The sequence below is a fragment of the Streptomyces sp. NPDC096176 genome, from assembly GCF_044763255.1.
GTDB lineage: Bacteria > Actinomycetota > Actinomycetes > Streptomycetales > Streptomycetaceae > Streptomyces.
This window is the reverse complement of the sequence record NZ_JBIWFV010000002.1, coordinates 3074-60185: the sequence shown is the minus strand read 5'-3', so window position 1 is coordinate 60185 and position 57112 is coordinate 3074. Positions and strand designations below refer to the sequence as shown.

The 57112-nt window shown below is 70.8% G+C and carries 48 protein-coding genes and 8 tRNA genes (1 of these 56 only partly in view); 21 read left to right on the top strand and 35 right to left on the bottom strand.

Annotation, left to right across the window (positions count from 1 at the left end):
• The 6 genes from ACIQ7Q_RS05420 to ACIQ7Q_RS05395 all read right to left on the bottom strand — a co-directional run.
• On the bottom strand, positions 1 to 1037 hold the 5' portion of the coding sequence (locus ACIQ7Q_RS05420) for a sensor histidine kinase (protein ID WP_403856547.1). It extends 181 nt beyond the left edge of the window; only the first 1037 of its 1218 coding nucleotides appear in the window; its start codon is at positions 1035 to 1037; its stop codon lies off the left edge, out of view.
• Positions 1038 to 1067: 30 nt separating this feature from the next.
• Complete coding sequence (locus tag ACIQ7Q_RS05415) at positions 1068 to 1889, bottom strand: ABC transporter permease (protein WP_403856545.1); 822 nt, start codon at positions 1887 to 1889, stop codon at positions 1068 to 1070.
• A complete protein-coding gene (locus ACIQ7Q_RS05410) occupies positions 1886 to 2872 on the bottom strand; it encodes an ABC transporter ATP-binding protein (protein ID WP_403856543.1) in 987 nt (328 codons plus the stop codon). Before ACIQ7Q_RS05410 ends, ACIQ7Q_RS05415 begins: the two co-directional genes overlap by 4 nt.
• A 160-nt stretch (positions 2873 to 3032) precedes the next feature.
• Positions 3033 to 3105, bottom strand: a tRNA-Gly gene (locus ACIQ7Q_RS05405).
• Between the two features lie 80 nt (positions 3106 to 3185).
• Positions 3186 to 3257, bottom strand: a tRNA-Gly gene (locus ACIQ7Q_RS05400).
• A gap of 109 nt (positions 3258 to 3366) precedes the next feature.
• On the bottom strand, positions 3367 to 3705 hold the full coding sequence (locus ACIQ7Q_RS05395) for an Lsr2 family protein (protein ID WP_403856541.1): 339 nt from the start codon (positions 3703 to 3705) through the stop codon (positions 3367 to 3369).
• A 291-nt stretch (positions 3706 to 3996) separates the two neighbouring features.
• On the opposite strand from ACIQ7Q_RS05395, the gene purS reads away from it, so the two are divergent.
• From purS to purM, 9 genes are all read left to right on the top strand, one after another.
• Positions 3997 to 4242 carry a phosphoribosylformylglycinamidine synthase subunit PurS gene (purS, locus tag ACIQ7Q_RS05390; RefSeq protein WP_403856539.1) on the top strand — a complete coding sequence of 82 codons (246 nt, stop codon included), beginning with the start codon at positions 3997 to 3999 and terminating at the stop codon, positions 4240 to 4242.
• Complete coding sequence (purQ, locus tag ACIQ7Q_RS05385; protein ID WP_403856537.1) at positions 4239 to 4943, top strand: phosphoribosylformylglycinamidine synthase subunit PurQ; 705 nt, start codon at positions 4239 to 4241, stop codon at positions 4941 to 4943. Before purS ends, purQ begins: the two co-directional genes overlap by 4 nt.
• Positions 4940 to 7189: a phosphoribosylformylglycinamidine synthase subunit PurL gene (gene purL / locus ACIQ7Q_RS05380; RefSeq protein WP_403856535.1), complete on the top strand. Its 2250-nt coding sequence runs from the start codon at positions 4940 to 4942 to the stop codon at positions 7187 to 7189. The genes purQ and purL overlap by 4 nt, the downstream gene beginning before the upstream one ends.
• 98 nt (positions 7190 to 7287) lie before the next feature.
• Positions 7288 to 7803 (top strand): ArsR/SmtB family transcription factor, encoded by a 516-nt coding sequence (locus ACIQ7Q_RS05375; protein WP_403856533.1) that lies wholly within the window; start codon positions 7288 to 7290, stop codon positions 7801 to 7803.
• Positions 7804 to 7843: 40 nt separating this feature from the next.
• Positions 7844 to 8746, top strand: coding sequence for a M23 family metallopeptidase (locus ACIQ7Q_RS05370; RefSeq protein WP_403856531.1), 903 nt, complete (start codon positions 7844 to 7846; stop codon positions 8744 to 8746).
• Between the two features lie 9 nt (positions 8747 to 8755).
• Positions 8756 to 9547: a sterol carrier family protein gene (locus ACIQ7Q_RS05365; RefSeq protein WP_403856529.1), complete on the top strand. Its 792-nt coding sequence runs from the start codon at positions 8756 to 8758 to the stop codon at positions 9545 to 9547.
• A gap of 88 nt (positions 9548 to 9635) precedes the next feature.
• The gene (locus ACIQ7Q_RS05360) at positions 9636 to 10466 is read left to right on the top strand and encodes an META domain-containing protein (protein ID WP_403856527.1); all 831 of its coding nucleotides are present in this window, start codon (positions 9636 to 9638) and stop codon (positions 10464 to 10466) included.
• A 308-nt stretch (positions 10467 to 10774) separates the two neighbouring features.
• Positions 10775 to 12292 (top strand): amidophosphoribosyltransferase, encoded by a 1518-nt coding sequence (gene purF, locus ACIQ7Q_RS05355; RefSeq protein WP_403856525.1) that lies wholly within the window; start codon positions 10775 to 10777, stop codon positions 12290 to 12292.
• Positions 12293 to 12325: 33 nt separating this feature from the next.
• Positions 12326 to 13423 (top strand): phosphoribosylformylglycinamidine cyclo-ligase, encoded by a 1098-nt coding sequence (gene purM, locus ACIQ7Q_RS05350; RefSeq protein ID WP_403856523.1) that lies wholly within the window; start codon positions 12326 to 12328, stop codon positions 13421 to 13423.
• Between the two features lie 84 nt (positions 13424 to 13507).
• Here purM and ACIQ7Q_RS05345 read toward each other — a convergent pair whose 3' ends face one another.
• On the bottom strand, positions 13508 to 13762 hold the full coding sequence (locus ACIQ7Q_RS05345) for a DUF3073 domain-containing protein (protein WP_159690167.1): 255 nt from the start codon (positions 13760 to 13762) through the stop codon (positions 13508 to 13510).
• Positions 13763 to 14034: 272 nt separating this feature from the next.
• The gene (locus ACIQ7Q_RS05340; RefSeq protein ID WP_403856521.1) at positions 14035 to 15138 is read right to left on the bottom strand and encodes a Leu/Phe/Val dehydrogenase; all 1104 of its coding nucleotides are present in this window, start codon (positions 15136 to 15138) and stop codon (positions 14035 to 14037) included.
• Positions 15139 to 15278: 140 nt separating this feature from the next.
• On the opposite strand from ACIQ7Q_RS05340, the gene ACIQ7Q_RS05335 reads away from it, so the two are divergent.
• Positions 15279 to 16118, top strand: coding sequence for a hypothetical protein (locus ACIQ7Q_RS05335; protein ID WP_403856519.1), 840 nt, complete (start codon positions 15279 to 15281; stop codon positions 16116 to 16118).
• Between the two features lie 479 nt (positions 16119 to 16597).
• A complete protein-coding gene (gene bldC / locus ACIQ7Q_RS05330) occupies positions 16598 to 16804 on the top strand; it encodes a developmental transcriptional regulator BldC (RefSeq protein ID WP_003949541.1) in 207 nt (68 codons plus the stop codon).
• 347 nt (positions 16805 to 17151) lie between these two features.
• On the opposite strand, the gene ACIQ7Q_RS05325 is transcribed toward bldC, so the two are convergent.
• The 3 genes from ACIQ7Q_RS05325 to hrpA all read right to left on the bottom strand — a co-directional run bounded on the left by ACIQ7Q_RS05325 (position 17152) and on the right by hrpA (position 21610).
• A complete protein-coding gene (locus tag ACIQ7Q_RS05325) occupies positions 17152 to 17337 on the bottom strand; it encodes a DUF6274 family protein (protein ID WP_403856517.1) in 186 nt (61 codons plus the stop codon).
• A gap of 166 nt (positions 17338 to 17503) precedes the next feature.
• Positions 17504 to 17578, bottom strand: a tRNA-Asp gene (locus ACIQ7Q_RS05320).
• A 93-nt stretch (positions 17579 to 17671) separates the two neighbouring features.
• Positions 17672 to 21610 carry an ATP-dependent RNA helicase HrpA gene (gene hrpA / locus ACIQ7Q_RS05315; RefSeq protein WP_403856515.1) on the bottom strand — a complete coding sequence of 1313 codons (3939 nt, stop codon included), beginning with the start codon at positions 21608 to 21610 and terminating at the stop codon, positions 17672 to 17674.
• A 160-nt stretch (positions 21611 to 21770) separates the two neighbouring features.
• Here hrpA and ACIQ7Q_RS05310 point away from each other — a divergent pair, with 160 nt between their 5' ends.
• Genes ACIQ7Q_RS05310 through ACIQ7Q_RS05300 form a run of 3 tightly spaced genes read left to right on the top strand, consistent with a single transcriptional unit; the run spans position 21771 to position 23770 of the window.
• A complete protein-coding gene (locus ACIQ7Q_RS05310) occupies positions 21771 to 22151 on the top strand; it encodes a hypothetical protein (RefSeq protein WP_403856513.1) in 381 nt (126 codons plus the stop codon).
• Positions 22152 to 22211: 60 nt separating this feature from the next.
• Positions 22212 to 22943: a DsbA family protein gene (locus ACIQ7Q_RS05305; RefSeq protein ID WP_403856511.1), complete on the top strand. Its 732-nt coding sequence runs from the start codon at positions 22212 to 22214 to the stop codon at positions 22941 to 22943.
• The gene (locus tag ACIQ7Q_RS05300) at positions 22940 to 23770 is read left to right on the top strand and encodes a cytochrome c biogenesis CcdA family protein (protein WP_403856509.1); all 831 of its coding nucleotides are present in this window, start codon (positions 22940 to 22942) and stop codon (positions 23768 to 23770) included. Before ACIQ7Q_RS05305 ends, ACIQ7Q_RS05300 begins: the two co-directional genes overlap by 4 nt.
• A 147-nt stretch (positions 23771 to 23917) precedes the next feature.
• Here ACIQ7Q_RS05300 and ACIQ7Q_RS05295 read toward each other — a convergent pair.
• From ACIQ7Q_RS05295 to ACIQ7Q_RS05225, 15 genes are all read right to left on the bottom strand, one after another.
• Positions 23918 to 23991: transfer RNA gene (locus ACIQ7Q_RS05295), tRNA-Phe, on the bottom strand.
• 22 nt (positions 23992 to 24013) lie between these two features.
• Positions 24014 to 24088 (bottom strand) — tRNA-Asp (locus ACIQ7Q_RS05290).
• 430 nt (positions 24089 to 24518) lie between these two features.
• Entirely contained in the window at positions 24519 to 26138 is a 1620-nt protein-coding gene (locus ACIQ7Q_RS05285) for an NADase-type glycan-binding domain-containing protein (protein ID WP_403856507.1), read from the bottom strand.
• 4 nt (positions 26139 to 26142) lie between these two features.
• Complete coding sequence (locus ACIQ7Q_RS05280) at positions 26143 to 26718, bottom strand: phage tail protein (RefSeq protein ID WP_403856505.1); 576 nt, start codon at positions 26716 to 26718, stop codon at positions 26143 to 26145.
• A gap of 37 nt (positions 26719 to 26755) precedes the next feature.
• Positions 26756 to 28717: a putative baseplate assembly protein gene (locus tag ACIQ7Q_RS05275; protein WP_403856503.1), complete on the bottom strand. Its 1962-nt coding sequence runs from the start codon at positions 28715 to 28717 to the stop codon at positions 26756 to 26758.
• Positions 28717 to 29139 (bottom strand): GPW/gp25 family protein, encoded by a 423-nt coding sequence (locus ACIQ7Q_RS05270; RefSeq protein ID WP_403856501.1) that lies wholly within the window; start codon positions 29137 to 29139, stop codon positions 28717 to 28719. The genes ACIQ7Q_RS05275 and ACIQ7Q_RS05270 overlap by 1 nt, the downstream gene beginning before the upstream one ends.
• Positions 29139 to 29456, bottom strand: a complete 318-nt coding sequence (locus ACIQ7Q_RS05265) for a PAAR domain-containing protein (protein ID WP_403856499.1) — start codon at positions 29454 to 29456, stop codon at positions 29139 to 29141. The genes ACIQ7Q_RS05270 and ACIQ7Q_RS05265 overlap by 1 nt, the downstream gene beginning before the upstream one ends.
• Before the next feature lie 32 nt (positions 29457 to 29488).
• Positions 29489 to 31336, bottom strand: a complete 1848-nt coding sequence (locus ACIQ7Q_RS05260; RefSeq protein WP_403856497.1) for a VgrG-related protein — start codon at positions 31334 to 31336, stop codon at positions 29489 to 29491.
• Complete coding sequence (locus tag ACIQ7Q_RS05255; RefSeq protein ID WP_403856495.1) at positions 31333 to 32055, bottom strand: LysM peptidoglycan-binding domain-containing protein; 723 nt, start codon at positions 32053 to 32055, stop codon at positions 31333 to 31335. The genes ACIQ7Q_RS05260 and ACIQ7Q_RS05255 overlap by 4 nt, the downstream gene beginning before the upstream one ends.
• Before the next feature lie 57 nt (positions 32056 to 32112).
• Positions 32113 to 32538, bottom strand: a complete 426-nt coding sequence (locus ACIQ7Q_RS05250) for a phage tail protein (protein WP_403856493.1) — start codon at positions 32536 to 32538, stop codon at positions 32113 to 32115.
• Positions 32539 to 32567: 29 nt separating this feature from the next.
• Positions 32568 to 34271 (bottom strand): hypothetical protein, encoded by a 1704-nt coding sequence (locus ACIQ7Q_RS05245; protein ID WP_403856491.1) that lies wholly within the window; start codon positions 34269 to 34271, stop codon positions 32568 to 32570.
• Positions 34272 to 35634: 1363 nt separating this feature from the next.
• Entirely contained in the window at positions 35635 to 35793 is a 159-nt protein-coding gene (locus ACIQ7Q_RS05240; RefSeq protein ID WP_164992666.1) for a DUF6760 family protein, read from the bottom strand.
• The gene (locus tag ACIQ7Q_RS05235) at positions 35790 to 36290 is read right to left on the bottom strand and encodes a hypothetical protein (RefSeq protein ID WP_403856488.1); all 501 of its coding nucleotides are present in this window, start codon (positions 36288 to 36290) and stop codon (positions 35790 to 35792) included. Before ACIQ7Q_RS05235 ends, ACIQ7Q_RS05240 begins: the two co-directional genes overlap by 4 nt.
• Entirely contained in the window at positions 36287 to 36727 is a 441-nt protein-coding gene (locus tag ACIQ7Q_RS05230) for a phage tail protein (RefSeq protein ID WP_210573033.1), read from the bottom strand. The genes ACIQ7Q_RS05235 and ACIQ7Q_RS05230 overlap by 4 nt, the downstream gene beginning before the upstream one ends.
• Positions 36728 to 36761: 34 nt before the next feature.
• Positions 36762 to 38324, bottom strand: a complete 1563-nt coding sequence (locus ACIQ7Q_RS05225) for a phage tail sheath family protein (RefSeq protein WP_403856486.1) — start codon at positions 38322 to 38324, stop codon at positions 36762 to 36764.
• 247 nt (positions 38325 to 38571) lie between these two features.
• On the opposite strand from ACIQ7Q_RS05225, the gene ACIQ7Q_RS05220 reads away from it, so the two are divergent.
• Positions 38572 to 39840: a DUF4157 domain-containing protein gene (locus ACIQ7Q_RS05220; protein WP_403856484.1), complete on the top strand. Its 1269-nt coding sequence runs from the start codon at positions 38572 to 38574 to the stop codon at positions 39838 to 39840.
• A gap of 37 nt (positions 39841 to 39877) precedes the next feature.
• Here the strand turns inward: ACIQ7Q_RS05220 and ACIQ7Q_RS05215 are convergent, their stop codons facing one another.
• From ACIQ7Q_RS05215 to ACIQ7Q_RS05200, 4 genes are all read right to left on the bottom strand, one after another.
• Entirely contained in the window at positions 39878 to 41914 is a 2037-nt protein-coding gene (locus tag ACIQ7Q_RS05215; RefSeq protein WP_403857968.1) for an ATP-binding protein, read from the bottom strand.
• Between the two features lie 89 nt (positions 41915 to 42003).
• Positions 42004 to 42708, bottom strand: coding sequence for a DUF4255 domain-containing protein (locus tag ACIQ7Q_RS05210; protein WP_403856482.1), 705 nt, complete (start codon positions 42706 to 42708; stop codon positions 42004 to 42006).
• A complete protein-coding gene (locus ACIQ7Q_RS05205; RefSeq protein ID WP_403856480.1) occupies positions 42705 to 45872 on the bottom strand; it encodes a hypothetical protein in 3168 nt (1055 codons plus the stop codon). Before ACIQ7Q_RS05205 ends, ACIQ7Q_RS05210 begins: the two co-directional genes overlap by 4 nt.
• A gap of 195 nt (positions 45873 to 46067) precedes the next feature.
• Positions 46068 to 46763: a response regulator transcription factor gene (locus tag ACIQ7Q_RS05200; protein WP_403856478.1), complete on the bottom strand. Its 696-nt coding sequence runs from the start codon at positions 46761 to 46763 to the stop codon at positions 46068 to 46070.
• 229 nt (positions 46764 to 46992) lie between these two features.
• Between ACIQ7Q_RS05200 and ACIQ7Q_RS05195 the strand changes: the two genes are divergently transcribed.
• On the top strand, positions 46993 to 48333 hold the full coding sequence (locus tag ACIQ7Q_RS05195; RefSeq protein WP_403856476.1) for a hydrolytic protein: 1341 nt from the start codon (positions 46993 to 46995) through the stop codon (positions 48331 to 48333).
• Between the two features lie 355 nt (positions 48334 to 48688).
• On the opposite strand, the gene ACIQ7Q_RS05190 is transcribed toward ACIQ7Q_RS05195, so the two are convergent.
• The 5 genes from ACIQ7Q_RS05190 to ACIQ7Q_RS05170 form a co-directional block, all read right to left on the bottom strand.
• Positions 48689 to 50329 (bottom strand): DUF4157 domain-containing protein, encoded by a 1641-nt coding sequence (locus tag ACIQ7Q_RS05190; protein WP_403856474.1) that lies wholly within the window; start codon positions 50327 to 50329, stop codon positions 48689 to 48691.
• Between the two features lie 486 nt (positions 50330 to 50815).
• A tRNA-Phe gene (locus ACIQ7Q_RS05185) sits at positions 50816 to 50889 on the bottom strand.
• Positions 50890 to 50911: 22 nt separating this feature from the next.
• Positions 50912 to 50986, bottom strand: a tRNA-Asp gene (locus tag ACIQ7Q_RS05180).
• 37 nt (positions 50987 to 51023) lie between these two features.
• Positions 51024 to 51096 (bottom strand) — tRNA-Glu (locus ACIQ7Q_RS05175).
• A gap of 219 nt (positions 51097 to 51315) precedes the next feature.
• Complete coding sequence (locus ACIQ7Q_RS05170) at positions 51316 to 52932, bottom strand: metallophosphoesterase (protein ID WP_403856472.1); 1617 nt, start codon at positions 52930 to 52932, stop codon at positions 51316 to 51318.
• 74 nt (positions 52933 to 53006) lie between these two features.
• Between ACIQ7Q_RS05170 and ACIQ7Q_RS05165 the strand changes: the two genes are divergently transcribed.
• From ACIQ7Q_RS05165 to ACIQ7Q_RS05145, 5 genes are all read left to right on the top strand, one after another.
• Positions 53007 to 53357 carry a metallopeptidase family protein gene (locus tag ACIQ7Q_RS05165; protein WP_403856470.1) on the top strand — a complete coding sequence of 117 codons (351 nt, stop codon included), beginning with the start codon at positions 53007 to 53009 and terminating at the stop codon, positions 53355 to 53357.
• Positions 53358 to 53410: 53 nt separating this feature from the next.
• Entirely contained in the window at positions 53411 to 53857 is a 447-nt protein-coding gene (locus ACIQ7Q_RS05160) for a fluoride efflux transporter FluC (protein ID WP_403857966.1), read from the top strand.
• A complete protein-coding gene (locus tag ACIQ7Q_RS05155) occupies positions 53854 to 54216 on the top strand; it encodes a fluoride efflux transporter FluC (RefSeq protein WP_403856468.1) in 363 nt (120 codons plus the stop codon). Before ACIQ7Q_RS05160 ends, ACIQ7Q_RS05155 begins: the two co-directional genes overlap by 4 nt.
• Positions 54217 to 54402: 186 nt before the next feature.
• Positions 54403 to 54948, top strand: a complete 546-nt coding sequence (locus ACIQ7Q_RS05150; protein ID WP_403856466.1) for a hypothetical protein — start codon at positions 54403 to 54405, stop codon at positions 54946 to 54948.
• Positions 54949 to 55232: 284 nt separating this feature from the next.
• Positions 55233 to 57112, top strand: a 1880-nt coding sequence (locus tag ACIQ7Q_RS05145; RefSeq protein WP_403856464.1) for a DEAD/DEAH box helicase, incomplete at its 3' end; no start/stop codon positions are given.

Sequence of the window (57112 nt, the reverse complement as noted above, 5' to 3'; positions counted from 1 at the left end):
ATCGACAGCCGCACCGCGCACGTCCGTGGATCTCCGTGCCGCAGCACATTGGTCGCCGCCTCACGGACGACCCAGCCGAGTGCCGACTGCGCCCGAGCCGGCAGCCCGTCCGCCGAATCGGCGCCCGACACGGCACAGTTGATCCCGGCGGCTGCCAGCACGCTGCGAGCACCCTCCAGTTCTACGGCGAGGTCGGCCTCCCGGTAGCCGCGCACCACTTCCCTCAGCTCTTTTTGCGACTCCTGCGCGATGCGCTGTACTTCAAGCATCTGTGCGACCGCCTCCGGCCGTCCCCGCTGGGCCAACTGCACGGCCAGCTCGCTCTTCAGCGCGACCACGGCCAGATTGCGCCCGAGCACGTCGTGCATGTCCCGGCCGAACCGCAGCCGCTCCTCCGCGACCGCCAGCCGGGCCTGTACGTCCCTCGCCTCCTCCGCCTGCCACATGACCTGCAGGCTCCACGCGGCGGGCCGCACCGTCACCAGCGTCATGCCGCAGGTGATCAACGCCATCAGCAGCAGTCCTGCCAGCTCGCCGCCGCGCATCCCCACGACCGCGAAGAGCGCGAACAGCACGGCGGTGAAAGCCGTGTACCGCAGCAGCAGGACCCGGACCGGCACCAGCAGCGCGTAGGGGATGGTGAACGCCAGTGGCGTCTGCGTCAGCAGGAAGGCGATCATGCCGTCCTGGACGCCGTCCACCGCCCGCAGTGCCGTGATCAGGGCCACCGCGACGGCCAGCAGCGCCAAGGGCAACGCCAACCGCCGGCGGGGGAGCACCGCCTTGCCGAGGTAGTGGTCGAGCGCCGGTCCCGTGATGCGGTTGCTCACGACGCACTGCGCGACGCTCACCACGACCAGCGCCGCTCCGAGGGCGAGGGGCAGCGGCTGATGCTTCACGGCACTGATCAGCGGCAGGAGACCCCAACTCGCCATCAGGAACCACACCATGACGCAGAGCGTGAGGCGCGAGTAGAGGTCGATCTTCTGGAGCTTGCTGCGCTCCCGCCACCGCCCGCGCCAGCCGCGTATCCCCACGACCAACACCGTCTCCCCCCGTCGGCTCTCTCAGCGTCGCGGCTCCCAGCGGAACCGCTTCCGTACAGCAAACACGGAGACGACGGACCAGGCCAGCACGACGGCGAGCTGCGACGCGATCTCGTCCGCACCCGCCCCGCCGGTCCAGCCGCTCCTGATGAGGCCGATCACCGGTGTCAACGGCAGGAGTTCGCACACGGAGGCGATGCGCTCCGGCATCACGTCGAGCGGAACCACCATGCCGGAGCCCGCCATCGAGATCAGCATCAGCGGCATCACCGAGATCTGAGCGCCCTCGGCGGACTTGGTGAACGCCGCGGTCGCGGCGGCGAGCCCGCAGCTCATGGCCACGCCGAGCAGCACTCCGGCGAGGGCGAGCCACACCGCCCGCGGCGCCGGGATGTCCATGGCGATCGTGCAGCCGACGGCGAGCACGGCGCACTGCGCGAGGCCGATGGCCACCGCCGGCAGGGAGGCGCCGGCCAGGATCTCGACGTCGCGGAGCTCTCCCGTGCGCAGCCGCTTGAGGACCAGTTCCTCCCGCCGTACGACGAACACGCCGACCAGCGTCGAGTAGACGGCGAACAGCAGCGAGAAGCCGAGTGCGCCGGGCAGCAGCACGGTCCCGACCGAAAGCCCCTTGTCATCGAGCTCCATCTGCTTGACCGCGGACGACATGGAGAAGGTCAGCATCGCGGGGAGCACCAGCGCGGTGAACATGGTGGCCTTGTTGCGGCCGAGCAGAGTCAGTTCGGCGCGGGCGAGTGCGGTCATGCGCGCCCCGCCGGTCTTCACCGTCCGCGCGGGCGCTGCGGAGGCGATGGTGGGCCGGGTCGTGTCCGTGGTGCTCATCGGGTGATCTCCTGGTTCTGCGCAGGGTCCTGGGCGGCGTCCCGGGTGTCGGCGAGGACGCCCCGGGCGGCGTCCTTGGCGATGTGCAGGAAAGCCTCTTCGAGCGAGGCGGAGCGGACATTCAGGCCGCGCAGCTCGACGCGTTGCTCCTGGGCCCACAGCAGCAGACCGGTCGCTGCCCGCTGCAGATCGAAGGTGCGCAGCCGAATGTGCGTGCCGTCCGTCTCGTGGCTGCTGACCCCGAGCGCGGGGAGCGGCGGCAGATCGCCGACCAGCAGGCCGTGGGGCAGTTCGAAGGAGATGTGCGAGGGTTGTGCGGCGACGACCTCGTCGACACGGCCGTCGGCGGCGATCCGGCCCTGGTGCATGATCGCCAACCGGTCGGCGAGCTCCTCCGCCTCCTCCAGGTAGTGCGTGGTCAGCAGCACGGTCGTGCCGTTGTCACGCAAGGAACGCACCAGTTCCCAGGTCTCGCGGCGCCCCTCGGCGTCCAGCCCGGTCGTCGGCTCGTCGAGGAAGAGCACCTCCGGCCGCCCGAGCAGGGCAAGCGCCAGGTCGAGTCGGCGCTTCTCACCGCCGGACAGCTGTTTCACCCGCACGGCGGACTGCCGCGACAGCCCCACGGTCTCGAGCGCCTCGCCGACCTTGCGAGCACCGCTGGTGCACCCCGCCCACATGCGCGTGGTCTCGGCGACGGTGAGTTCGGCCGGGAAGCCGCCTTCCTGCAGCATCACTCCGATCCGCGGCCGTACGGCGGCACGCTCGCGGTACGGGTCGTGTCCGAGGACGCGTACGCGGCCGCCGTCGGGGCGGGCGAGGCCCTCGAGCAGTTCGACGGTGGAGGTCTTGCCGGCGCCGTTCGTGCCCAGCAGCGCGAAGATCTCGCCGCGGGCTGCGCGGAAGGTGATACCGGTCACGGCTTCGAAGCCGCCGGCATAGGTGCGCCGGAGATTCTCGGCCTCGATCACGTAGTCGTCGCTCATGCCTCAAGGCTTCCGTTGCCTCGAGGCCGTCGGCAGTGCGCGCTGTCATCACTGCCCATGACAAATGTCATCGGCGCCGCGCCCCGGGCATCCCGCCCTGGAGATCCGTCCCCGGACACGACGAAGGCCCCGGTCTGACGACCAGGGCCTTCGCTCTCTGAGCGGACGACGAGATTCGAACTCGCGACCCTCACCTTGGCAAGGTGATGCTCTACCAACTGAGCCACGTCCGCATTGCTGCCACTCGGCTCTCACCGGGTGGTGCGCTCACCACTGTACCTGATCCACAACGGTGGACGGTAAAGCGATGCAGAGCGGGTGACAGGAATTGCACACTGCGCCTTCCCCCTGGAAGGGGGATGTTCTACTACTGAACTACACCCGCACGCTGCTGGAGGCGGGCCTTTCGGCTTGCCCCTCGGCGTGCTGCAGACTCTAGCCGATCACCAGGGGTGCAGTGCAACTCCGTTCGGCGCGGTCGCGGCCGACCTGGCTCAACTGGCCTCGCGGAACGCCTCGTAGACGCGCTTGGGGATGCGTCCGCGGGCCGGCACGTCCATCTTGTTGGACTGCGCCCAGGCCCGTACCGCCGCCGGTGCCGGCTCGATCGCGGTGTGCCGGTAGGTGACGGCCCTCGACTTGTCCCGCTTGCTGCCGTTCGCCTGCTTTCGGCCGGCGGCCATGTACGGCGCCAGGGCCTTGCGCAGTTTCTTTGCATTGGAGAGATTGAGGTCGATCTCGTACGACTTCCCGTCGAGGCCGAACGTGACCGTTTCCGTCGCTTCCCCGCCGTCGATGTCGTCGGAGAGCGTGACCACTACTCGCTGAGCCACGGATATCGGTCCTTTCCCTGCGGTATCACCGGTTACCCAGTGGGTTCTGACGTGCGGCGATACCGGCTATTCGGCTGTCGAGGGGCAATGCTGCTTTCCTCTGTATTCCTTTGTACAGCGGAAGGAGGCGCACTGTGAAGCCCCGCCAATTACCTGCGCGTGTCCGCCGCAATCAGGACCGGGATTCTTTCTCTGGATTTCCCTGTGCGTTGTCTTGATATCTACCCGCGTAGATTTTTCGGCCGGGTACGCTGAGGGAACCGCCCTCGCAACACACCACCGGGAGTGCCCGTGGCTCGCGTCGTAGTCGACGTCATGCTCAAGCCCGAGATCCTCGACCCCCAGGGACAGGCGGTGCAGCGTGCACTGCCTCGGCTGGGATTCGCCGGGATCGCGGACGTCCGTCAGGGAAAGCGCTTCGAACTGGAGGTGGACGGGCCGGTCGACGAGGCCGCCCTCGCCCGCATCCAGGAGATGGCCGAAACGTTCCTCGCCAACACCGTCATCGAGGACTTCGTCGTGAAGGTGGAGTCGTGACCGCTCGTATCGGAGTCGTCACCTTCCCCGGCACCCTCGACGACCGGGACGCCCTGCGTGCCGCCCGCCTCGCCGGTGCGGAGCCCGTCCCGCTCTGGCATCGCGACAAGGACCTGAAGCAGGTCGATGCGGTCGTCCTCGCCGGAGGCTTCTCCTACGGCGACTATCTGCGCGCCGGAGCCATCTCACGGTTCTCGCCGGTGATGGGGACGATCATCGAGCAGGCGAAGGCCGGTATGCCGGTCCTCGGTATCTGCAACGGCTTCCAGATCCTCACCGAGGCCCATCTGCTGCCGGGCGCGATGCTGCAGAACAACCATCTGCACTTCATCTGCCGCGAACAGAAGCTGCGGGTGGAGAACGCGGACACCGCCTGGACCGCCGACTACCAGGCCGGCCAGGAGATCTCCGTACCGCTGAAGAACATGGACGGCCGGTACGTCGCCGACGAGCGGGTGCTCGACGAGCTGGAGGCCGAGGGCCGGGTCGCCTTCCGCTACCTGGCCCGCGGCGAAGCCGCTGACGGATACGGCAACCCCAACGGCTCGCTGCGCGACATCGCCGGCATCACCAACGCCGCGGGCAACGTGGTCGGTCTCATGCCGCACCCCGAGCACGCAGTGGAGCCGCTGATCGGTACCGGCGGTACCGACGGGCTCGGTTTCTTCACCTCGATCCTGAAGAAGTTGGTCGCAGCATGAGCCTCGACACCGTCAAGCACGCGGGCGAGACCCCGGATGCCGAGCAGCCCTGGAAGGAGCTCGGCCTCAAGGAGGACGAGTACGCGCGCATCCGCGAGATCCTGGGCCGCCGTCCCACCGGCGCCGAGCTCGCGATGTACAGCGTCATGTGGTCGGAGCACTGCTCGTACAAGAGCAGCAAGGTCCACCTGAAGCAGTTCGGCGAGAAGGTCCCCGAGAACGACGCCATGCTCGTCGGCATCGGCGAGAACGCGGGCGTCGTGGACGTCGGCCAGGGCTATGCGGTGACCTTCAAGGTCGAGTCGCACAACCACCCGTCGTACATCGAGCCTTACCAGGGTGCGGCGACCGGCGTCGGCGGCATCGTCCGCGACATCCTCGCGATGGGCGCCCGCCCGGTCGCGGTCGTGGACCCGCTGCGCTTCGGCGCGGCCGACCACCCCGACACCAAGCGCGTCCTGCCCGGCGTCGTCGCCGGCATCGGCGGCTACGGCAACTGCCTGGGCCTGCCGAACATCGGCGGCGAGGTCGTCTTCGACGCGTGCTACCAGGGCAACCCGCTGGTCAACGCCGGCTGCATCGGCGTGATGAAGCACGAGGACATCCACCTCGCCAAGGCGTCCGGCCCCGGCAACAAGGTCGTCCTGTACGGCGCCCGCACCGGCGGCGACGGCATCGGCGGCGTCTCGGTCCTGGCGTCCGAGACCTTCGACGACACCAAGCCGACCAAGCGCCCCGCCGTCCAGGTCGGCGACCCGTTCCAGGAGAAGCTCCTGATCGAGTGCACCCTTGAGATCTTCAAGGAGAAGCTCGTCACGGGCATCCAGGACCTCGGCGGCGCCGGTCTGTCCTGCGCCACCTCCGAGCTGGCGTCCGCCGGCTCGGGCGGCATGCGGGTCGAGCTGGACACCGTGCCGCTGCGCGACGCCACGCTCTCGCCGGAGGAGATCCTCATGAGCGAGTCGCAGGAGCGCATGTGCGCGATCGTCGAGCCGCAGCACGTCGACCGCTTCATGGAGATCTGCGAGAAGTGGGACGTCACCGCCACCGTCATCGGCGAGGTGACGGACGGCGACCACCTGGAGATCTTCTGGCACGGCGAGCTGATCGTGGACGTGCCGCCGGGCACCGTCGCGCACGAGGGCCCGACGTACCACCGCCCCTTCGCGCGCCCGTCGTGGCAGGACAGCCTGCAGGCCGACGACGCGAACAAGCTGGCCCGGCCGGCGAACGCCGAGGAGCTCCGCGAGCAGATCCTGAAGCTGGTCGCCTCCCCGAACCAGGCCTCCAAGGCGTGGATCACCGACCAGTACGACCGCTTCGTGCAGGGCAACACCGTGCTCGCCCAGCCGGAGGACGCCGGCATGGTCCGGATCGACGAGGAGTCGAACCTGGGTGTGGCCATGGCGACCGACGGCAACGGCCGGTACGCCAAGCTCGACCCCTACACGGGTGCGCAGCTCGCGCTGGCGGAGGCGTACCGCAACGTCGCCGCCTCCGGTGCGAAGCCGCTCGCGATCTCGGACTGCCTGAACTTCGGCTCGCCGGAGGACCCGGACGTCATGTGGCAGTTCGCCGAGGCCACCCGTGGGCTCGCGGACGGCTGTCTGCAGCTGGGCACCCCGGTCACCGGTGGCAACGTGTCCCTCTACAACCAGACCGGCGACATCGCGATCCACCCGACACCGGTCGTGGCTGTGCTCGGTGTGATCGACGACGTCAACCGTCGTACGCCGATCGCGTTCGCCGAGGAGGGGCAGCTTCTCTACCTGCTCGGTGACACCCGCGAGGAGTTCGGCGGCTCTGCCTGGTCCCAGGTCGTCCACGACCACCTCGGCGGCATGCCGCCGACGGTCGACCTCGACCGGGAGAAGCTGCTGGCCGAGATCCTGATCTCCGCCTCCCGCGACGGCATGATCGACGCGGCGCACGACCTGTCGGACGGCGGTCTGATCCAGGCGGTCACCGAGTCCTGCCTGCGTGGCGGCAAGGGCGCGCGCCTGGTCGTGCCTGACGGCCTCGAAGCCTTCACCTTCCTGCTGAGCGAGTCGGCCGGCCGTGCGGTTGTCGCCGTCCCGCGCAGCGAGGAGCTCCGCTTCACCGACATGTGCGGCGCACGTGGTCTGCCGGCCACCCGCATCGGTGTCGTCGACGGCGACGCGGTCGAGGTGCAGGGCCAGTTCAGCATCCCGCTGAGCGAGCTGCGCACGGCGCACGAGGAGACCATCCCGGGTCTGCTCGTCTGATTCCGCTGCACTCGACAAGCCCCCGTCCGGTTCCGACCGGGCGGGGGTTTCGTCATGGGGTCTTGCACGAGATTACGTAATTACGTAATCTCGTCGGCGTGACATTGGAGGAGCGCGTTGCGGCGCTGGAAGAGCGGATGGCAGCCCTGGAAGGCGCGGGGCCTGCCACGACGGCCCTCGGCGAGGGCGACCTCTGGGCGCTGGAGGGACTGAAGCAGCGGCTCGCCGCGACGGGCGAGGCGGCGGCGGACGGCGGAGTGCTGTTCACCGGAGCCGTACGGCTGCCGACCCAGGAGCAGTACGAGTGGCAGTACGGGGCGCTCACCTCCGGGCTCCTCGACGGGGAGAGCGACGACTGGACGCGGGCCGCCGAGTCGCTGGCCGCCCTCGGCCATGCCGTCCGCCTGCGCCTGCTGCGGGAGATCCTCGGCGGCCGCCGTACCGCCGCCGGGCTGGCCGAGCTCGAAGGGCTCGGCACGACCGGCCAGATCTACCATCACCTGCGCCAGCTGACCGCTGCGGGCTGGCTCCACACCACGGGACGTGGCCGCTACAAGGTGCCGGCGGCCCGCGTCGTCCCGCTGCTCGTGGTGCTGACCGCCGCGTGCCCATGACCGTTCGAACGTGCCCGTGACCGTTCAAGGGAGAACGACCATGTCCGTCGGCAAAGTGCTCAGGACCGTCTACCGGCTGGGCTGGGTGACTTTCTTCGCCCTCGTCACCGTCAAGATATTCGTCGACCTGCCGTTCGCCTGGTACTGGATCTGGCTTCCCGCGGTGCTCTCCCTCGCGATCGCCGTGAGCGGTTCCGTCCGGATCCGGCTGGCCCAACGGGAGCATCCACGTGAGGCCGTCGAGATCGCGGCTCCCGTCAGGGGCCGGTGGTCGGCGCTGAACAGCCCGGCCGACCGGACCCCGAGCCATGGCACGCACGGCTACGGCCAGACGTACGCCATCGACGTCGTCGCCGAGCCCGAGGAGGGCGCGCGGCCGGGCTTCAGGGCGCTGTGGCCCGTCGTCCGCCGCAACCGGGACTTCCCGGCCTTCGGGGAGCCGCTCCTCGCGGTGGCCGACGCGACGGTCGTCCACGTCGAGGACCGGCAGCGCGACCACCTCAGCCGCAACTCCCTGCCCGCGGTGATCTACATGCTGCTCGTCGAGGGGTCGTTCCGGGACATCGGTGGCGTCCGCAAGGTGCTGGGCAACCATGTCGTGCTCGACCTCGGCGACGGGGTGTTCGCCGCTTACGGCCACCTCGAGCGCGGATCGCTCGCGGTCCGCACGGGCGACCAGGTCCAGGAAGGCCAACTGATCGCGCGCTGCGGCAACTCGGGCAACTCCTCGGAACCGCACCTCCACTTCCAGCTGATGGACGGCCCGGACGCGGACACCGCGGTCGGCATCCCGTTCAGCTGGCGCGGCGTCGGCGTCCCGCGGAACGGCGAGGCGTTCATCGTCGCCAAGACCGGCGAGTCGTGCACCGTCGAAAAGCCTGAGGAGCCTGACAGGCCCGAGCAGCCCGAGAAGCCGGTGCCGGACGACATCGCCGCGCCGTAAGGTCTGTCCATGCCACCGGCCAGGAAGCGCCCCCGCAGCTACGACCACGCCATCACACGCGATGCCGTCCTCGCCCAGTTCGGGCATGTGCGGCAGGCGGTGGGCACACTCACCGAGCAGCAGTTCGCCCTGCCGACGAGGCTCGGGGACTGGACCGTACGGGAGTTGGCCGCCCATGTCGCCATGGTCGCCGGGCTCGTCGCGCGCTATCTGACGCAGCCGGAGCCGGACAAGCAGGACCTCGCGCTGCTCGACTGGCCGTTCGCCACGGTCACGGCGGCCGGGCAGGTGGACGAGGACACCAGGGCCTTCGCCGAGGGCGGCGGGATCGTCGAGCTGTTCGACCGCACGGCCGCCGGCCTCGAGGAGCTCCTGCCGGCCGCCTCCGCGGAGCGGTTGGTGCCCATGCGGTTCGGGGGCATGCGGCTCGGGGACTTCCTCGTGACCCGCACCGTGGAGATGATCGTCCACACCGACGACCTGAACGACGCGACCGGACTGGACATCCCGTACGACCGCCGGGCACTCGCCGCCTGCACCCGGCTGCTCGCCGACGCCCTCGCGGTCAAGGCGCCGGGAGCGTCGACGGAGGTCCGCGTCCCGCCGTTCGCCGTGGTGCAGTGCGTCGAGGGCCCCCGCCACACCCGTGGGACGCCGCCCAATGTCGTCGAGGCCGACCCGCTGACCTGGATCCGGCTCGCCACGGGCCGCACAGCATGGCGGGACGCACTGGCGGCGGCGAAGGTCAGCGCGAGCGGCGAGCGCGCCGACCTCGAGGCGCAGCTGCCGATCCTGGGCTGAGCCGTACGGCCGGAGCTGCGGCGCACGGGCCAGGACTGAGCCCCGGACCAGGGCGGAACCGACACCGCGCGCCTTCCGTCCCATCGGTATGCGCTACCAGCTGAGCATTTCTGTCACCGCACTGGCCGTCCTCGCGCTCTCCGCCTGCGGCACACACTCGGGTGCCGGTACCGGCGACGGAGGCGAGGGAGCCGGTTCCGTACAGCCCGACGTGCCGGTGAGCGGCGTCCACTGGTCCGTCGACAGCGTCACTGTCGACGGCAGGAAGTCCGAGGCCCCGGCCGGCGCGCACGTAGAGATCGACGACAAGGGCCGGGCCGGCGGCAACTACGGGTGCAACCACTTCGGCGCCGACGTCAAGATCGACGGCGACACGATCACCGTGGGGCCCGCCGAGATGACCGAGATGGCCTGCGAGAAACAGATCCAGGGCTTCGAGGACGCCCTGCGGGCGGCCTTCACCGGCAAGCTGAAGGCGAAGCTCACCGACGGCAGGCTCACCCTGACCACGGAGAAGGGCGACTCCATCGCCCTCACCTCGGAGCGTTCCTCCCCGCTGACCGGCACCAAATGGACGGTGAACAGCCTCGTGTCGGGCGAGACCGCGACCTCACTGCCCGCCGGCACGGAGAACAAGGCGCATCTGACCTTCGGCAAGGACGGCTCGGTGAGCGGCAGCCTCGGGTGCAACCGTTTCACCAGCACCGCGAAGGTCTCGGGCGACTCGATCACCCTCGGGCGTCTCGCCTCCACCAGGAAGCTGTGCCAGGGCCCCGAGATGGACCTGGAGCGCGAGCTGGTGAAGGTCCTCGACGAGGGGACGGTGAAGTACGAGCTGAAGCATCGCTCGCTCACCCTCACGGCGTCGAACGGCAAGGGCCTCGCGGCGGTCGCCGCGGAGACCTCCGGCGAGAAGTAGCCGTGTGAACTGGCACACGCCCCACCCGGACGGGTGACCGGCCGGTAACCGAGGCGCCCTCTGACGCAGCGTGATCACGCCGACAAGAGGCGGCCCGGGGCCCGAACCCCTGGCCCGGGCGGGATGCGGGCCGTCGTCTTGGAGTGTGGACGCCTCGATGGGACGATTCCCGGACGTCCGTCAAGGTCACGCAGACCGTGCCACGCCCGAGGAATCGAGCCCTCGACGCGTTCCGCGCGGCCTGGAAAACCCGGTTGCGCGACGTCCCCAATTCGGACCAGTGGTCGATCTCGCCTACACTCGGTTCCGTGCCACGTGGTGACGGACGACTCAACCACGACCTGCTCCCCGGCGAGAAGGGCCCCCAGGACGCTTGCGGCGTCTTCGGTGTCTGGGCTCCGGGTGAAGAGGTCGCGAAGCTCACTTACTTCGGGCTCTACGCCCTCCAACATCGAGGCCAGGAATCCGCGGGTATCGCGGTGAGCAACGGCTCCCAGATCCTTGTCTTCAAGGACATGGGGCTGGTCTCCCAGGTCTTCGACGAAACCTCCCTCGGCTCCCTTACCGGTCATATCGCGGTCGGTCACGCCCGCTACTCGACCACGGGCGCCTCGGTGTGGGAGAACGCGCAGCCGACCTTCCGGGCGACCGCCCACGGCTCGATCGCGCTCGGCCACAACGGAAACCTGGTCAACACGGCCCAGCTCGCCGAGATGGTCGCCGCCCTCCCCAAGGAGAACGGCCGGGCCACCCAGGTAGCCGCGACCAACGACACCGACCTGATCACCGCGCTGCTCGCCGGCCAGGTCGACGACGACGGCAAGCCGCTGACCGTCGAGGAGGCGGCCGCCAAGGTCCTGCCCGACGTCCGTGGTGCGTTCTCGCTCGTCTTCATGGACGAGGGAACCCTCTACGCCGCCCGCGACCCGCAGGGCATCCGCCCCCTGGTCCTGGGCCGCCTCGAGCGCGGCTGGGTCGTCGCGTCCGAGTCCGCCGCGCTCGACATCTGCGGCGCCAGCTTCGTCCGCGAGATCGAGCCGGGCGAGCTCATCGCCATCGACGAGAACGGCATTCGCACCTCGCGCTTCGCAGAAGCGAAGCCCAAGGGCTGTGTCTTCGAGTACGTCTATCTGGCCCGCCCGGACACCGACATCGCCGGCCGGAACGTGTACCTCTCCCGAGTCGAGATGGGCCGGAAACTGGCCAAGGAAGCCCCGGTCGACGCCGACCTGGTCATAGCGACGCCGGAGTCCGGTACGCCCGCCGCCATCGGTTACGCAGAAGCCAGCGGCATCCCGTACGGCTCCGGCCTGGTGAAGAACGCCTACGTCGGCCGCACCTTCATCCAGCCCTCGCAGACCATCCGCCAGCTGGGCATCCGCCTCAAGCTGAACCCGCTCAAGGAAGTCATCCGGGGCAAGCGGCTGGTCGTGGTGGACGACTCCATCGTCCGCGGCAACACCCAGCGTGCCCTGGTCAAGATGCTCCGCGAGGCCGGCGCCGCCGAGGTCCACATCCGGATCTCGTCCCCGCCGGTGAAGTGGCCCTGCTTCTTCGGCATCGACTTCGCGACCCGTGCCGAGCTCATCGCCAACGGCATGACGATCGACGAGATCGGCACTTCGCTGGGCGCCGACTCCCTGTCGTACATCTCCCTCGACGGCATGATCGAGGCGACCACCATCGCCAAGCCGAACCTGTGCCGCGCCTGCTTCGACGGCGAGTACCCGATGGAGCTGCCCGACCCCGAGCTGCTCGGCAAGCAGCTTCTGGAGACCGAGCTGGCGGGCGGCTCCGACGCCGCCGACGCGCTCCGTCGTCCGTGATCCCCCTGCAGTACGACACGAAAGTTCTCCAGCATGTCTGCTGAATCTTCCGAGCGTGCTCCGCACGCGGGCACCGGTGCCAGCTACGCGGCCGCGGGCGTCGACATCGAGGCGGGCGACCGCGCCGTCGAGCTGATGAAGGAGTGGGTGAAGAAGACGCAGCGCCCCGAGGTCCTCGGCGGTCTCGGCGGTTTCGCCGGTCTCTTCGACGCCTCCGCCCTCAAGCGCTACGAGCGCCCGCTGCTCGCGTCCGCCACCGACGGCGTCGGCACGAAGGTCGACATCGCCCGCCAGATGGGCGTCTACGACACGATCGGCCACGACCTGGTCGCCATGGTCATGGACGACATCGTCGTCTGCGGCGCCGAGCCGCTGTTCATGACCGACTACATCTGCGTCGGCAAGGTCCACCCCGAGCAGGTGGCCGGAATCGTCAAGGGCATCGCGGAGGGCTGCGTGCTCGCGGGTACCGCTCTTGTCGGCGGCGAGACCGCCGAGCACCCGGGACTGCTGGGCCCGGACGACTTCGATGTCGCGGGCGCGGGTACCGGCGTGGTCGAGGCGGACCGTCTGCTGGGCCCGGATCGCATCCGTAAGGGTGACGCGATCATCGCGATGGCGTCGTCCGGTCTTCACTCGAACGGGTACTCGCTGGTCCGGCACGTGCTGTTCGACCGGGCGAAGATGTCGCTGGAGCAGCAGATCGACGAGCTCGGCCGGACGCTCGGCGAGGAACTGCTCGAGCCCACCAAGATCTACTCGCTGGATTGCCTGGCGCTCACTCGGACCACCGAGGTGCACGCCTTCAGCCACATCACGGGCGGCGGCCTCGCCAACAACCTGGCGCGGGTCATCCCGGACGCGCTGCACGCGGTCGTCGACCGTTCGACCTGGACCCCGGGCGCCGTGTTCGATCTTGTCGGCAAGGCCGGCCAGGTCGAACAGCTCGAGCTGGAGAAGACGCTCAACATGGGAGTCGGCATGATGGCCGTCGTCCCGGAGGAGTCGGTCGATGTCGCGCTGACCACACTGGCCGACCGCGGGGTCGACGCCTGGGTGGCGGGACGGATCACCGACCGCGGCGACCGTGGCACGGGCGCCGAACTGACGGGAACGTACTCCGACAAGTAGCTGACCGGAAGCTGTCGGCCTGAGCTGAACAGCACAGAACCCGGTCCGGGGTCGGCCCCGGACCGGGTCAGTGTCAGTACAGCGTCAAGCGCCGCGGCGCTGCTGCGACGACGGGCCGGACTCTTCGTCCTCGTCCTCGTCGTCGTTGTACAGATCCGCGTACTGTGCGTACGGGTCGTCTTCCTCGTCGTCGTCCTCGAACGGCTCGCCGTTCGGAGGCTGACTCGAAGTCGAAGCGCCCAGCTCATTGGCCAGACGCGACAGGTCAGTCCCGCCGCTGTTGTACTTCAGCTGGCGGGCGACCTTTGTCTGCTTGGCCTTGGCCCGGCCGCGCCCCATGGCTCGACCCCCTCGGTGACGGGGCTCGACGGCCCCAGAGTCTTGACACGCGTTCATGATTCAGAACGGGCTCTCCGCGGAGAGACCGGTCCGTAGGGCTTCAACGGTACCTGCTTCCGCGGCCATACGGTACGCCGCCCGCACCACGCGCCACTTCGCAGGACCTGCGAGGCGCCCCATCCTCGCTGGTCAACTGCGATTTTAACCTCTTCCTGGCGGTCGACCCGCCGACCGGGGTGAGTCTTGTCTCCCCGAGGTCGGCGGGCCGGGGGTCACGGACGGCGACGACGGGCATCCGCCATGCGCTGCTCGGCGATGCGGTCGGCAGCGGCAGCCGGCGGGATCCCGTCTTCCTTCGCACGTGCGAATATCGCCAGCGTGGTGTCGAAGATCTTGGACGCCTTGGCCTTGCAGCGGTCGAAGTCGAACCCGTGCAGCTCGTCGGCGACCTGGATTACACCGCCGGCGTTCACCACGTAGTCGGGGGCGTAGAGGATCCCGCGGTCCGCGAGGTCCTTCTCGACGCCCGGGTGCGCGAGCTGGTTGTTGGCCGCGCCGCAGACCACCTTGGCGGTCAGCACGGGCACGGTCGTGTCGCTCAGCGCACCCCCGAGCGCACAGGGGGCGTAGATGTCCAGGCCCTCGGTGCGGATCAGGGCCGCGGTGTCGGCGACGGCGGTGACCTGCGGGTGCTTGTCGCGGATGCGGCGTACGGACTCCTCGCGGACGTCCGTGACGACGACTTCGGCGCCGTCGGAGAGCAGGTGCTCCACCAGGTGGTGGCCGACCTTGCCGACGCCTGCGACGCCGACCTTGCGACCGCGCAGCGTCGGGTCGCCCCAGACGTGCTGGGCCGAGGCGCGCATGCCCTGGAAGACGCCGTAGGCGGTCAGGACGGACGAGTCGCCGGCGCCGCCGTTCTCGGGGGAGCGGCCGGTGACCCAGCGGCTCTCGCGCGCGACGACGTCCATGTCGACGACGTAGGTGCCGACGTCGCACGCGGTCACGTAGCGGCCACCGAGCGAGTCCACGAACCGGCCGTAGGCCAGGAGCAGTGCCTCGGACTTGATCTGCTCGGGGTCGCCGATGATCACGGCCTTGCCGCCGCCGTGGTCGAGACCGGCCAGGGCGTTCTTGTACGACATGCCCCGGGAGAGGTTCAGCGCGTCGGCGACGGCCTCTTCCTCGGAGGCGTACGGGTAGAAGCGGGTGCCGCCGAGGGCCGGGCCCAGAGCGGTGGAGTGGATGGCGATGACGGCCTTCAGGCCACTGGCGCGGTCCTGACACAGCACGACTTGCTCGTGGCCGCCCTGCTCCGATCGGAACAGGGTGTGCAGGACGCCGTCGGTCACATCGGTCACGGTGGTGACTCCCAAGTACGAAGCGGCGGGTGCGGGCCTTCCTGCGGGTGGGGAAGGTCCAGTTGGGCAAGAGAGTAAGTCCTACGCGTGCGTAGATCCGACCCCGTGCCGAGGATCACCCTCTGCCGGAGTACCGGCGTGGAAGGATTTGCGGCATGCCAGCGCTGTCCTCGGTTCTTGTCCCGTACGCCGCCTATCTGCGGATCTACGAGCCGCTGGCGGCCTTTCCCGAGCCCGAGCGCGGCCACTGGGCCCGCTACGCCCGCAGGGACGCCACACCGACCGCACAGGACGAACTGCGTCGATCGCTGGCGGATTTGCTGCCCACCCCGCCCGTCCCGGTCCCGGTCCACGAGAGCGCCGACGCCTTTGTCGTCGATGTCGACGGCGTGGTGTGCGTCTGCCCGTGGCGGACCCGGCTGCGCGGCTGGCTGGCCCTGGAGGAGCTTGCGGACCAGCTGCCGGAGCCGCTGCTGGACGCGGTGCTGCCGCCGGTCGTCCGGGGGCAGGCGGCGGCGGACTTCGAGCAGTGGCGGCTCCGCAATCCCGACGCGCGTCCGTGGATCAGGACCGCGGTCTGGGGGGTGCCGGTGGGCTGGTTCACGCTCTTCGCCGACGAGGAACGCGAATACGAGGCGGCCGGGCCGGCCGCGCCCCTTCTGCGTTACCGGACGCCGATGGTCCAGGCGCGCCGGAGGCTGGCCCGCGCGCTGCGGACGCTGAGGGAGACGATCGACGAAGGTCCTCTGACCGAAGGACTTGTCGACGTGGGGCGCTGGCTGGAGGAGTTCCACCCGCGCTCGCTCGTCGAGCTCGACTACGGCGGCCTCGTGCACGCCCTGTCCGGCGAGCAGCTCGCGGACGACCGGTCGGCGGCCGATGTCACGGAGGGCATCGCGGCGCTGCGGGCCGGCGACGGCGAGGCGGCGGCGGAGGCGTATGCGCGGCTGACCGAGCGGTGGCGGTCCGTCAGGGACCGTCAGTTCGCCAACTGAAGGCCGACTTCGTTGTCCGGGCCGCGCTGTGTACAGGACGTAGGTCCCGATCCGGGCACTTGCCTCAAGCGTGACGGACCGCACTAACCGCGCCCTTGCGCCCATCACCTACCCTCGTGTCAAAATAGGACAAGGAGTCCGGGGAGGGTTCCTTCCGCCCGCTTAAGGGCGGAATGCTCAGCATTGCACTCTATGGGGGGTCTGACGACTCCTGATCGCTCTGTGACTGATCGTTACTGTGACGTGACTGTCCGTTATGGCATGGTCCATCGGGCTTCGGCCGCTGATGAACACCTGAGAGGGCAATTCCATCGGTTTGGCCGACGTCGCTGGACAGATGGTGTAGTTGTAGTGCCGAGGACAAGCCGTTCGTCCTATAACCGACTCGGCCCGCGTCTGCCATTTCGGGCAACGCGGGTCAAGGTGCAGAATTTAGAGGAAAGAACCGAGATGGTTCGGTTCTCCCGAGGAGGCCGCTCATGACCGCTCGCACCCCTGATGCCGAGCCGCTGCTGACCCCGGCTGAGGTCGCCACCATGTTCCGCGTGGACCCGAAGACGGTCACTCGCTGGGCCAAGGCTGGCAAGCTCACGTCCATCCGCACGCTCGGAGGACATCGCCGGTACCGCGAGGCAGAGGTCCGCGCACTGCTTGCGGGTATTCCGCAGCAGCGCAGCGAGGCCTGAAACACCCGGTAACACCGGGCGATTCCGAGGCCCCCACCTCGGGCAAGCCCACCCATAGCTCCACATGACGGCGTTCTGCCCCAACAGACCCTCGTCATCGATCGCGCTGGACTCCGCCGGGTCCAGCGCGATTTTTTTTGTGCCCCGGGGGGGTGGGTTGGGGGAGCTTGTGGTGGCCTGTGCCGGCGCTCCGGGGGGAGTGCAATGGCACATATTAAATCCACTGGTTGTAGGGAGGGGTTAAACGGCGACGTTCTGAAAACCCGTTCGGTGACACCCGTCACACGGCATGCCTCTTGCCAAACTCCAGCGTGTCACGCAAAGAGCCCCGGCGGCACGGCCGTTGGTCACTCCTTGGCGGGACCTTTGTCCTCGGCCGGCGGCGGCTCCTGCTCGGGACGCTCCATGGCGAGGCGCAGGAGGCGATGGCAGATGGCGCAGCTTCTCGTGAGGTGCCGGTAGCCGGACGCGGCAGACAGGTGGGCGCGCAGCAGCGCCCGGGTCTCGTACCGCCTCGCTGTGGACGCCGCCATGCACGTCACCTCCAGGTGTGTGCCGCCCCTTAATGAGTGGGTACCCGCGGCGGATGCCGCCGTCAAGACGCCCGGGCACGACGAAAGCCCGCGCCGACGCGGCCGACGGCCTCCGGACACGACGAAGGCCCGCGCCGTTCGGCGCGGGCCTTCGTTCACTTCCAAGCGGTCCTGACGGGATTTGAACCCGCGGCCTCCACCTTGACAGGGTGGCGAGCACTCCAAACTGCTCCACAGGACCAGGTTTCGCAGCCGGACTTGCTCTCTTGGCTGCGAGAGAGACTGTACAGCAGGTCCGGCCATCAGGTCGAACTCGCACCGGGCGACGGCCCCGCTACGGCGCCGCGGCGTCGATCGCCTTCACGATCCGCTTGTCGGACACGGGGTGTGCCGTCCCCAGGGCGTGCGCGAAGTAGCTCACCCGCAGCTCCTCGATCATCCAGCGGATGTCCAGGACCTCCTGCGGAACCGGCCGGCCCTGCGGCATCTGCTCGAGCAGCCAGGCGTACTCGTCCTGCATCTCGTGGACCTTCTCCATGCGCGTGGTGTCACGCTGGACGCTCGTCGGCATCTGCTGCAGGCGGCGGTCCACGGCGATCAGATAGCGCATCAGGTCCGGCAGCCGGCGCAGACCGGTCCGGGTGACAAAACCGGCCGGCATGAGGGCTGCCAGCTGCTCGCGCACGTCCTGGACGTTGTTGAGAAGGGTCAGGCTGTTCGTGGCCTTCAGGCGACGCTCACAGGCCTGCCAGGCCGCGAGGATCTGTTGCACCTGGCCGATCGTGCGCACCGTGAGGTCGACGAGGTCGGCACGGACCTTGTCGTACAGCTTCCGGAACGCCTCCTCGTCCCACGCCGGGCCGCCGTGCTCCGCGATCAGGCGGTCGGCCGCGGCCATGGCGCAGTCGTCGAAGAGCGCCTGGATCGAGCCGTGCGGATTGCTCGACAGCGCGAGCTTCTGGTGGTTCGTCAGCTTGTCGGAGGCGAACTTGGCGGGGTTCACGGGAATGTTGAGCATGATGAGCCGGCGCGTGCCCTGCCACATCGCCTGCTCCTGCTCCGCCTCGGTGTCGAAGAGCCGTACCGACACGGAGTCCCCCGAGTCGACCAGCGCCGGGTACGCCTTGACCGGCTGGCCCGCGCGCCGGGTCTCGAAGACCTTCGTCAGCGAGCCGATCGTCCAGTCCGTGAGGCCCGTGCGCTCCAGGGACTCGCCCGCCGGGCTGGAGGAGGCGGCGGCCTTGGAGAGCGCTTGGCGGGCCTTCGGCTTCAGGGCGAGCCGCAGCGCCTCCAGGTCCTTGTTCTCCGCGAGTTTCCTGCGCCGCTCGTCGACGATCCGGAAGGTGATCTTCAGGTGGTCGGGCACCCGCGCCAGGTCGAAATCGTCCGCCGACACCGGTACGCCGACCATGCGCTGCAGTTCACGCGCGAGAGTGACCGGGAGCGGCTCCTGCAGGGGCACGGCCCGCTCCAGGAACGCCTTGGCGTAGTTCGGCGCGGGCACGTAATGGCGGCGGACGGGCTTCGGCAGCGACCGGATCAGCTCCGTGACCACGTCCTCCCGCAGGCCCGGGATCTGCCAGTCGAAGCCCTCGTCCGTCACCTGGTTCAGCACCTGCAGCGGAATGTGGACGGTGACTCCGTCCGCGTCCGCGCCCGGCTCGAACTGGTACGTCACCCGGAACTTCAGCCGACCCTGCCGCCAGGAGTCCGGGTAGTCGTCCTTGGTGACCGCGCCGGCCTTCTCGTTGATGAGCATCTCGCGCTCGAAGTCGAGCAGTTCGGGCTGCTCACCGCGCTTGTGCTTCCACCACGAGTCGAAGTGCGCGCCCGAGACGACATGTTCCGGCACCCGCTGGTCGTAGAAATCGAACAGCGTCTCGTCGTCCACGAGGATGTCGCGGCGGCGCGCGCGGTGCTCCAGCTCCTCCACCTCGGTCAGGAGCTTCCGGTTGTCCGCGAAGAACTTGTGGTGCGTGCGCCAGTCGCCCTCGACCAGCGCGTTCCTGATGAACAGGTCGCGCGAGGTCTCCGGGTCGATCCGGCCGTAGTTCACCTTGCGCTGCGCGATGATCGGCACGCCGTACAGCGTCACCTTCTCGTACGCCATCACCGCGGCGGCGTCCTTCTCCCAGTGCGGTTCGCTGTACGTACGCTTCAGCAAATGCTGGGCGAGCGGTTCGATCCACTCCGGCTCGATCTTCGCGTTGACCCGCGCCCACAGGCGTGAGGTCTCCACCAGCTCGGCGGACATGATGAAGCGCGGCGGCTTCTTGAAGAGCGCCGAGCCCGGGAAGACGGCGAACTTGGCGCTGCGGGCGCCCAGATACTCGTTCTTCGCGCCGTCCTTCACGTCCTTCATGCCGACATGCGACAGCAGCCCGGCAAGGAGCGAGACATGGACGGACTGCTCGGAGGCGGCAGCACCCGCCGAAGGCTCCTCCAGATGGAAACCCATCTGCTTGGCGACCGTGCGCAGCTGCGCGTAGATGTCCTGCCACTCGCGGATGCGCAGGAAGTTCAGGTACTCCTGCTTGCACATCCGGCGGAAGCTGGAGGAGCCGCGCTCCTTCTGCTGCTCGCGGATGTAGCGCCACAGATTGAGATAGGCGAGGAAGTCGCTCGTCTCGTCCTTGAAGCGGGCGTGCTGCTGGTCGGCCTGCGTCTGCTTGTCGACGGGACGCTCACGCGGGTCCTGGATGGACAGGGCGGCAGCGATCACCATGACCTCGCGTACGCAGCCGTTCTTGTCGGCCTCGACGACCATGCGGGCCAGCCGCGGGTCGACCGGCAGCTGGGAGAGCTTGCGGCCCATCTCCGTCAGCTTCTTGCGCGGATCCTTCTGGGCCGGGTCGAACGCACCCAGCTCCTGGAGGAGCTGCACGCCGTCGCGGATGTTGCGATGGTCCGGCGGGTCGATGAAGGGGAACTTCTCGATGTCGCCGAGCCCCGCCGCGGTCATCTGCAGGATGACCGACGCCAGGTTCGTGCGGAGGATCTCCGCGTCCGTGAATTCCGGCCGCGCCTCGAAGTCGTCCTGCGAGTACAGCCGGATGCAGATGCCGTCCGACGTACGGCCGCAGCGGCCCTTGCGCTGGTTGGCGCTGGCCTGGCTGACCGCCTCGATGGGCAGCCGCTGGACCTTGGTGCGATGGCTGTAGCGGGAGATACGGGCGGTGCCCGGGTCGATCACGTACTTGATGCCGGGAACGGTCAGCGACGTCTCCGCGACGTTCGTGGCAAGAACGATCCGGCGGCCGGTGTGCGGCTGGAAGACACGGTGCTGCTCCGCGTGCGAAAGGCGCGCGTAGAGGGGGAGCACCTCGGTGAATCTGTACTGCTTCTTGTTGAGCGCGTCCGCCGTGTCACGGATCTCGCGCTCGCCGGAGAGGAAGACGAGGATGTCGCCCTTCCCCTCGCCCATCAGCTCTTCGACTGCGTCGGTGATCGCGGTGATCTGGTCGCGGTCCGCGTCGTCGCCGTCCTCCTCGAGGAGCGGCCGGTAACGCACCTCCACCGGATACGTACGCCCGCTGACCTCGACGATCGGCGCGTCGCCGAAGTGGCGGGAGAAGCGCTCGGGGTCGATGGTCGCGGAGGTGATCACGACCTTGAGGTCCGGCCGTCTGGGCAGGAGCTGCGCGAGATAGCCCAGCAGGAAGTCGATGTTGAGGGACCGCTCGTGCGCCTCGTCGATGATGATCGTGTCGTAGGCGCGCAGCTCGCGGTCCGTCTGGATCTCGGCTAGCAGGATGCCGTCCGTCATGAGCTTCACGAACGTGGAGTCCTGGTTCACCTGGTCGGTGAAGCGGACCTTCCAGCCGACCGCCTCGCCGAGCGGGGTGTTCAGCTCCTCCGCGACCCGCTCCGCGACGGTGCGCGCGGCGATCCGGCGGGGCTGCGTGTGGCCGATCATGCCGCGAACGCCCCGGCCCAGCTCCAGGCAGATCTTGGGGATCTGGGTCGTCTTGCCCGACCCGGTCTCACCCGCGACGATCACGACCTGGTGGTCCCGTATCGCCTCGAGGATCGCGTCCTTCTTCTGACTGACCGGGAGCTGCTCGGGGTAGGTGATCGCGGGCATGCGCTCGGCCCGCCGCGCGGTACGGGCCGCCGACTTCTCCGCCTCCCCGGCGATCTCGTCCAGCACGGCCTGCCGCGCTTCGGGCTTACGGATGCGGCGGGCGCCTTCCAGACGACGGCCGAGCCGGTGGGCGTCGCGCAGGGACGCCCCGGCCAGCAGGGTCTGAAGGTCGGCAAAGGAAGTAGACATACGGAGTCCAGGATCGCACCCCGGTCAAACCCCAGGCGAACCCATTTCACGCGCAAGCTGGTGCAGTATGGAGCGATTCTGTTCCCGCCCCGCCAGCCTCGAGCTCCGAAAGGACAGCGCGTCCATGCTGATCGGCCGCGACCGCCGGCACCGCCTCGTAATGACCGCGAGCCTCCTGCTGGGACTGCTCGGTGCGCTCCTCGGGTGTCTCGGCGGGACGGCCGCGGCGGAGGCCGGCGCCGCGTCCCGTGCCGCGGCCGGTACGGAGGCCACCCCGTGGGACACGGCGTCGCTCGTCACGACGATGGGCACGGCGCAGTCGCGGGGGTGCGGCAGGGACACGAACGGCGACGACAGCGGGGCACATCCCGCGCCGCCGCCGCGGAACGGCTCCTCGTACGAGCTGCTGCCGCCCGCCCTGCAACAGGGCCATGGCCCGACCGCTGCCGCCGCCTCCGACCAGACCGCCCCGGACCCGCTGCCCGTACCGCCGCCGCTCGCACCGCCATCGGCGGTCGACCTCTCCGTCCTGCGCGTGTAGGCCCGACGGCCAACCTCTGCATCGGCAACTCGTCGGACCCTTTCGTTCAGGAGCACCACCATGTCTTCTTCCGTCTCCCGCAAGCCGCTCGCCCTCGGCGCGGGTGTCCTTGCCGCCGCGCTGCTGCTCGGCTATGCCTCCTACACCGCCACGCGGCCCGACGCGCCGTCGTCCGGTTCCTCGTCCGTGGCCGACGTCTCCGCGGATCCGCGGTCCGGCGCCTACTCCGAGCTCGAGAAGCTCGCGCGCCGCGACGCCAAGGACCCCCTCGCCATCGGGCGCGCCGACGCCCCTGTCGTCATGGTCGAGTACGCCGACTTCCAGTGCGGGTACTGCGGGAAGTTCGCCCGTGACACCGAGCCCGAGCTGGTGAAGAAGTACGTCGAGGACGGCACCCTGCGCATCGAGTGGCGCAACTTCCCGATCTTCGGAGAGCCGTCGGAGTCCGCCGCGCGCGCGGCGTGGGCGGCGGGGCAGCAGGGGCGCTTCTGGCAGTTCCACGCGGCCGCTTACGCGGAGGGCGCCAAGGAGCTGGGCTTCGGCAAGGACCGGCTGACGGTGCTGGCGCGGGAGGCGGGCGTGGGCGACCTCGACCGGTTCGCCCGCGACCTGGACAGTGACGCGGCGCGCCGGGCCGTGACGAAGGACCAGGAGGAGGCCTACGGACTGGGCGCGACGTCCACGCCGTCCTTTCTCATCAACGGGCGGCCCGTCGCGGGCGCCCAGCCGATGCAGACCTTCACCGAGGCGATCGAGGCGGCGAAGGAGTCCGCGGGCGAGGGCGGCCGGTGACCGACATCGGCTATCTGGCGGCGTTCCTCGGCGGCCTGCTCGCCCTGATCAGCCCCTGCAGCGCGCTGCTGCTGCCCGCCTTCTTCGCGTACTCGATCGACTCGAAGGGCCGGCTGCTGGCCCGCACCGGCATCTTCTACGCCGGCTTGGCGACGACCCTGGTCCCGCTGGGCGCGGCCGGGTCCTTCGCCGGTCGGCTGTTCTACGGCCACCGTGATCTGCTCGTCGCCGTCGGCGGCTGGACGATCGTCGCGCTGGGCGTCGCCCAGATCCTCGGCATGGGCTTCTCCTCGCGCCGGCTCGCGGCGGTCTCCGGCCGCATCCGCCCCACGACCGCGGTCTCCGTGTACGGGCTGGGGCTCGTCTACGGTCTGGCCGGTTTCTGCGCGGGCCCGATCCTCGGCAGCGTGCTGACGGTCGCGGCGCTGAGCGGAAGCCCGGTCTACGGCGGCCTGCTCCTCGCGGTCTACGCCCTGGGCATGGCGGTCCCCCTCTTCGTGCTGGCACTGCTGTGGGAGCGCTTCGACCTGGGCCGCCGCCGCTGGCTGCGCGGCCGGGCGCTGCGGTGGGGCCGCTTCGAACTGCACACGACGTCGCTGCTGTCGGGCCTGTTCTTCATCGTGCTCGGCACGGTCTTCTTGGTCTTCGACGGCACGACGGCCCTGCCGGGTCTGCTCTCGGTCGACGACTCGTTCGCCGTGGAGGAGTGGGCGTCCCGCTTCGGCGCGGCGGTCCCGGACTGGGCGCTGCTGGTTCTCGTGGTGGCGGTCGTGGCTCTGACCCTGGGCGTCCGCGGCTGGCGCCGCGGCGACCGCGAACGCGCCTGACCCTGCCTGGCGGTGTTCCGCCCACAATCCCGCTTCCCGGTCGTCGGCGGCTGCCTGGTCAGCCCCGCCGACGACCGAGGGCGCCGGGCGAAGCCGTTCCCGGGAACGGCGAAGGCCCCGACTCGGGGAGTCGGGGCCTTCGGACTGTGGCTGGGGCCGGGGTCGAACCGGCGACCTATCGCTTTTCAGGCGATCGCTCGTACCAACTGAGCTACCCAGCCACGAGACTCCTGAGAGCCTCAGCGGTCCTGACGGGATTTGAACCCGCGGCCTCCACCTTGACAGGGTGGCGAGCACTCCAAACTGCTCCACAGGACCAAGCAATGTGCGAGACCAAGTCTCGCACATGGTGTGGCGTGCCCCCAGGGCGGCGCGATGCGGCCCAGGGGAACGAAACTGCCCTCCCACCACACCGGCGGCGAACTCGTCGTCGAGCACGCCGGCCGCAGCGTGACCTACCAGGCGTCCAGGGAGCAGTTGACCTTCGCCGCCTTCTACGCGGACTGCCTCCACGAGGTCAGGTCCGTCAAGTCCGGTTACCGCATCACGCTCACGATGAACCTCCTCGCCGAACGCGCCCGCCCGGTCGGCGAGGACGACGGTGGCCCTGCCGCCGACCTGGCCCACTGCCTGACCGAGCACTTCAAGAACCCGGCCGAGCAGCGCTACGCCTACGGCCGCCAGGAGGCCGTCCCCCACCGCCTCGTCTACCTCCTCGGCCACGAGTACACCCAGCGTCCTGGCCGAGTCAGCTTCGCTGGAAGAACTCCACCTCCGCCAGGGCGAGATGACGGCCCGGGGTCAGGCCGACGGCCGAGCGCAGCACCAGGCGTACCTTCTGCACGTTGCTGTACGCGGTGGGGATCGTCTGGTCGCCCGGTTTGTCGCTGAGGGTGAGCTCCTTCTTGTGCAGGGTGCCGTCCTCGGCCGTCACCTCCAGGTCCACCTGAAGCGCGCGTGCCTGGAGGGCGTACTCCTGCGGCTCCTTGGACGCGCCGTTGGTGATGATCACGTCGACCAACCGGAACGGCTTGCGGAAGGTGTAGGTCACCGAGGCGCCCGGTCCGGGCGCGCCCCAGTAGCGATTGCTCAGCCCGTCCGTGGTGTTCTTCGCCGGGTGCCCCGGCACCGAGGCGCTGGCCACGGTGTCCATCGGCGTGATGGGCTTGGCCTTGCCCAGTTTGTCCCGGGCGTCCTCGATCAGGGCGCGGCCGGCCGGCAGCAGCAGGAAGCCGCCCGCGCACAGCGCCAGCACCACGACCAGGATCACCAGGAACCGAGTCATCCCGCCCGAACTCGCCCGCACACGGCGGCGGAACGGCCATACGGTCCGCCACCACGGCAGCGGGGCGGGCTTCGCGGTGGGCCTCAGCTCGGCTGCGCAGCGGCGGCAGAACCGGCGGTCCCGCTGGTTGGGCGTACCGCAGGCGGGACAGGGCACCCCCACCGATTCCTCCGGCACCTCCACGGGTCGTACGACGGGGCGCGGGGCCGCCGCCTTCGCGGGGCGGACGGGCACGATGGCGTCCGGTGCCGATGCCTCGGGGGTGGGGGTGGCCGGGGTCCGCGGGCGCGGTATGTCCGGGGCGGGTGAAGCGGGCGGAACCGGTGGAGCGGGCGGCACAGGTGGGGTGGTGGGGGCCGAGGGTGCGGCCGCCGGGGCCTGCGGTGGGCGTAGGGGCGCTCCGGGCGCTCCGGGTGGTGCGGCGGGTGCGGACGCGGAAGGCCCGGGTGGTGCCGTGGGCGGCGCGGCTGCGGTGGGGCGGGCTGCGTCACCGCCAGGGGTCGTGCCGGTGGTGTCGGAGGCGGTCGCGGCTGCCGTCCCTCCAGCGGTCCCGGTCGTGGAGTCGCCGCTTGTGGAGTCGCCGGTCGTCCCGCCCGTGGTCTCGGCCCTGGAGTCAGCGGTCGGCTCGCCGGCGGGCAGGGCCTGCGCCGGGGCGGGGGACCCGGTGCGGACCGCGTCGGGCCCGGTCCGGGGCAGGGAGTTCGTGGGCTCGTCCCGGCCGTCGCCGGCGCCGGAGGGGGAGCCCGCGGGCTGCTGGGGGCTCGGCCCCCTCGCCTCGCTGCGGCCGAGGCCGGTCAGCCGGGCGCGCAGCGACGGGGTGCGGGGGCGCTCGGACCCGGGCTCCTGCGCCGGAGGCGATGAGGGCGCCGGGGTGGCTGGGGGCTCCGAGGGTGTGCCCGGGGGCGGGGCTGTGGCCGGGGCCGACTGCTCCGGGGGTGTGGTCGGGGCCGAGGGCTCCGGCGCCGTGGGCGAGGGTGTGCTCGGGGTCGGCGTGGTGTCCGACCAGCCCAGGTACCCGCCGCAGTTGCCGCAGAAGTCGTCCGCGGAGCCGTTGGACGCCCCGCACGCGGGACACGCGCGCATGACGTCACCTCCCTTCGTCAGTGGGCGGGCCGGGCAGGACCTCCACCCGGAATGCCGTGTGCACCGGGCACATGGCCCGGGCGATCTCGTGGACTCTGGCCACGTCCACGTCCACGTCCACCTGCGCCTCGCGGCCCGGCCACAGCCGGAGCAGGATCTCGGCGGCGGGCTCCGGCGGCAGTTCGGCACCGGCGGTGCTCGACCACCACGCGCCGCCGTCGCCGGTCACCTCGGCGTGCACGCCCAGCGCGAGTTGCAGGGCCTCGACCAGTCCGCGCTTCGTGCCGCGCCACCGGTGCAGCTCCACCGCGCGGACGACCGCCTCGCGGCGCAGCTGAACGGGCCACCCCGGGTCGTCGGCGGTGCCCACCCACGACGCCAGCCAGGCCAGGAAGTCGGTCGGGGTCACCCGGGGGTCGAGGTAGGCGGGCAGGTTGTCGAGGGTCGCGAACACCGGGGCGAGGACGATGTCGAGGCCGGCGGTGAACCGCTGCGCGAAGTCGTCGTCGGCGTACAGGGCGGGCAGTTGCTCACCGATCGGATACCGGCTCGGCAGACCGGGCACGGCGGCACGGCTCATGACCGTATCCCCGGCTGGGCGGCCGTGTCGGTCATGCTCATCCCCGTGCCCCCGGTTCGAGCGCCGTCACGACCACCTGGTGCTGGTAGGAGAAGACCAGCGCGCCCGCGGCCACGTCGATGCGGTCCGCGGGGGCGCCGCGGCGGCCGGTGATCGGGTCGGCGGGGAAGAGGAGGATCTCCTCCACGAGGGCGTTGCCGGTGGCGTTCTGCAGGATGCCGAAGACCTCGCCGTACTGGACCGGGCGCCCGAAGGGCCAGCCGGTGCCGTCCGGGCCGCCGTGCAGGGGGTTGAGGTGGTGGAACAGGGCGTCGAGGGCGGCCTCGCGGACCCGGTCGGAGTCGGCCGGTGCCGTCGCGAGGCGGGCCACGACGGTGATGCCCTGGTAGACCGGCGGCTCCACGACGAGGCGGGTGCCGATCAGGCGTCGCTCGTCGAGGCTCGCGGTGATCGCCTGGAGTACCTGGTCGGAGGGGATGAGCTGCTCGAAGCGGAGCCGGTCGTCGCCCTCGTCGGCCACCGCGTCCGGCACCACGAGGACCCGTACCGCACCCGGAGCGTCCGCGGCGGGCAGACAGCGGACCCGGCGTACCGAGGGCGCGGCCTGGCGGCTGATGATCTCGTAGTCCTCGGCGGTCACCGCGCGTTCCTGCATCCGCAGCACTTCCGGCGCCCGCAGTTTGGCGTTGGTGATGGTCTCTCCGGCGACGCCGCCGCGCGCCGCCTCCCGGTTGGTGACCTGTGCGATGTACGGAACGGAGCTACGCAGCACGTTGATCGCGCCACGGGCGACATTGCCCGCCGGGCCGCCGCCGGTGCGGTAGCGGGCCACCCGTATCCGGGCGCCCTTGGGCGGCACGGCGCCGCACTGCCGCAGCGTGCCGTCCGGTTCGCGCAGTACCGGGGGGAAGCCGAACTCGCCGGTGGTGGCGTCGACGCGGACGTGCCGGTCGGCGGGGCCGGAGCGGCCGAAGTGGTCGACCACGTCCCAGCCCTGCCAGCCTTCGGGCGAGGACACCTCCACCACGGGAGGCTCGCGGTCGAGGAGGACCGGTGGACGGCCGAGTCGGAACGTCTGTCCCGCGACGCCTTCCGAGGTGCCGAGCGGTACGTCGGTCACCGTCTCGGCGTGCTCGACGGACATGGTGCCGCCCACGGTGAGCACCTCCGCCTCGCGCACCGTCGGGGACTCCGAGTAGAACGGCTGGCCCGGCTCCGGCTCGGTGACGCGGCAGCGCAGCCAGCCGGCCCGGGTGCCGCCGATCACCGACGCCGTGTGCCCGGCGGGTACGTGCACGATGACCTCGCCGGGCCGGTTCAGGCCGCCGGTGGTGTCCTCGCCGGTCTCGCACAGCGCCCAGCCGCCGCCGTCCCACGCCTCCCACACCAGCGGGGGCTGGCGCGGGTCCACGCCGACGCCCTCCACCCGGCTGTCCAGACGCACTGCGACGATGCAGCGCGGCACCGCCGTCGGCAGGCCGAACAGCAGCGCGTCGCCCGGCTCCGGTGTCGCCTGGAAGCAGGGAATGTCGTGGCCGTCGGCGAGCGTGCCGGTCATGTCGGTCTGCGCACCGTTCCGGGGAGCGGTCACCAGACGCGTCAACTCGCTCGGCACGATGCGCAGTTCGTCCGTGGTCGTGAACACCACGGCGTCGTCGTTCTCGCCGCCCGCGGTGGTCACCTCGGTGCCCGGAGTCAGGGTCACCGTGTCGGGCTGCGGCGCCGACAGCCAGAAGTCGACGTCGGCGAGGGCCGCGGCCGGCGGGAACAGGCGGATGCCCAACAGGTCGAGGAACGCGGTGTAGTTCTTGTCCGGGACCCGGTTCAGCCGGTAGAGCAGCTGGTCCACGAGGTAGGCGAACGTCTCGATCAGGGTGACGCCTGGGTCGGAGACGTTGTGGTCGGTCCACTCCGGGGCGCGCTGCTGCACGTACCGCTTCGCCTCGTCGACGAGTTGCTGGAACCGTCGGTCGTCCAGATTGGGGGAGGGCAGGGCCATCAGTCCGCGACCACTTCCTCGGCCCCCTCCTCGGAGGGGATCGTGTAGAAGGGAAAGACCAGGTTGCGCCGGTCGTTGGTGGAACGCTGGGTGTAGTGCACGTCGATGTAGAGAGTTCCGTCCTCAATGGCGTCGAAGGCGACCACCACGTCGTCCACCGCGATCCGCGGCTCCCACCGCTCGAGGGCTTCGCGCACCTGCTGCGCGATACGTCCGGCGGTGGCGCCGTCGCCGGGGGCGAAGACGTAGTCGTGGATGCCGCAGCCGAACTCGGGGCGCATGGGGCGTTCGCCGGGCGCGGTGCCGAGGACCAGGCGGATCGCCTCCTCGATCTCCCGCTCCCGTTCGACCATGGCGATCCCGCCGGTCGGCCCGACCCGCAGCGGGAACGCCCAGCCGCGGCCGATGAACCGTTCGCTCATCACACGCCCCCGATCAGCACGTTGGGGGCGCCCAGGACGACCATCGCGCCGCACGTGGACTGGTCGCGCTGCCGTGCGGCCGGCAGGCCGCCGATGAGGACCTGGCCCTTGGCGAGCGAGCTCGGGTCGGGCTTGATCACGTTGGCCGGCCCCAGGGCGGCATGCGGCGGGATCGGGCAGACGACCAGGCTGCCCACGACGGCGGCGGGTTTGCCGCCGATCCACACGGTCGCCACGGACCTGGCGGCCATGGGCGGCGGGGTGCCGACCGTGCCGCCGTGGCTGGTCTGGTCACCGGTACGGGCTGCCATTGGCATGCGGTGCTCCTTGGGCAGGTGGAGGTCGGGGGTCAGTTGATCCGGATGAGCTTGGCCTTGAGGACGGCGAGCAGACCGCCGTCGACGGTGACGCCCGTGCGGCCCTTGATGTTCACGTTCTGGGCGCCGTCGATGTCCACGCTGCGGCCGCCGATCTTCACCCCGACCCTGCCGTTGATGTCCACGTTGCGGCCCGAGACGCTCACGTCGCCCCGGCCCGCGTCGACGGTGATGCCCTTCTTGTCGAGCACGACGGAGCTGAGCGGGCTGCTGCCCTTCCTGGCGTACACGGTCAGCTCGATCTTGCCCTTCCGCTGGTCGACCTTGATTTCGAGGCGCTCGTCGGCGGAGGCGAGCCGGAGCCCGGACAGACCCGGTGTCCTGGCGTCCAGGAGCTCCAGCCGGTGACCCGAACGCGACACCATGGAGCGGCGGTTGACCTTCCCGGTGGTCTTGTCGATCAGCGGGACGTTGTGCGGCGACGGCTTGTCGACGCCGTTGTAGAGCCCGCCGATGACGTACGGGCTGTCCAGCAGGCCCTGCTCGAATCCGACCAGGACCTCGTCGTTGACCTCGGGGCTCACCACGCCTCCGCCGCCCTTGCCGCCCCACTGCACGGTGCGCACCCAGTCGGTGGTGTACGTGTCGTCCAGCCAGGGGAACTTCAGCTTCACCCCACCGTTCTGGGCGCCGGCCGGCTCGCGTACGTCCGTCACCACGCCGATCGCCAGGCCCGGCATGCGCGGGCCACGGGCCGGCGCGTTGGCGCCGGTCACCAGGCCGGTCAGGGAGCGGTCGGGGCTGGCGCTGACCCACACCGTCGTGCGGTATCCGCCGTGCGGTTCGAGGACGTGCTGCACCGCCGTCGCCGTGTACTTGCCGGAGAAGGCCTGCCCGACGTTGCCGAGCGCCACGGGCTTGCCGGCCCGCAGCAGCGGGTTGCCCTCGGCCACCACCTCCAGCTCCCCGAAGCCCGCGCTGACCTGATCGGCCACCGCGTCCGCGACCGCCTTCGTCTCGGCCTGGGTGCGGTACGGGGTGTCGGTGACGGTCAGCTTCGAGGTCTTGCCGAACCGGGCGGCGAGCGCCGGGCTCAGGCCGGGCACCACCGTGTCACTGTTCACCGACGGCATCTTGGCCACCAGCGGGCGCTTCGTGGTGATGTCCCAGCCGCGCACCTCCACCTGCTGCGCACCGTCGGCGGCCGACAGGGAAGCCCGTATCGCGAGCAGGTTCCGGCCGTACTCCAGCACCATCGCGTTCTTGGCGGCCGAGGTCGAGGGCGCGGGCGCGCCGGACGCCTTCGTCGGCTTGGTGAACTGCAGCATTCCCTTGTCGTCGACGCGCACCTGCGCGCCGCTCTCGGCCGCCAGGAACTGAAGGAAGTCCCAGTCGGACACGTTCGCCTGCGAGAGCTGCTTGTAGGTGACCGGCGCGGCCTGCACGGTGCCGCAGGTCAGCCCGGCCCCCTGGGCGACCTTGCGGACGATCGCCGACGCCGTCATGTTCCGGTACGCCACCACCTTCCGGCCCCGCTGGAGACGGTGCGCCTTGGAGTAGGCGCGCACCACCGTGAACGAGCCGGTGCGGTCGCGGTCCACCTCCAGGGCGGTCACCTCGCCGTTGAACAGCCGCTCGCGGGCCTGCCCGGTCACCGTCATCACGGAGACCTTGAGCGGGGTGCCGATGGTGATGCCGGTCTTCTTCAGGAACTCGTGGTCGGGGTCGCGGAAGGTGAGCACCGCCGCGTCCGGCAGGCCCACGTTCTCGTCGACCACGCAGCTCACCAGCTGGGCGGCCCAGGCCGGCGGAAGTTCGCCGGGCGCCTCCACAATGGGGTCCGCCGCGAACGACCGGCCGTCCCGTGCCCCGCCTGTCACTGTTCCTCCTCAGCGTCCGCGTCGCTCATGGCCGGCACCACCAGTTCGGTGCCGGGTGGGAGCGCCATCGGGTCGTCGATCTCGTTGGCCTCCGCGATGACCCGCCAAGCCGTCGCGTCGCCGTACTCCTGCCAGGCCAGCAGGGCCAGGCTGTCGCCCGCGACGACGGTGTGCGTGCTGCGGGCGGTGCGCGAGCCGGAGGTGGGGTTCTGGCCCGCCGGGCCGACGCTCGCCTCCTCGATCGACAGCCGGCAGGTGGCCCGTAGCGGCTTGCCGTCCACGTCGAACAGCGTGTACGACACCGACAGGCTGGAGAGCACCCCGTCGAACGACGTCGTCCGCGCGCTGCCCCACTCGAACCGCACCCACGGGCTGGCCGGCTTCTTGCGGCCGAGGCTGGCCTTGGTCGGCACGCAGGCCTTCATCAGCTTCTCCACCGCCTGCTCCACGGAGTTGTCGTGTTTGGCGGTGGCGTCCAGGAACACCTCGAGGCTCAGCGTGCGCGGGCCGCTGCCGACGAACTCGGGCAGCGCCGACTCCGCCGCCATCCGGGACGGTGTGCGCCGCCACTCGGTGGTCTTGCTCAGCTCCAGGGTGGAGGGGTTGAACTGGAGGTTGATCCGCGCGAGCGTCCCGCCGGGCTTCGCGCCGACCGAAGCGGGGGGCTCCTTCAGGGTCAGTTGAGCCCTGGCTCGACTGGTGCGTGACGTTTTGGCCATGCCAGGACTTCCTTTCCGGGACGATCACATGGGTGGCGGACGGTTCATGACAGCGGGTCAGGAAGGGCTCAGCCCTTCGTGGGCGATCTCCAGCGTCTCCACCGCCGCCTCCGAATTGCCGGGGTCGAAGGACGGCCCCTGCCAGCGCACCGGGACGATCCCGAACACCTGCCAGCTGATGATCTTGGTCAGGTCGGGTTTCAGCGCCACGATCTCGCCGTCCTTGGGCTCCACCCGCTTCAGCGTCTCGTCGAGCCAGCGGGCGATCTTCGCCGTGTCCTTGGTGACCGGCCGGGTGAGCGTGATGTTCGACCAGGTCACCCGCCCGGGCAGGTGATGGGTGAAGCCGTTGTTGCCGCCCTCGGCGTAGGTCTCGATCTCCACCTCGGCGCCCATGCCGGAGCAGGTGTGGAAGGCGCCCAGGTCGTTGCCGCCGATCGAGAGCCTGAAGAACACGCTCGTCGCGAAGATGTTGTCCGTCATTCGTCCGTCATCCGTTCCGTCCCGGGCCCTCAGCGGCGTCCGTCGTAAGGGCGGCCTGTACGTTCCCGTCCGCGCCGCAGCTCGGTGCGCAGCAGCCGGGCCACCGGGTCGATCAGGCGGCGGGCCAGGTCGTCCAGGTCGAGGCCGGGGTCCTGCGGTGTGTCGGCACGGTGGGCGGTGCGCTTACCGGTGGCAGAGGTCGCCGAGGCCGACTGCGACCGGCCGCGCACCGGATCCGACGTGACCGGTTCGGCGAGGTTGCCGGCGGCGGAGGCGGGCCTGCGACGGCTCGTCGGCCGCTCCTTGGCCAGGTCCCCGGGGAGTACGGAGTCGTCCGCGCTGTAGGGCGCGCGCTGGACCGGGGTCGCCGCACGGCCGGTCCGGCCACCCGGCGCCGTGGTCCGGAGCCGGACCACGGGTACGTCGGCCGCGGGTGCCGACGCCGACGGGGCCGACGGGTGGTCCGCGAGCGGCGGGGTCTGCGGGGCGGTCACCGGCAGGGCACGCGCCGGTGCGGCGGCCGGGCCGCGCGTCCCGGGGCTCTCGTGGTGGGGCGGCGCAGGCCGGACGACCGGGACGCGCTGCACGGCGACGGTGGAACCGGCCGTCCGTACACCCGAGTTGTCCGGGCCGGGGAGCGGGCTCTCGGCCCGCTGGACCTGCGGTGTCGCCGGGGTCGCCGGTCCTGGAGTCGGAGTCGCGACCCGCTGCACGTGGGGCGTCGCCGGTGTGGCCGCCGGGCGGGCGGGCGTCCCGGGGTCGCCCTGGCCCTGAGGGGCGGCCGGTTCGCCCGGCCGGCGCATCGGCACCACGGGACGGGTGCCGGGGCGAGCGGCGGCGGGCTGTGACACGCCTTCCGGGGCCCGGGTGTTCAGGGTGAGCGGGCGCGCGGGGAGCAGCTGGAGAGTACGGGGTGCCACCGGGGCGGAGGGCGCCGCGGAGCCGGTCACGGTGAGCGGGTGCGGGCCGGTAACGCCGGGGGTTCGAGTGGCGCCCGCGGTGCCGTGGGTGCGGGGTGCCGTCGGGGCGGAGGGCCGGTCGGCGGAAGGGGTACGTGGGGTACGGGCGTCCGGTGTGCCCTCGGCCAGGGCGCGGGCCACGACGACCGGGCCCGGGGCGCCGGGGACTTGGGGACGTTGCGTGCCGGGGCGTGGCGCGTTTCCTGCCGGAGCTGCCGGAGCTGCCGGGCCTGCCGCTCCCATGGTGCCTTCCGCCGCGGCGGCCGAGGGCGGTGTCACCAGGGGTGTGGCGGGCCCGTTTCCGTGGTCCGTGGGGTGGCCGGGCGAGGTGGTGCCCCCGGTGGAGGAGCGGTCCACGACACTGCGCTGTACGTCCACCGACCCCAGCAGCGGTGCGTCCGCTCCGCTCTCCGTGCGCGCGGGCTCGGTCGGCGTACCAAGGTCGCGGTCCGGCGCGGCTGCGGAGCCGCGGTCGTCCTGTCGGGCCGGGGCACGCTGGATGTCCGGGCCGGGCGTCGGGCGAGCAGCGCGGGTGCCGGACGCGGCCGAACCCGGCACATCGGCGCTCGGCGGCAGCGCGGGCAGCGGCGCGCCCAGCCCGCCACGCGCGCGTGCCCCGGAACGGCCTGAGACGGAAGTCCGGCGCGGGGCGGGGCCGTTCTGAACCGTTCCCTGCACGCCGCCGTCGGACCCGCCCGTGCCGTCCGCTTGGCGCTGGACGATGGGAAGCGCCGGACCGGGCGCGGGCTGCGAGGCGGGGGTGCCCGAGGCCAACGGCGTGGCGGTGGAGGGCAGTTCGGCCAGCGGGGCGCCGAGGGGAGCGCGGCTGCCCGGGCGCGTGGCGGCGCGCTGAACGGGGGTGATCGAGGGCGCCGGTGCGGAGGGCGGGCCGGATGCGTCAGGGACTGCGGGCGGCGCCGGAGTGACGGCCGGCCGCAGGGAGGGGACGCGACGCGCGGGTCCGGCCCGGTGCCGGGCGACAGTGAGGCTGGGCCCCGCCGGGCGGAGTCGGACGGCAGGGTGGGACAACTCGACGCCGGAGGAAGGAGATGTCTCCGACCGCGACCCCGTCGTCCCCGTAGCGGCGCGCTGGACAGTCGGCCCGGAAGGCGTACGACTCTCTGAGCCGGCCGGTGCTCCGGACGCGGGCGCGCTGGGCCGTGTCGCCGGGGCGGGCCGGTCCACGGTTCCGGCGGCGACTGCACCCGGGACCACCGCGATCCGTCGTACCAGCGGAATCTCCCGACGGGTGGCCGGGCTGCCGGTGTCGGCGGGCGTCACGACCGGGGCACTGCCCGGCTCCACGGCCCGTTGGACAGGGGGAAGCGACGAGGAGAGTACGGCGGGGGAATCCGCGGACGTGATTCCACGGCTCCGCGGAGCGCCGCTCGGCGCTCCGCTGGCTGTGTCGATATGCGTCTCCGCCGCGGGGCCGCGCTGTGTCGTCGGTCCGCTGCGCCATCGTGGCTGGTCGCGCAGTTCCCCGCGCCCCTTCGGGGCGCTGGGCGAACCCGGCGTATGAGACTCGCCCGAACCGGAGCCCGACGTACCGGACGAGCCCGAACCGGACGCCGCCGATCCGGACGACCGCGCCCCCGGGCGCGTCCGACGCGCGACGGGCGTTGCCGCGGCGGCCGACGGCCGGCCCGCGCTGCCGGCGTCCGACGCACCGTCCTGCGGTCCGTCCACCCCCTCCTGCCGCATGGCCCTGAGCAGCAACGGCCCACCGGCGGTGCGGGTGGGCCGTGGGGCGGCGGGGCGGGTGACGCCACGGACCAGGCCGGTCGGAGCGGTGGGCATCAGGGCGTGGCCAAGGCCGTTGTCGAAGGACGGGTTCTGCCAGGCGGCGAGCCTCGAACGGAAGGCGAGGCCGTCGCTGACGCCCAGCGGGGCGCGCGCCACGGTGAGGACCGGCGGCGCGGTACGACGCCAGCCGCCGTCCCAGTCGTCCGGCACGGAGGAGGCAGAGGCACCGGACGTGCCCGCGACGGGCGAGCCGCCCGTCACAGACCCGGACAAATCACCGGCTTCGGACCGGCCGGCCACCCCGGCGCCGGAGTCCTCGGTACGCCGCGGACGATCCGCGGTGTCCGCTTCGGCGGCCCGGCGGCGCAGCCTGTCCCGCCATGCCATGTGCTCAACCGCCTTCGTTCACACGGGTGTTGATGCGGGCGATTTCGGCCACCCACTGCTGGCGTTCGCCGTGGGTCAGGTCGAGGATCTCCTCGCGTTGCCAGTGGAAGTGATAGGCGATGTACGCGATCTCCTCCCGGAGCCGGGGAAGCGCGTACGTCACGATTCCCCCAGGCGCCCACCCGAGAGGTCGACCTCGAAGCCGCCCTCGCAGTGCGGGCAGGTCACCGCCGCGCGAGTGTGGCCCTCGCTGTTGACGCGGCGGTAGAAGTCCTGGAGGAACGCGACGTCGGTGGCGTACATCCGCTCCACGATCCCGGCGTGCACATCGCTGATCGAGCCAAGCCGGGTGATCACCTGGCTCAGCAGCACCACGCTCAGGTACGCCGGGTTCTCCTTGACCCGCAGATCGATCTGGGGTCGCAGTTCGTCACGGGCGGTGGCCAGGCGCATCGTGCCGTGCCGGTGCACCGTGCCCGCCTCGTCCACGTATCCGCGCGGCAGCTCGAACTCGAACTCGGTGCGCAGATTGTGGTCCTCCCGCGGCGCGGGGGCGGGGGCGGCCGCCGGGGTGGCCGCCGCCTGCTCCGACACCTGGGCGGGCGCCGTCGCCTGGAGGATCTCGTCCAGGTTGCCCGCCGTGACCGTACGGCGCCTCATTCGACGACGATCTCCTCGAACGTGATCGTGACGGACTCGGTTGCCGGAGACGACTCGCCCGCCTTCAGGGACGGGCCCTCCCACTTGGAGGCCCAGCCCTGCATCAGCTGGATACGGCGGACCGTGTTGCCCTCGGTGTCCTTGATCTCGATGGTGAGGTTCTGCCGCGCGGTGTTGACGGCGCCGTTGTTCAGCGTCTCCTTGATCCACTTGGTGAACTCGCTGCTCTGGTCGAGTCCCCGGGTGATCGTGATCTCACCGGCCTGGCGCGCGCCGGGCTGCTTGCGGATGATCTGCTTGCCCTGGTCGCTGACCTGCTTGACCTCGACGACCTCCTCCTCGACGGTCAGCCCGCTGATCTCCTGGATCGACTCGACCAGGTAGCCGCCGAGCTGCACGCCGAAGACGTGGGTGGAAAGAGCATCGCCCGTTGCCATGACTGTCTGTCACCTTTCCTTGAGGACCCGCAGGTCACTCGTCGATGAGGCTGGTGCTGTCGGAGAACTGGGCCAGCCGGAACACCACGAACTCGGCGGGCTTGACCGGCGAGACACCGATCTCGCAGACGACCCGGCCCTGGTCGATGGACTCCTGCGGGTTGTTTTCGCGATCGCACTTCACGTAGAACGCCTCTTCGGCGGTACGGCCGAACAGCGCGCCCCGGCGCCATTCCTCCTGGAGGAACGCCGTGACGTTACGGCGGATGCTCGCCCACAGCCGGTCGTCGTTCGGCTCGAAGACCACCCACTGGGTGCCCAGGAGGATGGACTCCTCCAGGTAGTTGAACAGCCGGCGCACGTTCAGGTAGCGCCAGGCCGGGTCGGAGGAGAGAGTGCGGGCACCCCAGATCCGGATGCCCCGGCCGGGGAAGGCCCGTACACAGTTCACGCCGATCGGGTTCAGTAGATCCTGCTCGCCCTTGCTGAGCCGGATCTCCAGGTCGACGGCGCCGCGGATGACCTCGTTCGCGGGCGCCTTGTGCACACCGCGCTCGGCGTCGCTGCGCGCCCACACACCGGCGACGTGACCGCTCGGCGGGACGGTGGTGTTGCGTCCGGCTGCCGGGTCGAAGACCCGCACCCACGGGTAGTAGAGGGTGGCGTACCGGGAGTCGTAGCCGGCCTCGTCGTTGCGCCAGGTGCGCACCTGCTGGGCGTTGAGCCCGGGCGGGGCGTCCAGGACGGCCACGCGGTCGCCCATCTGCTCGCAGTGCGAGATCACGGCGAGCTGCACGGTGCGGACGCCCTCGGCGTCGATGTCGCCGCGCTGGTAGGCGCTCATCAGGTCCGGCACCGCGACCATGGTGATCTCGTCGATGCTCTCCAGGCCACCGAACCCGGTGCGGGCCGCGGAGTCGCCGACGTACTCGGCGGCGTCGAGGCGGGCCACTTCGCCGGCGCCGTTCGTGGCGGGCGCGGCCGGGGCGTCGGGCAGGGCCACGGTCCCCGCGGCGGGCCTGCTCTGGGTGGCGCCCCGCTGCTCGGTGACCTCGATCAGCTTGGAGGCGCGGGCCTGGTTGACCAGGTAGCCCTTGACGTTCTTGCGGGTGGAGGCCTCGTACGTCTCCACGACCTCTTCGCCCCTGCGGACCAGGAACTTGAAGCGGTCTTCGGGCGTGTTGTCACCGTTCGCGTCGGCAACCTCCACCGACACTCCCGAGACGCCCGGCTTGGCCGCGACCAGGAAGCCGCCGAGCTCGACCGGCTCCACTGCCCTGGCGTCCTGCTTGCGCTGGGCGCCGTTCGCCGACGGGCCGGAGGCGTCCTCGGCCGCGCCGCCGATCCGCACCACGTACGCGGCGCCGCCGCCGTTGGCGAAGTACCCGTAGACGGCGTGGGGCAGGTAGGTGCCCTCGGTGAAGCCACCGAACTCCTGGGTGTACTGGTCCCAGCTGGTGACCAGCGTCGGTGCGTGGAAGGATCCGCGCTCGGCGAACCCGACGAACGCGGCGACGGCAGTGCCGACCCCTTCGATCGGTCGGGCACCGGACTGCACCTCCTCCACGTACACGCCCGGGGTGAGGTACGTCGGCATGCTTGCTCCTTCACGTCCTTGCGGGGCACCTGTGTCCAGGGCGAGTCTGCGGGGCGGGCCGGGCGGGCGGCAGGGCCACGGGGACCTGGTCGGGGGCAGGCCCGCTGCCTTTCCGTACCTTCCGCACGGACCGTCCGGACATCGGCCACCTTGGCCCTCACACTGCCCGTGCGGACCTGGACGACCGGTGGGCGCGTGTTGTCGACTGGGGGCCGCAGCAGGGCTGCGCCGAACGAGGAGGTAGGAGATGCAGAGGTCCGGACGGCGTACTGAGGGCACCGAGGCCGAGCAAGTGGTGCGCGGCGGGGCCGCCACCCGACGGGGGACGTCCTCGGTCGGCGCCGCCGTCCCGCCCCCGCTCACCGCCGATGTGCTCCGGGCGGCCCAGCGCGGCGCGGGCAACGCCGCGGTCACCGGCATGATCGCCCGCCGCGCCCGCACCGCACCCGCCCCGGAGCAACTCGACACCGGGGTGCCCGAAGTCCTGAACTCGGGCGGCAAACCCCTTGCCGCACCGGTGCGGCAGGACATGGAGTCCCGGTTCGGCGCGGACTTCTCCGACGTCCGTATCCACAACGACAGCGCCGCGCGCGCTTCGGCCGCCGAAATCGGCGCTCGCGCCTACACGTCCGGCAGCCACGTCGTGATTGGTGACGGCGGGAACGACCAGCACACGCTCGCGCACGAGCTGACCCACGTCATCCAGCAGCGCCAGGGCCCGGTCTCGGGCACGGACCACGGCAACGGTCTGCGGGTCAGCGACCCGTCCGACCGCTTCGAGCGCGAGGCCGAGGTGAACGCGACCCGGGTGCTGTCCCGGTCTCCGGTCCAGGGCCCCACGGAGGAGCACTCGGCCCACGCGTCCGGCCCTGGGGCCGCCGAGCCCTCGGTGCAGAGGCGCCCCCGGCCGAAGCCCGCTGAGGAGGAGGGCGACCACACCCACGTGGACCCCGACTACCCGGGATTGCGGCTCGTCCTGGACCAGGCGAAGACCAATGAGTACTACGAGAAGATCTACCAGCTCGCCGATTCAGAGGAGCGGGTGCTCTTCGACGAGGACGGCAGCTTCGGATACATCAAGGTCGATGAGGACCTCAAGACCTACTACGCCCTCGTCGCGCAGGAGATCGGGCCCGATGTGGCACAGGCGGACCTGAGCGGCCACTTCACGCCGCAGCGGGACACGAGCTATCACGTCAGGGCGAACGGCCGGACCTTCCACGAGGCGCGGATCGACAAGCTGCAGGACTTCGAGACGCAGGGAGTGAGTCCGGGCCAGTTGGTCGAAGTGAGCGTCGCGTTGCTGCAGCAAGCCGATGGCCGCGCGAACACCGTGGCGGGCAAGCTCGACCCGGATCGGCTCGACAACGCCGTCACCGGCATGGGCAACAGCGCCGCGCTCGAGCCGATCGCCATCCAGGTCAGCAGCAATGGCATCAGCATCTCGGACGGAAACCACCGCCTGGGCGCGGCTGCCAAGCTGGGCCACGCCTACGCACCCTGCCGGCTCGTCTGACTTCCGCACACTCCGGACGGGCCGGGCCGGTTCCCTGTCAGCCCTCGGCCAGCACGTCCCGCGTCCACGGCCCGAACTCGCTCTCCAGGACCAGCCGTCCGAGCTTGCGGTACTCCTGTGCGACCGCCGTCACCACCTGCCGCATGGTGAGCGGCTTACCGGACTCCGCCGCGAGGTAGGCCGCGGTGACCGCGCAGGCGCGGATGGAGCCGCCGGCCAGTTCGAAGCGGTCCGCACAGAAGGCGAGGTCCAGGTCGTCGGCGCGGGGCAGCCGGTCGCCCAGGCAGCGGTCCCACAGGGCGAGGCGCTGGCCGGCGTCGGGCACCGGGAAGTCCGCCACCACGTCGAGGCGGCGCGTGAACGCCTCGTCCAGGTTGGCCCGCAGGTTGGTGGTCAGCACCGCGATCCCGTCGAACGACTCCATGCGCTGGAGCAGATACGCCGACTCGATGTTGGCGTGCCGGTCGTGGGCGTCCTTCACCTCCGAGCGCTTGCCGAAGATCGCGTCGGCCTCGTCGAAGAGGAGTACCGCGTTGAGCGCGGACGCCTCGGTGAAGATCCGCTCCAGATTCTTCTCGGTCTCGCCGACGTACTTGTCGACGACCGTGGACAGGTCCACGACGTACAGGTCCATGCCCAGGTCCGCCGCGACGACCTCGGCGGACATGGTCTTTCCCGTACCCGACTCGCCGGCGAACAGCGCGATCACGCCGCGTCCGCGGCCGCCGCCGGGCCGCATCCCCCACTGCCCGAGCACCTGCTCGCGGTGGCGGGCGCGCAGGGCGAGTTCGCGCAGCCGCCGGTGAGTGGTGGGCGGGAGTACCAGGTCGTCCCAGCCGACGCCCGGCTCCACCCGGCGGGCGAGGCGTTCAAGCCCTGCGCCGTTCTGGGCCCGTACGGCGGTCCGCAGATCGCCGGGGCAGACCGGGCGGCCCTCGAGGGCAGCGGTGCGTACCGCCACGTCGGCGGCGCGGCGCAACTGCCCGGCGTCCAGGCGGTGCGCGGCGACCGCTTCGGCGAGCGTATCGGCGTCGCCGGTCATGGTGCCGTCACCGGCGGCCCGTTCGAGGGCGTACCGCCAGCGTGCGGCCTGCCGTTCGGGAGAGGGCGCCGACACGGTGAGGGCGACGGGGGTGTCGGCCGCCCACACCGGGTCCCAGCCGGTCGTTCCGTGCGTGAACAGGGGAATTCCCCGCAGCGCCGTGCACAACGCCCGCAGCGTGCGGGCGCGTTCGGCTGGTTCCGCGGGCAACGCCTCCAGCGGGCCGAGGACGACCCCGGCGCCGGCGAGAAGGGCTTCGCGGGCAGTTGTCCGGGCAAGCTCCGGCACGTCGCCCGAGCGCCGGGCGAGGGCCGCCGCCTCCAGGACGAGCGTGCGCAGCCCGGCCGAGTGCAGGGCAGCAGCGGCCAGCCCCTCGGCGTCGCCGCCCCGGCTGCGCAGATGGACGAGACCGACGCCGGTCCCGGCCGCGGCCGCCGTCCGGTGAACCTCGGCTGCCTCGGCGGTCGGATCGTCCCGGACCTCGCCGAGCACCCCAGCCAGCCGGGCGTCGGGCTGCACGCTGCCCAGGAGGTGCCCGGTGACCCGGTCCGGGACCACCAGCACACGGGACAGCGGCGGCCGTTCCGCCTCGGTCACCTGCACCAGACCGCCCTCGATCAGCGGCGCTCCGGGGGCCAGACGGAACCGTGCCGCCGCGGCTCCGCCGAGCCCGCACAGCTCCAGCGCGAGCCCGACCGTGGGCCGACGGCGCGTCAGGTCGTCGTTGAGATAGCCGTAAAGCCGCTCGAAGCGGGCGTCCAGGTCCGGCGCCACCGCGACCAGCAGCAGATCCAGATCCAGCGGCGACAGCCCGAACCGCCGGGCGAGTCCGTCGAGCACGGAATCCGCCGGCGGATACCAGGGCTCACCGCCCGGCATGTCGAGACCGCCCGGCTCATCCAGGATGCGCGCGGCCGCCTCGGGACTGAGGTACTGGCCCCGATACGGGTCATCGGGATCGGGGTCACCGCCCCGACGCACCTCCACCGCGTACCGCACCCGCTGCTCGACCGCACCCAGCCGCACCCACAGGTGGTCGACCTCTGCAGGGGCGGGCCGGGCGTGGGGATCGGCGGCAGGCCGGGGCCCGGGCTCGGTGGTGGACTGTTCGGTCGTTCGGGTCACGGCTGGCGGTCACCCCGGCGTCGGCGGGCCGGGGCGGGTCCCCGTTCGCGTGGGCCGGCGAAGCCGTGCGGGCCCGGGTCGCTGGTCTCCTTGTAGCGCAGGCGGCGGCCCGGAGCCGCGTCTTCGCCCTCGCGTGCGGCAGCGGAGCGTACGACGAGGCCCTCGGTGACCGGCGGCGCGGCGGCCCTGGTCAGGCCGGCGAGCGGCGCCCGCACCCGGACCCCGAGTGACGCCTTCAGCTCTCCGCCGAGCGCCGACCAGACGTCGGAGGCGGCCGGTGCGTCGAGCGCGGACCCGCCGGCGTCCAGTCCCACGGTCAGGCCGAGTTCGGCGAGCGTCCCGGTGAGCAACTGCGCCGGCAGCGTGTCGGTGGCCACCAGGGTGGCGAGCACCTGCGAGAGCAGCCGGTGCTCGTCCTGTGGGCGGCTCGTCCACGCCGTGACCATGTACGACAGCCAGAACCACCGCGGCGGGGAACGCCGCGCCACCAGGTACCCGTCCTCGTCGTACACCTCCCCGGCGCCGCTGCCGCGCCGGGTGGCGTCCTCACGGATGTCGTACAGGAAGACGCAGACCGTCGGGGCGCTGCGGCGTGCCGCCCAGTCCCTGGTGGGGGCGTCGAAGACGACCTCGACGCCCGATGCCTCCAGGCCGGACTCGCCGAGCAGCCGGCGCAGCCCCTCGTCGACCTCGTGGATCACCGGCGGGTCACCTCGTCCGGCGGCTGCACGCTGCCGCTGACCACCAGGAAGTCGGTCTTCACCGGTGAGAACCCCAGGCCGCCGGCCGTGATGGTGCGCGGTCCTGTCTGGTCCTTGGGGAGGATGAGCAGCTGTCCGATGAACGTGCCGTCCCGCAACGGAACCGTCGGCGCCGCCGCCGCGGTGATCCCCGGGTTCCACTTGAACCGAACCGGCACGCCCGGCGGGAAGTCCTTGCCGCGCACCGAGGTGACGAAGCCGGGCTTGCCGATCTCCGGCACCGCGATGATGCGCGGCTGGAGGATCCGCAGCCGCTCCCGGGCGGTGTTGTCGTTCCTGTTGGCGTCGGTCCCGGTGGTGGTGAGGATGCCGACCGCCTGGCCCGTCGTCGCCTTCTTGGGGTTGAGGACGACCCGTACGACCGTGCTCGCACCCGGCCTGAGGTCCGGCAGCGCGCACACCCAGGTGGTGTCGCAGCCCGCCGGCGGCCCGCTGTTCGGGATGCCCTTGGGCAGGCCGATCTCCAGCCGCAGCCCGGTCGCCAGTGCGTTGCGGCCGTTGCGCACGGTGTACGTCAGCACGACGCGCCCGCCGACGTAGCCGGGGTTCGGCTGGGCCGAGACCCGCACTCCGGGTCCGGCCTCCGGCTCCTCCGGCTCGGGGGGCACGGTGGGAGTCGGGGTCGGGGTCGGGGTGGGCGTCGGAGGAGTCGGGGTCGGTGTCGGAGTCGGCGGGGGCGGCGTGGCCTCGACCACCGGCACCACGGTCCGGCCCGCGTTGTCGCTGGGCTCCGGATCCAGGACCGTACCGGTGACCGACCAGTCGATCGGCGCGTCGCCGGGTGTGACCCCGGTGAGGGTGACGTCCACCGGAACGGTCGTGCCGGGCTCCACCACGCCGACGTCGCACTGGAGGGAGGCGGCGTCGCAGGTGCCTCCGGGATAGGTGATCCCGGTGATCTGCACACCGGCCGGCGGGGCGATGGTCAGCGTGGTGCCGGGGGAGGCGGCGGGGCCGTTGTTCACCACGTTCACGGTAACCGTGGTGAAGTCGCCGACGGTGACCTCCGGCGTGGTGCCGGGCGCCTCGAGGGCAAGGTCCACGGACTGCTGGACGGCCGGTTCCTTCTGCCGGCCCGCAAGACCGGTGGTGAGCGGGGTGATCTCCCCGGACTCGACGTTCAGGACGCTCAGCTTCTCGGGGCTGTTGACCGCGACCTCGGCGCGTGAGCTGAACACCAGGCTCTTGCCGTCGGCCGTCCAGGCGGCGTCCCGCGGCTGGAACGGGCCGGTGGCCGAGGTGTCCGGCAGCGCCCGGCCGCAGGCGCCGGGCAGGTCGAGCAGGGAAGACGGCAGCAGCACCTGGCAGTCGTCGCCCGAAAGGGACGTCAGGAGCAGGCCGTTCTGTTCGTCGACCGCGCCGGCGCCGTTCTTGCGGTTGAAGGCGATGCTGAGGCCGTCCGGGGAGAACGCCGGGCTGTCGTCGATGACCTCGCAGTCGCCCGGGCAGTTCGTGGCGCTCAGGTCCGTCTGCCGGCCCAGATTGTCCACGGGCACGGTCCAGATGTGCTTGTTGCCACCGCCCCCGTTGATCTCCATGTTCCGGGTGAAGGCCAGCGTGGTGCCGTCGGACGACCAGGTGGGCTGGGCGTCCTGGCCCTGGAGCTGCCCGGTCGGCGGGGTGACCTCGCCGGTGATCGCTCCGGTGACCGCGTCCGCGATGAGGATGCGGCTGGGTCCCGCGGCCTCACCGACGCCGCCGGGCGAAGTCCGGGTGAAGGCGAGGAACTTGCCGTCCGGGGAGAAGGTCGGGTCGGTGTCCCAGTCCGTCGCGGCGCGTCCCGCGAGCGGCATGGGCGCCGCGTTGGACCCGTCGGCGTCCACCATCCAGATCCGCTCGATCCGCCGGCCGTCGACGGTCTCGAAGCGGGTCACGACGATCCGGCGGCCGTCGGGCGTGTAGTTCTGCCGCTCGGTCCACGGGTCGAACCCGGCCCGGGGCTGGAACAGCGGGTCCTGGGCGGGATCGGTGTTGGTGTCGGCGGCCGGGTCCTCGTTGAGGATCGTCAACCCCAGATCGCGGGGGTCGGAGCCGTCCAGCCGGGAGTCCTGCAGCGTCACCACGGTCGCGCCGGAGAGCTCGTCGTTGGGGTCGTCGTTGGGGTCGTCCGCCGTGGTGCGCTCCACCACCACGCCGCCGCCGCCGCCGAGCGAGCCGAGCCAGGTGGGGGAGAGGACCTCCCGGTCCTCGTTGAGCACCAGGGTGGGTTCGTCGTCGTCGTGCGCGGTCGACGTGAACACGTGGTCGTAGTCGCCCTCGCAGTCACACGTGATCTCGGGGCTCAGGAACACCAACCCGTTCCCGTCGGGCTTCCACGCTGCCCCGTGGGCACGCCAGTTTGCGTAGATGTCCGCGAACAGCGGCTCGTCGCTGGTCCCGTTCGTGATCCGCAGCCGACGCTGTGCCGCCCCCTCGGCGGTGGTGGTGGCGGTGTACGCGATCCAGTCCCGGTTCACGTCGTCGTTCACCGGGTTCCACGCGGGCTCGGTGGCCGCGCCGTTCGCGGGATCGGTGATCCGGGTCTCGGTGCCGCCAGCCAGGGGCCGTACGTAGATCTGCGTTCCGACCGACGCGTCGCTGTCGCTGGAGTACGCGATCCGCAGCCCGCCCGGGGAGACCGTCGGGTCCTCCTCGTTCGCGGGGGTGTCGGTGAGCCGCGTCAGGCCGGTGCCGTCGGTGCGCACCCGCCACAGGTCGCGCTGCGTCCCGCCGCCCAGACCGCTCGCTTCCGCCGAGTCGAACACCACGGACTGGCCGTCCGGGGTCAGCTGGGGGTGCGCCGCGTCCATGCCACTGGTGAGTTTGCGTACCGACCCGTCGGCGGCACGCAGATAGATCTGCGGGTTCCTCTCGTCGCGGAGGCTCGCGAAGGCCAGCTGGTCGCCGAGGGCGGAGGGCTGGGTGTCGTAGTGGGCCGGACCGTCACCGAACAGCGGTGCGCTGAAGGCGTCGTTGGCGACCCGGCCGAGACTGCGGTGCCGGGTACCGGCGTACGCGACCCGGGTCTCCGTGGCGGCGGCCGCCGCCTTGGCCCCGGGCTCGGCGTTGCCCGGTCCTGCGGCCGCCGTCACCCCGAGCAGCGGGATCAGGAGCAGCAGCGACATGCTCAGTCTCCCCAGGCGGTACCGCCCGCCGGGGCCAGCGGATTCCATCACGGTCCCCTTCGCAGTCTGGTGCGCCATCTGGATGTGCCCCCGCCACCCTGCACCGGCCGTGTGAGGTGCGGCAGGGCGGTGGGGACGTACCTGGGGGAAACGCGAGGTGCGCCTTCGGGCAGCGCGGGGTTCCCCGAGCCATCGTCAGATCAGTCCGTTGCGCACCGCGTAGCCGACCGCATGGGCCCGGTTCCGCAGTTGCAGGCGTGTGGTGATCTCACGCAGCACGTTCTTGACGGTCCGTTCGGAGTACGCGGTCTTGCGGGCTATCTCCGCGGTGTCGAGGCCCTCCGACACCAGGCGCAGCATGTCCGCCTCGCGTGTGGTCAGCGTGGACAGGGACAGGCCGCCGGGGTCGAGGGCCGAGCGCTGGAGGCTGCTGCCCACGTGGCTGAGCAGCTTGCCGAGCAGATCGCCGGGCAGCACTCCCTCGCCGTTGGCCATCGCCAGGACCAGGTGGAGGAGTTTGTCCTGGTCGGCCTCGGAGCGCCGCAGCACCGCCGCAACGCCGCACTCGATGACGCGTTGCAGCGCGCCGGTCCCGAGGGTGCCGACCACAAGTCCCGTGCGGGTGACGGTGTTGTGCCGCAGCCGGTGCAGCAGGGCGGTCACGTCGTCGTCAACATTGTCAACGACCACCAGCGACACATCGGCCTGCTCCCTGTCGGCGTCGTCGACCAGGTCGACCTCGGGGCGCTGGCGCAACTGCTGGACGACGCCTAGGCGCAGGATCGGATCGGCGGCGTAGACGGCCACCGGCACCCGGCTCGTGCGAGCGGATCGGGAGGCCCCGTGGGTGGAGCCGGTCCGGGCGGGCTCACGCTGCGTGGCGGCGGTCATATCAGGGCCATTCTCCTCGGCGCAGGACATGGAGGTACCTGTCTCTGAGTTCGTGGGGGAGGGTATGCAGGACGAGGCGAGCCCCGAAGGCGGCGCGCGGGCGACAGCGCGCACGTTAACGACCCACTGTTGCAAGGGAGTTGACATTGGCTTGCCGGACAGCGTAACTGCCCGAGTGTTGCCCTCGCGTTCCTCGCGAGGTTCCCGGGCGCACTCCTACCGTGGTGGCGTGACGTCTTCTGCAGCCTCTTCCGGTCCCGGTGCGCCCGGCCTCGACATCCCGGCCGTGGCGGTGGCGCCAGGTGACATTGCCACGACCACTCTGACCGTTCGCAACGACAGCGACATCGTCGAGGCGTACAGCCTGGAGGTCGTCGGGGACTGCGGCTCCTGGACCACCGTGGAACCCGCGCGGGTATCTCTTTACCCCGGCACCTCGGAAATGGTGACGATCCGTCTGGCGCCGCCGCGCTCTCCGGAGATCCGGGCCGGCGACATGCCTCTCGGCGTGCGGGTCCTGCCGACCGAGCACCCCGAGTCGGTGCGGGTCCTCGAAACCACGGTGCACATCGAGGCGTTCCACGAGCTGCAGACCGAACTGGCCCCGCGTCGGCGCCGCGGCTGGCTGCGCGGCCGCTACAAGCTGGCGGTGCGCAACCTGGGCAACACCCCGGTGCAGGTGGGCTTCACTCCCGGGCAGGCGGGTGAGGAGCTGGGGTTCACCTTCAGCCCGGCGGAGCCGAAGCTGGAGCCCGGCGAGTCGGCCGAGGCCGGGCTGCGGGTCCGCACGGCCAAGCCGGTGTGGTTCGGCGCCCCCGTGGTGTGGCCGTTCACCCTGGACACCGCCGAAAAGGGGGACCAGGAAGAGGAGGCTGCGGCCCGGTGGGACGAGCCCGCCGCCCGGCCGCCGCTGGACGCCGAGTTCGTCCAGATCCCGATCTTCCCCAGGTGGCTGCTCATACTCCTCGCGGCGCTGCTCGCGCTGCTGATCGCCTGGTTCGCACTGGTCCGTCCGGCGGTGAAGAGCGCAGCCAAGGAAGCGGCCGAGGAGGCGGTCCAGCCGCGTCCCACGCCCGCCGGGGAACAGACCCCGGGCGCCGATGCCGATGGTGGTTCGAGCGCCGGGCCCGGCGGCGGCCAGGAGTCGGGTGCACCGTCCGGGTCGGGCGGTGGCGGCACCTCGGGCGAGGACGGGACTTCGGTCGGCGGCGGCGCGCAGAGCTCGCAGACCATCGACGTGCAATTGGCCGCCGGCGAGACCAAGACCGGTACCTACAAGGTGCCCAAGGGCAGCGTCTTCGGGGTCACGGACATCGTCGTCGCCAACTTCCAGGGCGACGAAGGGGTGTTGACGATCTCGTTCGGCGACCGGAAGATCACCACCATCGCGCTGGAGACCTTCCGGAACCAGGACTATCACTGGGTGACCCCCATCAAGATTCCCGAGAACGACACCGTGACCATCGAGGTGACCTGCGCGAAACCCGGGACACCGGCCACCGGTCGTCAGGCTCAGGGGTGCCACGAGGTCCTGAACGTGAGCGGCGTGCTCAGCCGTACCACGCAGTGAATCGGGCCTTTCGATTCCGGGACATTGTCGATCGATATTGGCATCCGGTGTAAAGAGTGAGATCTTCTTCTGTCCGGAAATCGACAAGTAGGGTCCGAAAAGGAATACCCGCACCCATAGAAACCCCCAGGTCACAAACCTGGGGGTTGTTCGTTTATCCAGCGGGCGTTCAAATGCCGTTGACGGCGGCGTGGTTCTGCGACGCACCGACCGGCCGGTGCCTGCGGTTCATTCTGGGCTACGGCCCGCTGGAGACCGGCGTACGACTGCTGCCGCTGGCCGGTGCCGTCGTCGGCGCCGCAGCGACCGGGCGCCCCACCCCGAGGCTGGGCGTGAAGGCGATTGATCCTTTCCGTCACCCCACCAGGTTGATGGACAGGATCGCGCCGATGAAGCCCGAGGTTGCCACCTGGGCTTCATGCCAGGTCTCGCCCGCCCCGGAAACTGTGCCGTACATCTTGAAGAAGAACAGCGGATCCCCGCTGGAGGCCGTGGAGTTGCCGACCTCCGCGTCCCGTCGGGCGTAGTTCTCCATGGTGATGTAGTCGTTGCCGCTGGCGGCGATCGCGGCACCGAAGTGGTACTCGAACGTGCCGGCCCTGTCCCGCGCGCTCTCCTGGTCGGCGTCGCCGTAGCCGACCGTGACCAGGGCGGAGCCAGGAGCGGGTGGCGGCAGGAACTCGTTGAGCCCCAGCTGACGCAGCGCCTGGTCCAGCTCCGGCGAGTCGGCCGCCTTGAGGTCCTGGAACCGTCGGCTCATGTTCTGGGAATAGGCCAGGTAGGCGTCCTTGTCACCGTTGACGCCCTTCTGGAAGGCTTCCTTGATCCCCTTTAGATGTGTGTCCTCGGTGCCGTCGACCAGGTCCAGCACTCGAGCCAGGAAGCTCTCCCAGGCGCCGATGCCCTCGGACGAGATGCCCTTCTTGCCGGTGACGAACTCCGCCATCTCGTTGCATCGCTGGGGGGTGAGGATCGACAGCCCGGTCGCCTTGGTCGTCATCCCCACCTTCCCTTTCCAGCCCTGGGTCTTGGTCTCGACCACCGGTTTGACCTGGTAGAGCTTCAATGCGCCCCGCTCGCCCTGCACTTGGAGATAGCGGGTGCCCTTGTGCAGCCGCACCCGCCCGGCGAGGGCCTTGTTGGCCGCGTTGATGTGGTTCTCAGTGGCGAAGAAGACCTTGGATTCGCCGGGCCCGATCTCGATCGCCAGGTCGTAGCTGTCGGAGAAGCGCAACGGGACGGCGCTGTTGAACCGGATGTTGGGGGTGCGGTTCGCGGCGTCCGCGAAATAGCTGTCGCCCACCTCGTGCTGACTGGGAAAGAAGTGGTCGTCGCTGTCGGCGCTCTTGTTCGACACGACCGATGCACGCCGGTGCTTGGACGGATAGCTCGCATCGCCCGGCTGCATCTCGACATACCGCTGGACGGCCACATCGCCACCCGCGGTGGAGCCCGCAGACATGCGTTGAAGGGGCAGCGGCTCGGCGCCCGCCACGATCCTGGCGGCGTTCGCCTCGGCCTCGTGTTCGAATCGGTCGGAGGGATGGCTGAGGCTCAGTCCCTGGCCGTTGTCCGTGCCCGCGACGGGGCCGGAGCGCTGCTGGACGACATGGGTGAGCTCATGCACGAGGGTGTGTTCGTCCGTGCCGCCCTTGCCCGTGACGATGTGGTTGCCAGAGGTGTAGGCGCGGGCGCCGATCTCCGCGGCCGAGCGCTGGGCCACGGAATCCGAGTGGACCCGCACACCACCGAAGTCCGCACCGCCGAAGCGGGCCTCCATTTCGGTGCGCAGGCTGCTGTCCAGCGGCTGACCGTGCGAACGCAGCACGTCGTGAACGGCGGACCGCTGCACAGGATGCTCATGTTCCTCGGCGCCATCCGGACGGTTCCGCTCCCGCTCCATCGCCACGATACGGGTCACCACCGCGTTGCCCGCTGCACGCTGGAGGGACAGCGCCGTGTGCGGCGAGAGCCGTCCGGCCAAGGCTTGCGCCACGGCGGATCCCGGCCCGGCCTGCCGCCGTGGCCGGACCGCTGCCCGCTCAGTGGCGCTGCCGGCCGGCTCATGAGTTCGCATGACGCTCCCTTCCCGAAACCTGGAGTGCCCTCAGACACTGCCCGGTCCCCTACCCGCAGACAATGCCCCGCAGGGCAATCTTGAGTGCAGACCCGCCCCACCCGGCGTGTTTGCATGTTTGCCGCAACGTGTTGAGATCAAGAACCCATAATCCCGGGGTTGCGGATAGCTCTTGATTGCAAGAGCAAACGCGGCAGCGTGCCCACCGGTGGGCACATCGAGCCGGGCCGGCCGGATCGAGCGGGATGGAACGGGTGTGAAAGTCCGATTCTCTCGCGAAGGCTGGGTGAAGCACCAGGTCAGAAGCATCCCCGTGCGGCTCGTGGCGGTAGACCATGGCGGCAGCGCGGACTTTCAAATGAAGACGCCCCAGGCAGCATGCTGCCTGGGGCGTCTTCATTGAAGTGGCTGGGGCCGGGGTCGAACCGGCGACCTATCGCTTTTCAGGCGATCGCTCGTACCAACTGAGCTACCCAGCCACGAGACTCCTGAGAGCCTCAGCGGTCCTGACGGGATTTGAACCCGCGGCCTCCACCTTGACAGGGTGGCGAGCACTCCAAACTGCTCCACAGGACCAAGCTTGTGCGGGACTAGTCTCGCACATGGTGTTACGTGCCCCCAACGGGATTCGAACCCGTGCTACCGCCTTGAAAGGGCGGCGTCCTGGGCCACTAGACGATGAGGGCGGATCAAACCGGTACCGCTACTTCTCTGTGCGTCACCCTCAAGATTTACTCCAAGGGGGACGTGAGAAGCATGTGACTCCGCTTTCCCTCGAAAGGTTCCGCTTCTCCCTGGCCCCTGTCGGGGTTCGGGACGGTCAAGCCCTGACCGCTGCCCTTGGGCACGACGAGACTGTACTACGGCATTTAGGCCTTGACCAAACTGGATAAGCGCAGGGTCGTTCAGGGGCTGGACGTGCCGGGGGACGGCGTGTCGGAGGGCGTGCCCGACGGGGTCGGCGAGAGGGACGGGTCCGGCGCGGCCGGCTCCGCGACATGGCGGCTGACCTCGGCCGTCGTCAGTCCCAGGCCGCCCAGGGTGATCTCGTCCCAGGCCTGCATACGGCGAGTCGTGCGGTCCAGGTAGAGGACCGACGCCCGGACCTGTTCCGGCTTGGCGTTCTGCACCGCCCGCAGGCCGCCGCCGCCCGTCGAACCCTCGATCTTCAGACGTGTGCCGTGCCTGAGGATCTCCGTGTGCCGCTGGTGGATGTGGCCGGCGAGGACGAGGGGGACCGTGCCGTCGGTCTCCCGGGCGGCGACGGGGTTGTGGGCGACGGCGATGTCGACGGGGGTGCCCGCGCGTTCCTGGTCGCGCAGGGCGGAGGCGAGGCGGATGCCCGTCATGCGTTCCGCCGGGTCGCCCTGGGCGACGACGGAACGGTCGGGGGTGAACTGCGGGTCGCCGCTGCCGGCGATGCGCAGTCCGGCGACGGTCACGGCCTTGCCCTCGTCGAGGACCCGCACGTTCTTGAGGTCGGAGAGGTACTTCTGGGTGATGAGCGAGTCGTGGTTGCCGCGCACCCAGACGTAGGGCGCGCCGAGGTCGGAGATCGGGTCGAGGAAGCCGTTCTCTGCGGCCGATCCGTGGTCCATCGTGTCGCCGGAGTCGATGATCACATCGATGTCGTACTGCTTCACGAGCGACTCGATGATGTGCCAGGCCGCCGGGTTGAGGTGGATGTCCGAGACGTGCAGAACGCGCATCGTGTTGGGGTCCGGCTGGTAGGTGGGGAGCGTGGACGTCGCCTCGTACAGCTTGGTGACGTTGGTGACGAGTCGCGCCAACTCATGCTGGTAGACGTCGAATTCGGTCACGATGGAACGCGCGTTGCCGACGACGGACGGTGCCGAGGTCAGCAGGCCCGAGAACCTGGGCTCGAGGACGGACTGCGGATTCCAGGTGGCGTACGCGCTGACGCCGGACGCGGCCAGCAGGGCGAGCGCGAGGCCGCCGGCCGCGAGGGCGCGGCGCGGCCGGCGGTAGACAGCGAGGCCGAGCGCGGTCGCTCCGGAGACGACGGCGACGCAGGAGCGCACTGCCAGCTCGGTGGCGCCGTCCTGGACGTCGTGGGTGATCTCGTCCTGGAGGCCGGAGATCCGCTCCGGGTTTTCGACGAGGGCCTGGGAGCGGATCGGGTCGAGGCGGTCCACGTCGACGTCGAGACGGACCGGCGCGATGTGCGAGTCGAGCTCCAGGGCGCCCAGAGGAGAGACGTTGATCTTCGTTCCGCCGTTCAGGGACGGTCGCAGAGTCATGGTCGCGTCCATGGGGCCGACCGGTGTACGGACGTTGCCGACGACAAGAAGGCCGAGCCACGCCCCGAACAGGACGACGGCCGTCAGACCAAGCGCCCTGGCCCACGGACGCGGGGCGTCGGCGCCCGGGTCGAGGCCGCGGGAGCGGCGGCGCGCAGACGCACCGGATTTCGGCAGCAGACGCTTCAGCCGGACGAGTGCGGTGCGGATCGGGGCGGGCGACGGGAGCGAGCGGGGCTGTTCCTGGGCTTCGCGGGCCATTGGTCCCGTATGCCCACACCGGCGGTCGGCCATGCCGGGGCGACCACTCGCACGGAGTACGTGACAATGGCCGGGTGCTGGAGATGACGCGCGAGGAGTTCGAGGAACTGGTCGCCGAGGCCCTGGACAGGATCCCGCCCGACCTGATGCGGCTGATGGACAACGTCGCCGTGTTCGTGGAGGACGAGCCCGCCGCGGACGACCCCGATCTGCTCGGCCTCTACGAGGGGACTCCGCTGACCGATCGCGGCGAGTGGTACGCCGGCGTTCTGCCGGACCGCATCACCATCTACCGCGGCCCCACCCTGCGGATGTGCGACACCCGCGAGGACGTCGTCGCAGAGACCGAGATCACCGTGGTGCACGAGATCGCCCACCACTTCGGGATCGACGACGAACGGCTGCACGAGCTCGGGTACGGGTGAGCACCCGCCGTGACGGGGGTCCGGAGGCGATCGATCCGGATGTCGACCTCCATGTGCCCGCCCACGTCGCGGAGCTCGACGGCGTCCGCAAGTGGCCGGTGCTCGCGGCGATCTCGGCGGGAGGCGCTGTCGGCTCCGCGGGCCGTTACGGGGCGTCCCTGCTGTGGCCGGCTCCCGAAGGCTCGTTCCCGTGGGCGGTCTTCTGTGTCAACGTCGTGGGCTGCGCGCTCATCGGTGTGCTGATGGCGCTCGTCGGCGAGGGCGGCCGGTCGGCCCGTCCGCTGGTGCGGCCCTTTCTCGGGGTGGGCGTGCTCGGCGGGTTCACGACCTTCTCGACGTACGCCCTCGGCGTTTTCGAGCTGCTGGAACGCGAGGAGGCGGGCATCGCGTCGGCCTACGCCGGCGGCACCGTGGCCGGCGCGATGGGCGCCGTCTGGGCGGGGGCGTCGGCGACGCGGGCCGTGCGGGGCCGGACGGCGAACCGGACGGCCACGCGGTGACGTGGCTGCTGGTGATCGTCGGCGCCGCGATCGGCGCTCCCTTGCGGTATCTGACGGACCGTGCGGTGCAGGCGCGCCACGACTCGGTGTTCCCGTGGGGGACGTTCGTCGTCAACGCCGCCGGGAGCCTGGTGCTCGGCGCGGTCGTCGGGGCGTCGGTGTCCTTCCCGGCGTACGCGCTGCTCGGCACGGGACTGTGCGGGGCGCTGACGACCTACTCGACGTTCTCCTACGAGACACTGCGCCTCGCGGAGCGCGGGTCGCGGTTCCTGGCCGTGGCCAACGTGATCGGCTCGGTGCTGGTGGGGCTCGGATCGGTGTTCTTGGGGCTGGAGTCGGCGCGAGCGCTCACGGCGTGAGGCGCGGGCCCGTCGACGCCGGGCCGCGATCCCGGGCGTGTCCCTTGTGGGGTGCCGGGAGTTGGTCAGGGAAACCGCGTCCCCTGTCCCGGAGGTGCCCCTGTGCGCCAGTTGTCAGCCCCCGGCCGTACGGCCGTCTGGATCGCCGCCTCGCTGGCGGTCCTGGCCTCGGCAGGCTGTATAAGCGTGAGCGACGAGGAGGGCGGCAAGCCGGCGCCCAGCAGGTCCGCGGACCGGCGCGGGACGGTCGCGGAACCGGACGGCGGGCAGGTGCTGCCCGGCTCGCACGGTCAGCGGGCGGGTGGCGGCGAGGGCACCTCGGACGACCCCGACACGAAGGACGGCAGCACGTCGCCCAGCCCGAGCGGTTCGGCGTCCCCGGGGGCGGAGCCCACGAGCGCAGGTCAGCAGCCGTCGACACCTCGCCCCGCGCCCACGCGGGGCGGGGTGCCGCCGTCCGCGCCGCAGCCGCCGACACAGCCGCCGCCGCAGGAGCCTCCGGAGCCTCCGGCCCAGAGCCCCCCACCGCCGCCGTCGCCGTCGGCCGAGCCGACGGATCCGCCCGCTGCCTCCTCCGCGCCGGAGGTGCACGCGGGGGCGATGCGGGTGGTGGAGCCGTCGGGCCCGGGTGCGGAGCCGGCCGCGTCCGCGCAGGTGAGCCCGGAGCGGGCAGACGGCCGCGACGGTCACGGGGGTCGGGGTCAGGGCGGCTTGGAGCGGACGGTGACGTAGAGCGCGGGGAGGGGTGTGGGGCCGGGCGCGTGCGCCCACTCGGAGGTGTCACGGCCGAGCAGGGCGCGGAGGGTGTGCCCGGGGTCACGTCACCGCGGTTTGCCTCAGAGGGGGAGGGGTGCGTATGGTGGTAGATCGTTTGATCCCATTGCCCGGCGCCGAAAAGGAAGAGCGCCGCGTGGCGCGTACTCTCCCTAGCCGTGGCTGACCGCATCGAGGCGGTCGAATTGCGAATTCACGGAGTTTGGGCGCGTGCCGAGACTCCGGAAGGTTTCGCATTTCGCATGTCCACTTTCAGCACTGATCACGCCGTCATGCCCGAGAACGACGAGATGGTCGAGGCGGTCGAGACGGCTGCCGCGGAGGCCGCAGAGGCCCCCGAGGAGCCCCAGACCACCTTCGCCGAGCTCGGCCTCCCCGAGGGCGTCGTGCGCAAGCTCGCGCAGAACGGCGTGACGACCCCCTTCCCGATCCAGGCCGCGACCATTCCGGACGCCCTGGCCGGCAAGGACATCCTCGGCCGTGGCCGCACCGGCTCCGGCAAGACGCTCTCGTTCGGTCTGCCGACCCTGGCCACGCTGGCCGGCGGGCACACCGAGAAGAAGAAGCCCCGCGCGATCATCCTCACGCCGACGCGTGAGCTCGCGATGCAGGTCGCGGACGCGCTCCAGCCGTACGGCGACGTGCTCGGCCTGAAGATGAAGGTCGTCTGCGGCGGTACGTCCATGGGCAACCAGATCTACGCCCTGGAGCGCGGCGTCGACGTCCTCGTCGCCACTCCGGGCCGTCTGCGCGACATCATCAACCGCGGCGCCTGCTCCCTCGAGAATGTCCAGGTCGCCGTCCTCGACGAGGCCGACCAGATGTCCGACCTGGGCTTCCTTCCCGAGGTCACCGAGCTGCTCGACCAGATCCCGGGCGGCGGTCAGCGGATGCTCTTCTCCGCCACGATGGAGAACGAGATCAGCACGCTGGTCAAGCGCTACCTGACGAACCCCGTCACCCACGAGGTGGACAGCGCCCAGGGCAACGTCACGACCATGAGCCACCACGTGCTCGTCGTGAAGCCCAAGGACAAGGCGCCGGTCACGGCCGCCATCGCCGCCCGCAAGGGCCGGACGATCATCTTCGTCCGCACCCAGCTCGGCGCCGACCGCATCGCGGAGCAGCTGCGCGACTCCGGTGTGAAGGCCGACGCGCTGCACGGCGGTATGACGCAGGGCGCCCGTACCCGCACACTGGCCGACTTCAAGGACGGCTACGTCAACGCGCTCGTGGCGACCGACGTCGCCGCCCGCGGTATCCACGTGGACGGCATCGACCTGGTCCTGAACGTGGACCCGGCCGGTGACCACAAGGACTACCTGCACCGCTCGGGCCGTACGGCTCGCGCCGGCCGCTCAGGTGTCGTCGTGTCGCTCTCGCTGCCGCACCAGCGCCGCCAGATCTTCCGTCTCATGGAGGACGCGGGCGTCGACGCCTCGCGCCACATCGTGGGCGGTGCGGGGGTGTTCGACCCCGAGGTCGCCGAGATCACCGGTGCCCGTTCGCTCACCGAGGTCCAGGCCGACTCCGCGAACAACGCCGCCAAGCAGGCCGAGCGCGAGGTCGTCGAGCTGACCCGTCAGCTCGAGCGCGTCCAGCGCCGTGCGGCCGAACTCCGCGAGGAGGCCGACCGCCTGGTGGCCCGCGCGGCGCGTGAGCGCGGCGAGGACCCGGAGGCCGCCGTGGCCGAAGTGACCGAGGCCGCTGTGGCCGAGATCGCCGCAGTGCCGGAGCAGGCCGAGCCGGTGCGCGAGGCCCGTGACGAGCGCCCCTCGTTCGACCGGCGTGACGAGCGGGGCAACTTCGGCCGCGACCGCCGCGACGACCGTGGTGGCAGCGCCGACCGCGGTGGCTTCAACCGTGACCGTCGTGACGACCGCGGTGGTGACCGTGGTGGCCGTTCGTTCGAGCGTCGTGACGACCGTGGCGGTTTCCGCCGCGACGACCGTGGTGGCAGCGCCGACCGCGGTGGCTTCAACCGTGACCGTCGTGACGACCGCGGTGGCAGCGCCGACCGTGGCGGCTTCAACCGTGACCGTCGTGACGACCGCGGTGGTGACCGTGGTGGCCGTTCGTTCGAGCGTCGTGACGACCGTGGCGGTTTCCGCCGCGACGACCG

Bases quoted from the DNA above. Each gene is read 5' to 3' on its own strand.
- ACIQ7Q_RS05415 (WP_403856545.1), bottom strand. From the start codon at position 1,889: ATGAGCACCACGGACACGACCCGGCCCACCATCGCCTCCGCAGCGCCC.
- ACIQ7Q_RS05410 (WP_403856543.1), bottom strand. From the start codon at position 2,872: ATGAGCGACGACTACGTGATCGAGGCCGAGAATCTCCGGCGCACCTAT.
- purL (WP_403856535.1), top strand. From the start codon at position 4,940: ATGAGCCTCGACACCGTCAAGCACGCGGGCGAGACCCCGGATGCCGAG.
- ACIQ7Q_RS05370 (WP_403856531.1), top strand. From the start codon at position 7,844: ATGTCCGTCGGCAAAGTGCTCAGGACCGTCTACCGGCTGGGCTGGGTG.
- ACIQ7Q_RS05365 (WP_403856529.1), top strand. From the start codon at position 8,756: ATGCCACCGGCCAGGAAGCGCCCCCGCAGCTACGACCACGCCATCACA.
- ACIQ7Q_RS05360 (WP_403856527.1), top strand. From the start codon at position 9,636: ATGCGCTACCAGCTGAGCATTTCTGTCACCGCACTGGCCGTCCTCGCG.
- purM (WP_403856523.1), top strand. From the start codon at position 12,326: ATGTCTGCTGAATCTTCCGAGCGTGCTCCGCACGCGGGCACCGGTGCC.
- ACIQ7Q_RS05345 (WP_159690167.1), bottom strand. From the start codon at position 13,762: ATGGGGCGCGGCCGGGCCAAGGCCAAGCAGACAAAGGTCGCCCGCCAG.
- ACIQ7Q_RS05335 (WP_403856519.1), top strand. From the start codon at position 15,279: ATGCCAGCGCTGTCCTCGGTTCTTGTCCCGTACGCCGCCTATCTGCGG.
- bldC (WP_003949541.1), top strand. From the start codon at position 16,598: ATGACCGCTCGCACCCCTGATGCCGAGCCGCTGCTGACCCCGGCTGAG.
- ACIQ7Q_RS05325 (WP_403856517.1), bottom strand. From the start codon at position 17,337: ATGGCGGCGTCCACAGCGAGGCGGTACGAGACCCGGGCGCTGCTGCGC.
- hrpA (WP_403856515.1), bottom strand. From the start codon at position 21,610: ATGTCTACTTCCTTTGCCGACCTTCAGACCCTGCTGGCCGGGGCGTCC.
- ACIQ7Q_RS05310 (WP_403856513.1), top strand. From the start codon at position 21,771: ATGACCGCGAGCCTCCTGCTGGGACTGCTCGGTGCGCTCCTCGGGTGT.
- ACIQ7Q_RS05305 (WP_403856511.1), top strand. From the start codon at position 22,212: ATGTCTTCTTCCGTCTCCCGCAAGCCGCTCGCCCTCGGCGCGGGTGTC.
- ACIQ7Q_RS05285 (WP_403856507.1), bottom strand. From the start codon at position 26,138: ATGCGCGCGTGTCCCGCGTGCGGGGCGTCCAACGGCTCCGCGGACGAC.
- ACIQ7Q_RS05280 (WP_403856505.1), bottom strand. From the start codon at position 26,718: ATGAGCCGTGCCGCCGTGCCCGGTCTGCCGAGCCGGTATCCGATCGGT.
- ACIQ7Q_RS05275 (WP_403856503.1), bottom strand. From the start codon at position 28,717: ATGGCCCTGCCCTCCCCCAATCTGGACGACCGACGGTTCCAGCAACTC.
- ACIQ7Q_RS05270 (WP_403856501.1), bottom strand. From the start codon at position 29,139: ATGAGCGAACGGTTCATCGGCCGCGGCTGGGCGTTCCCGCTGCGGGTC.
- ACIQ7Q_RS05265 (WP_403856499.1), bottom strand. From the start codon at position 29,456: ATGCCAATGGCAGCCCGTACCGGTGACCAGACCAGCCACGGCGGCACG.
- ACIQ7Q_RS05255 (WP_403856495.1), bottom strand. From the start codon at position 32,055: ATGGCCAAAACGTCACGCACCAGTCGAGCCAGGGCTCAACTGACCCTG.
- ACIQ7Q_RS05250 (WP_403856493.1), bottom strand. From the start codon at position 32,538: ATGACGGACAACATCTTCGCGACGAGCGTGTTCTTCAGGCTCTCGATC.
- ACIQ7Q_RS05235 (WP_403856488.1), bottom strand. From the start codon at position 36,290: ATGAGGCGCCGTACGGTCACGGCGGGCAACCTGGACGAGATCCTCCAG.
- ACIQ7Q_RS05230 (WP_210573033.1), bottom strand. From the start codon at position 36,727: ATGGCAACGGGCGATGCTCTTTCCACCCACGTCTTCGGCGTGCAGCTC.
- ACIQ7Q_RS05225 (WP_403856486.1), bottom strand. From the start codon at position 38,324: ATGCCGACGTACCTCACCCCGGGCGTGTACGTGGAGGAGGTGCAGTCC.
- ACIQ7Q_RS05220 (WP_403856484.1), top strand. From the start codon at position 38,572: ATGCAGAGGTCCGGACGGCGTACTGAGGGCACCGAGGCCGAGCAAGTG.
- ACIQ7Q_RS05205 (WP_403856480.1), bottom strand. From the start codon at position 45,872: ATGTCGCTGCTGCTCCTGATCCCGCTGCTCGGGGTGACGGCGGCCGCA.
- ACIQ7Q_RS05200 (WP_403856478.1), bottom strand. From the start codon at position 46,763: ATGACCGCCGCCACGCAGCGTGAGCCCGCCCGGACCGGCTCCACCCAC.
- ACIQ7Q_RS05170 (WP_403856472.1), bottom strand. From the start codon at position 52,932: ATGGCCCGCGAAGCCCAGGAACAGCCCCGCTCGCTCCCGTCGCCCGCC.